Origin of the sequence: Daejeonella sp. (genome assembly GCF_044348475.1) — a bacterium.
Classification (GTDB): domain Bacteria; phylum Bacteroidota; class Bacteroidia; order Sphingobacteriales; family Sphingobacteriaceae; genus Daejeonella.
In genome coordinates, this window is record NZ_JBIKSU010000013.1 from 1 (window position 1) to 56,999 (window position 56,999).

Sequence of the window (56,999 nt, forward strand, 5' to 3'; positions counted from 1 at the left end):
TCGATCTAGATCATAGGTAGATGCCATTGATCCCATCATTTCTATTGCACAACAAGCAATACCAAAGCTCATTGGCCATAATGATGATAAACGAGCCCAGTTTAGCAAATCGTCAACTTTGACAACTAAAACAGATCCACCTTCACTTTTAATTTCTAGACTCACTATTCAGTTTTTTTAAATTTAGGTTTAAATGCAGGTTTAAAGGGAATTGGGTTTAGTACCGGCTCTGCTTTTTCTGATTCTATACTAACAGGATCTAATGTAAACTCTTTGATCTGGTATTTTTCATTATTCAAGGTATGGTATGCGGAATAAGGAATTTTAGTAGGTGAAGAAGGCAATAACTGTTCTGGTCTGATCCAGTTAAGATCACCTTTTTTCCAAACATAAACCAATCCAATAAGAAGTATGCCAATAAAAATAAACATTTCTATTAAACTCAACCATCCCCATCGTGGATCTGCAGTTAATAATGCTTCTTGTCCAAAAACGGTTGCCCATGGAAAAATAAATACTAATTCTACATCAAACAGTAGAAATATCAATGCAATAACATAAAAACGTGAATTGAACTGTATCCAAGAATTTCCAGTAGGTTCTTCACCACATTCATAGGAACTGAGCTTCTCTGGATTTGGTTTTTTAAGGGCAACGAGCCAACCTAAAAAAAAGGTAAATAGAACGAATAAGACCCCCATTATCAGATAAATAAACACTTTACCGAATTCAGATAGTTGTGAAATTTCGTTCATTGCTCAAATTTATAAATATTTGATTTAAAGTTTCAATAAGGGATATTTATTTCTATATTTTTTTATTTCACTTTGTGGATAAGCTTTTTTTGAAATTTGAATAGTTAGCCTCAAATTCGCTGTGAATTACGAAATGCAAAATGATTGTTAATAAGAATAAGAAAATAGCTATCGAGCTTTCGATAGCAGAGAAACAGGTTCAGGTTACCATTGATTTGCTTGATGAAGGCGGAACAGTTCCATTTATTGCCCGATATAGGAAAGAAATGACTGGTAGCCTTGATGAGGTTCAGATTGCTGCTATTCGTGATAGAAATCAACAATTAGTCGACCTTGATAAGAGAAGGGAAGCAATATTAAAATCCATGAATGACTTGGAAATGCTTAACCCTGAACTTGAAAAGCAAATACTTGAAGCAGAAACAATGACTCATTTGGAGGATATTTATCTTCCATATAAGCCAAAGCGCAAAACTAAGGCTTCTATTGCCAGAGAAAAAGGGCTGCAAAAACTTGCAGACTTTATTTTAGAGCAAACTAATGATAATCTTGAAGCAGAAGCTCTAAAATATATTAATGATGAAAAGGCCGTACTAACTATTGAAGATGCTTTGTCTGGAGCACGGGATATTTTGGCAGAGTTTATGGCTGAACAACCTGAATTAAGAATGAAAATGAGAGAAATTTTTGTTCAAAAGGGCAGTTTTCACTCAAAATTGATCAAAGGCAAGGAAATAGACGGACAGAAATATAAAGATTATTTTGACTGGACTGAAGCGGTAAAAACAGCTCCTTCACATCGTGTTTTGGCATTAAGAAGAGCTGAAAAAGAGATCATTCTTACTTTGGATATTGTTGTGCCTGAAGATGATGCAATTACTCTTTTGCACTCATTTTTTGTTAAAGGTAGGAATGCTTCATCAGAACAAGTTAGCCAGGCAGCAGCAGATTCCTTTAAACGATTAATCAAGCCATCTATGGAAACAGAAGTACGTTTGTTTACAAAGAAACAAGCAGATACTGAGGCCATACGTGTGTTTGCAGATAATGCACGCCAATTATTGCTTGCTGCACCGGTAGGGCAAAAAAGAATTATGGCTATTGACCCTGGATTTCGTACAGGGTGTAAACTGGTTTGCTTGGATGAGCAGGGACAGCTGATCGAGAACACAAATATTTATCCCCATAATGGGAATGAAGCAGTGAAAGAGGCCGGAAAAACTGTTAAATTTTTGTCTGATAAATATAAAATTGAGGCAATTGCTATTGGCAATGGAACCGCTGGCCGTGAAACAGAAACATTTGTGCGTAGCTTACAAATTCCCAACTTGATTATAGTGATGGTGAATGAGAGTGGGGCATCAATTTATTCTGCTTCAGATGTGGCTAGGGAGGAATTTCCAGACAAGGACATTACCGTCAGAGGAGCGGTGTCTATTGGCCGACGATTAATGGATCCATTGGCCGAATTGGTAAAAATAGATCCAAAATCAATAGGAGTGGGGCAATACCAGCATGATGTTGATCAGAATCAACTTCAGAGCTCACTTGATGATACAGTAATTAGTTGTGTGAATGCCATAGGTGTAGAATTAAATACAGCCTCAAAACAGATCTTATCCTATATTTCAGGTCTTGGCCCACAACTTGCCCAAAATATTGTGGAATATCGAAATAAGAATGGTGCTTTTAAACGAAGAAACGATCTAAAAAAGATACCACGTTTGGGTGAAAAGGCTTTTGAGCAGGCAGCAGGTTTTCTCCGTATTCGTAATGCAGAGCATCCTCTTGATAGTAGTGCGGTTCATCCTGAACGCTATGCTTTAGTAGAAAAAATGGCCAAGGATCTTAATTGTAAGTTGGATGATCTGATGAAAGATGAACAGCTTAGAAAGAGAATAAAACTTCAAGACTATATAAGTGATAGTGTGGGTCTTCCAACATTAAATGATATTCTCAATGAGTTGGCTAAACCTGGGCTTGACCCACGTGATCAGTTTGAGGCCTTCAGTTTCTCTGATGGTATCAATGCAATTACAGATCTTCATGTTGGGATGCTCCTCCCTGGAATAATAACTAATATTACCGCTTTTGGTGCTTTTGTTGATATTGGTGTTCATCAGGATGGACTGGTTCATCTGAGTCAGATGTCAAATAGATACATCAAAGACCCAAATGAAGTGGTTAAAGTGAGTCAGAAAGTGATGGTTAAGGTAACAGAGGTGGATATAAATCGAAAACGAATCGCTCTGTCAATGAAAACGGATGAAAAGCAAGAACCAAGACCAAGACCGGTTGTACAACAGCCTAAACCTCATGTAAATAAGGTGGAGTTTAAAAAAGAAGAACCTGAAACGGATATCGCTATAAAACTTGCTGCATTAAAGAATAGATTTTCATAAACTAATCAGTTTATCTTTGTGAAATAATGGAAAATGCTTTTGATGCAGTAATTATTGGGGCTGGTGCCTGTGGATTAATGTGTGCTGTTCAGGCCGGATTTCTTGGTAAAAAAATTTTAATTCTTGAAAAAAACGAAAAAATTGGAGCTAAGATTCTGATTTCAGGTGGCGGGCGTTGTAATTATACCAACCTGTATTCTGAAGAGTCTAACTTTATTTCTGAGAACCCACATTTTTGTAAATCAGCGTTTTCTCAATATTCTGTTGATGATACCATTAGTTTTTTTAAAACTTATGGTATAGACGGGCAAGAAAAGACGCTTGGCCAGTTATTCCCCCAAACCAATAATGCCAAAGACATTGTTCGTGTTTTTGAATCTCTTTGTGCCGATTTTGGACACAAAATCCTTACCAATTCTGAAGTTAAAGAGGTAGTAAAATTGGATTCTGGTAGGTTTAAAATCACCTTTGCTCTTGCCAATAAACTTAAAGATGTAACAGTTTGCAGTGTCGTAATTGCCTCTGGTGGTTTACCTATTCCTAAAATGGGTGCTACTGATTTTGGTTTGAAAGTAGCCAAACAATTTGGACTTAGAATAACTGAAACGGCTCCGGCCTTAGTTCCTCTTACAATAACAGGAAAGGATGCCGATTGGTATGCAAAGCTTAGTGGTAATTCTATTTTTTGTAGGGTTTCGAATGATAAAATTAGCTTCGAAGAAAATATATTATTTACACATTGGGGTCTTAGTGGACCGGCAATTCTACAAATTTCTTCTTACTGGAAACCAGGTGAGCAGATCAGGATAGACTTGCTTCCAAATGATAATATCATTGAAATTATTCAGTCGCAAAAAATGATTAATGGCCGGAAAACTCTATTAGGGCTTCTTTCAGATATTTTTACTAGAAAATTTGCAGAGGCCCTTGATAAGTATTTGCCTGTTGAGAAGAACCTGGCTTCACTGACCAAAGAAGACTTTCTTTTAATCGATCAGCTTATTCACAAATTCGATGTTAAACCGGCAGGAGATAAGGGCTATGATAAAGCAGAGGTAATGAGAGGTGGTGTGGCAACAGATGAACTATCCTCAAAAACACTGGAATCAAAAAAGGTACCGGGTCTGTATTTTGGAGGCGAGTGTGTTGATGTAACCGGTTGGCTTGGTGGATATAATTTTCAATGGGCCTGGTCAAGTGGATTTGTGATTGCTCAACATATTTAAATAAAAAACGCTGACACCTTATTCAAGCTGCCAGCGTTACAAATAGTTAATTTAGCGAGTTTTAGTCACATTTAGGATGGGTATATAGATAAGTTTCAACATTTCCCTGAGGAATAGTAAAGCTTTCAGACCTGTTCATCTGCCACCAGAAAAGGTTGCGTGATTTTTCCCTGCTAATCGTTTCATTCATTGTGGCCGAATCATAAACTCTTCCATTAATGATTACGTATTTAATTTTTTCAGTGTTCCGGATATCATCCAGTGGATTAGCATCTAAAATGATCATATCAGCTAGTTTACCATTCTCTAATGAGCCAATTTCCTTTCCCATGCCCAAATGCTCTGCTCCATTTAATGTTGCACTTCTGATTGCCTGAAGGGCTGACATACCTCCTTGAGCAAACATCCAAAGTTCCCAATGTGCTCCAAGGCCTTGAAGTTGTCCATGTGCACCCAGATTTACTTTGGTTCCACCATCCTGTAAAACTTTTGCAGCTCGTGCAACATTTATATGGCCATAATCAGCAAATGCTGATGTAGTTCTTCTTCTTGATCTTGAATCAATGATTGATCTAGGTGTAAAATTTAATAATCGCTCATTTTCCCAAACATTGGTTCTGTCATACCAATAATTTTCGCCTGATTGTGCTCCATAAGCAACGATTAGCGTTGGGGTATACGAGGTTGTACTTTTATTCCATAAGGTATTTACATCTTTATAAAGCGGTGCAGGAGGGATGTTGTGTTCCAGACTGGTATGTCCATCCTGAACATGAGTGATATTATGAACAAAGGTTGAACCACCTTCAGGAACAACCTCCATTTGCAATTCTCTTGCTGCCTGAATAATCTGTTGGCGTTGATCACGTCTAGGCTGGTTGTATGATTTTACAGAAAATGCACCAACAGCTTTCATCCTTCTTAGTGCCGAACGCGCATCATCAATGGAGTTTACTACTGTTTTAAAGTCGCCATCTGCGCCATAAATAATGGTGCCTGTAGAATAAACCCTTGGTCCAATCATCGTTCCGGCTTTAACCATATCTGCTTGACTAAAAACCATCTCTGTATTTGCCGATGGATCATGAGATGTGGTAACACCAAAGGCAAGATTTGCAAAATAACTCCAGTCTTGCTGAGGGGACACACCATCATAGCTTGCTCTTAAATGGCTATGCACATCGATAAGACCCGGCATAATGGTTTTTCCTGTACCATCAATCAATTTAGCATCGGCAGGAATAGTAATTTTTGACCCAACAGCAATGATTCTATTGTTTTCAAGAACAATTGTACCATTCTCAATTACTTCATCGCCTTTCATGGTGATGATTCTGGCATTTGTTATGGCAATTTTACCTTCTGGCCTGTCTGATTTAAGTTTTAGTTGTAAGTCTATTCCTAAAGTATCAGCACGATTGATCTTATCGTTTCCCCCTCCAAGAAAGGCAAAAGAATTCTTTATTTCTTTTGAGAAATAACGCGATCCTAAGGTCCAGTTTAAACGTTCTGAATCTTTGCTCCAATGTATGTACGTACCTGCATCTTTACTAACCTTAGTAATTGGTAAAGATTTGTTACCAGATGAAAGGTCTAAAGGCATGCCAACAGTAACTAATGGGGTGATATAAACATTAAATAATTCATTAAACGCAATCCACTTACCATCTGGGCTTGGGTTAAACACATTCGCATAGGTAGAGGTATAATGAGTTCGGATAGTTCCGCCATTAAGATCTGCACTCTTTAAAGCTTTTTTACTTCCCTCAGAACTCTGAAAAAATATTCGACTATCATCCGAACTAAAGATAGGCCTGATGCCATTGTCAAGTACTTTTGAAGCCGTGCCACCTTCAGTTGCTATGATGTAAATTCCTGGATTTTTACCAAAAGGATATCCTAACACATCATTTCCAACACCTTTCCGATAAACGATCTTATCTCCTTTATTTGAAAACTTAGGACTATAATAGTATCCTTTTTCTGGGGTCAATTTGGTTAAAACAGTGTCTTTAAGGCTTAACTTCATGATTGAACCTTTATTTTCATCACTCCAGTTTACATAGACTAGGTATTTACCATCAGGACTAAACTCGGGTTCAAACTCAAATTCTGTGCTCGTAGATATACGAGCAGCTTTACCATCAGGCAGATTTTTTACATAAATAAATCCTGCAGCATTAAAAGCAACTCTTTTTCCATCAGGAGATGTTGTTAACTGCCTGATCATTTTTACGTCAAACTCATCATTGAAAACTTTTTGTTCAAAATGCAAAGCATCCATTATTGTTTGATTAACAGTAACATCAAATGGGATTTCAGTTAAATATTGAGTTAAAACTTCAAGATTCCTGATTTTTCCTTGTGCATAGAAAATGATATTCTTACTGTCTGGAGTCCATGCAAAATTAGGATATGGCCCAAAAATAGCCCATGCCTCTTGCATATCATGAGTAAGGTTATCATACACAGACCATTCTTCGCCAGTTTGCAAATCCTGAATAAATAATTCAGATTTCAAACGCACTCTTCTCACAAAGGCAAGGAATTTTCCATCAGGTGAGAGTTCTGGACGAATAGCACCACCATCACCACCTGCAACAGTTTCAATTTGACCTGTTAATCTGTTTAAACGGCGGATATTATATATTTCTCCGTTAGGGTCTTTATTATATTGAAAATTTGGCCCTTGACTTACATCCTCAGAGAAATAAACAAATTTTCCATCTGGTGAAACTTCTGGCTCTCCAGCATCTTGCTGATCATTTTTTCTTTTTGTTAGCTGTACACCTTCTCCACCTCCGGCAATATGGTACATCCACATCTCACCAGCGCCAAGTGATCGGCTACTTGTAAAGTGTTTTCTGGCAATGAGATATTGATTATCTATAGACCATGTAGCATTATTAAGGAGCCTAAAATTTTCTTTAGTTATTGCCCTTTTTCCGGATCCGTCAACATTCATGACCCAAATATTATCTCCGCCGTCTTTATCGCTGGTATAAGAAATAAATTTGCCATTGGGGCTAAACCTTGGTTGTACTTCTGAAGCCATTCCACCGGCAAGTAAAATTGCTTTCCCTCCGGTTATAGACATTTTGTAAATATCTCCAAGTAAATCAAAAACAATTTCTTGACCATCAGGACTTACATCCAAATTCATCCATGTACCTTCATTGGTTTGAAATGTTAATGATTTAGACGGACCTGTAGGTTTTTCTACATTCCATTTTTGACTTGTCTGAGCAAACACTTTTGAACTCAGCAGGATACCGAAAACTAAAAATATTAATCTATTCATGTATTAATCTATTTGGATTCGCAATTTAGCAATTATTCATAGTTTTGGTATTATCAAAATTCTTCTCTTGATCTATGGTTTTTAGTTTTAACCCTATATTGAATTTGTTTTTATGACAATTCATCATATTCTTTCCAAATATTGGGGCTTTAGCAAATTCCGTCCTTTACAAGAGGATATTATCCAATCAGTTTTGGATGGAAAAGATACACTGGCATTGATGCCAACCGGTGGAGGTAAATCACTTTGTTTTCAGGTTCCAGCTCTTTTGAAACCTGGAATATGCATTGTGGTATCGCCCTTGATTGCATTAATGAAAGACCAAGTTGAGAATCTCAAAGACAAAGGCATTAAAGCCATAGCTATTATTTCGGGAATGGGGAAACGGGAGGTAGATATAGCCCTAGATAACTGTATTTATGGGGATATAAAATTTCTTTATTTGTCGCCTGAAAGGCTTTTGTCTGAACTAGTTAGGGTGAGGCTCAGGCATATGCAGGTTAATTTAATTGCGATAGATGAGGCCCATTGCATTTCTCAATGGGGGTATGATTTTAGGCCGTCTTATTTACACCTTGCAGAACTTAGGGAAATACATCCCAATGTTCCCATTTTAGCTCTCACAGCAACTGCTACAGAAAGAGTTGCTGCAGATATTCAATTAAAATTAAACTTTCAACACGCTCAGATTTTCAGGAAGTCTTTTGAGCGAAAAAACCTTAGTTATTTAGTTTATAATGAAGAAAATAAACTTAGAAAACTCTTTTCAATTGCCAAAAATGTAAAAGGAACAGGTATTATTTATGTTCGAAACAGACGGGAAACTCAAGAAGTGGCAAGGCAGCTTACCATGCAAGGAATTTCAGCTGATTTCTATCATGCTGGACTGGATACTCCTTTAAGAATGAAAAAGCAAACCGCATGGAAAAATTCGGAGGTAAAGGTAATAGTTGCTACCAATGCTTTTGGGATGGGTATCGATAAATCTGATGTTCGTTTTGTAGTTCATCTTGATCTTCCTGAAAGCCTTGAAGCTTATTATCAGGAAGCAGGAAGGGGAGGAAGAGATGAAAAAAAGGCTTATGCTGTTCTGCTTTTTAATAATTCGGATGTATTTCAACTCAAAAATAGATTTGAACAACAATATCCTTCTATTGAAGAAATAAAACAGATTTATCATCATTTGGGCAATTATTATCAGCTAGCATTTGGTGCAGGAGAAGGATTATCATTAGAATTTGACCTGGCTGATTTTTGCAATCGATTTAAATTAGATCCATTTCGAACCTTGCATGCTCTTAAATTTTTAGAGCATGATGAATATATTGCCTTGACTGAAACTGTTTTTTTAGCCTCTAGAGTTCAGGTTCTTTCAGGCTCAGCAGATCTTTATCGCTTCCAGGTTGAGCAACCCGCTTATGATCAGTTTATTAAGGTTTTATTAAGGTCATATGGTGGTATTTTTGATCAATTATCGGCGATTAAGGAAAGTGATCTAGGTAAAAGACTAGGAATTACTAGAAATGAAGTAGTAAAGATTCTTCAAAAACTTCAAACACTTCAGATCATTAATTATATTGAACAAACAGATAAACCGCATTTACTATTTATTAAACCGCGTGTTGATACTTTACATCTTTTAATTGATAGAAGATATCATGAAGATCGTTATCAGGTTCATCAATCACAGATTGAATCCATTATAAACTACGCCGTAAATAATAAGTGCAGAAGTCAGCAACTATTAAATTATTTCAATGAAGCTCATGCACCAACTTGTGGTGTTTGTGATGTCTGCCTGGAGAATAAAAAGGCTTCAAAAAAAGCTGGAAACTCTGATGCCTTAGTTAAATCGATACTCAATGAGTTAACTAATAAGCCTTTACACCTAAGTCAATTAATAGAATCTTTGCAAATTGGAAATGATAATGAAAAATTAAATGTTATCCGGATGCTCCTCGATGCAGGCACTATCAAGGTAAATGGGGAGTATTATTATTTATAAAATATATAAACAATACCCTAGCAATAACGTCCTTAATTTTCATACTGCCCTTGAATTGCACAAAGTATTATGTGCTGCTTTAAATGAACAACATAAGTTGAAGCGCCGGTAAGATCATAATTAATGAAGTAGGAAAGTTAAGTTTTAAGGCAATTAATTAAACATAATTATCTTGAAGATTGATTATTTTCTTTATTTTCAAATCTTATATAATTCAAATACATCAATTTTTTCTGGTTGAAATGAATTAAAATTCCTTGATCTAAAATGCAAAACAATAAAGATACTATTAAGGCCTGGGCCATGTTTGATTGGTCAAATTCTGCCTATAACTTGGTAATTACTTCAACAATTTTCCCAGCATACTATACCATCATTACTACAACCGAGCAAAATGGCGACAAGGTTATGTTTTTTGGCACTGAATTTACAAATACGGCTCTTTCAAACTATGCGCTTTCAGCAGCCTATCTTATTATGGCATTACTCTTGCCGGTATTATCATCTATTGCAGATTTCAGAGGCAATAAAAAGGTGTTTATGATGGTCTTTACCTATATTGGAAGTTTTGCTTGTACAGGTTTATTCTTTTTTAAGCTCGAGACACTAGAATTAGGTATCATTTGTTTTACCCTTGCTGCTATTGGGTATATAGGAGGAGCTATGTTTAATAATTCATACTTGCCTGAAATAGCTTCAGTTGATCAACAAGACAAGGTAAGTGCTAAAGGATTTGCATATGGATACGTAGGCAGTGTTTTATTGCAAATTATTTGCTTCGTTTTTGTTTTAAAGCCTGAATTATTTGGTATTACTGACCCTTCCTTACCAGCCCGTTTATCGTTTTTACTGGTCGGTATTTGGTGGATATCGTTCTCTCAGATTCCATTTAAAAAATTGCCTAAAGGAAGCTCCAATTACAATAAATTATCTAAAATAGCTGTTAAAAGTGGGTTTCAAGAACTTATCAAAGTCTGGCATCAATTAAAAGGAATGACTATTCTTAAAAGATTCCTGCTGGGATTCTTTTTTTACTCTATGGGAGTACAAACCATAATGCTTGTAGCGGCCGGATTTGGTGAAAAGGTTTTGAAATTAGGAACCGCTAAATTAATTGCAATCATTTTAATTATACAGTTGGTAGCAATTTTTGGTGCATTGATCATGTCATATTTTGCAAAAAAATATGGAAATATCCAAGTTATTATCGCAGTTATACTAGTCTGGATTGGAGTTTGTGCTGGAGCCTATTATATACAAAATGAAGGCCAGTTCTATGCTGTAGCTGTTGTTGTTGGATTAGTTATGGGAGGAATACAATCTATCTCAAGATCTACTTATTCGAAATTTTTGCCTGAAAACACTCCTGATACCGCTTCATTCTTTAGTTTTTATGATGTTACTGAGAAAATGGCTATTGTGATTGGTTTATTCAGTTTTGCATATATCGAAGAGTTTACAGGAAGTATGCGAAATTCAGCAATTAGTCTTGCTGGGTTTTTTATTATAGGTTTATTGATTTTAGTGTCAATCTTTTTTATAAAAACAGAATCTTCAACTTCCTTAGCTAAGGATTAGTTTTTTTTTCTGAATTTAGCACTGTTTAAGAAATTACCTATGACTGTCGAATTATTCATTCCCTGTTTTATTGACCAACTTTATCCGCAGACAGCTTTTAATACCATCAAAATTCTTGAAAAAGCTGGATGTAAAGTGGTTTATAATACAGAACAAACCTGTTGTGGACAACCAGCATACAATGCAGGTTTCTGGGAAGAAGCAAAAGTAGTTGGCAGAAAATTCTTGAATGATTTTTCTGAAACTAATTATATTGTTTCACCATCTGCCTCGTGTACTGGAATGGTCAAAAATTCTTATAATGATCTGTTTACCAACACAGCAGTTCATAATAAATGTAGAGCTATTCAAAGTAATATTCATGAGTTAAGTGATTTTCTCGTTAATATTATTAAAAAAGATTATTTCGGCGCTGAACTTGAAGGAAAGGCTGTTTACCATGATTCTTGTTCAGGTTTAAGAGAATGTAATATTAAAGCTGAACCGAGGCAATTATTAAGTAAAGTTCACGGGCTTGAACTTGTAGAAATGAAGGATACTGATGTATGCTGTGGATTTGGTGGCACATTTGCTGTTAAATTTGATGGTATTTCAAGTGCAATGGCAGAACAAAAGGTAAATAATGCCTTAGAAATGGGTGCTGACTATATAATTTCAACAGATTCTTCGTGTTTATTAAATTTGCAGGCCTATATTGATCAGCATGATTTAAAAATTAGAACGATGCATATTGCAGATGTTTTAACTCATGGTTGGGGCAATGTTTAGACGTTAAAGTTTTTTCATAAATCGCTTCATGAAATTGGCACCCCCAATTTTAGTTCCCATTTTAGCATCAAAATCCTTTATAAAATCTTATTTTTGTGATTGAAATGAAGATCACTTTGTAGATGATCATTTGAATTTTTTAAATCATAAATATAAATCATTTTGTAGATGATCAATATTACTCTTCCTGATGGTTCTGTTCGTGAGTATGAACAAGGAACTACTGCCCACCAGATAGCACTTTCTATTTCTGAAGGATTAGCACGTAACGTTTTAGCTGCCATGGTGAATGGTGAGGTATGGGATTCTTCCAGACCAATTGAAAAAGATTCTTTAGTAAAGCTTTTAACTTGGAATGATCAGGAAGGAAAGGCTACATTCTGGCATTCTTCTGCACATTTGATGGCTGAGGCTTTAGAGGCCTTGTATCCAGGTACAAAATTCGGTATCGGTCCGGCAATTGAAACAGGCTTTTACTATGATGTTGATTTTGGTGATCGTGAATTTTCTTCAGATGATTTTAAAGAAATCGAAGATAAGATCATGGAATTGGCAAAAGCAAAATCTGAATTTTCTAGAAAAGGGGTTTCAAAGAGTGATGCAATTAAATATTTTACCGAAAAAGATGATGAATATAAACTGGATTTGATCAAAGATCTGGCTGATGGTTCAATCACCTTCTATACACAGGGTAATTTCACTGATCTTTGCCGTGGTCCGCATATTCCTAATACTGGCTTTATCAAAGCGGTTAAGCTGATGAATGTCGCAGGTGCTTATTGGCGAGGCGACGAAACCAGAAAGCAATTAACACGTATATATGGAGTTACTTATCCAAAGCTAAGTGAACTAACCGACTATCTCCACATGATTGAGGAGGCCAAAAAAAGGGATCATCGTAAGCTGGGTAAAGAGCTAGAGCTTTTTGCCTTTTCCGAAAAAGTAGGTATGGGTTTGCCGCTATGGTTACCAAAAGGCACTGCACTTCGCGAAAAGCTTGTTAATTTTCTTCAAAGAGCTCAGGTTAAGTCTGGATATGAGCAGGTTATTACACCACATATTGGACATAAGAACCTATATATTACTTCTGGCCACTATGAAAAATATGGTGCAGATTCCTTTCAGCCAATAAAAACCCCTCAAGAAGGTGAGGAGTTTTTCTTAAAACCAATGAACTGCCCTCATCATTGCGAAATTTATAAAACAAAACCTCGATCGTACAAGGATCTTCCGGTTCGTTATGCAGAATTTGGTACAGTTTATCGTTATGAACAAAGTGGAGAGCTTCATGGATTAACCCGAGTTAGAGGTTTTACTCAGGATGATGCACATTTATTCTGTCGTCCAGATCAGGTTAAAGAAGAATTTAAAAAGGTTATCGACCTGGTTTTATATGTATTTAAAGCATTAGGATTCAATGATTATACGGCTCAAATCTCACTTAGAGATCCTGAAAATAAAGCCAAGTATATTGGAAGTGATGAAAATTGGCAGCTTGCTGAATCGGCAATTATTGAAGCTGCTGAAGAAAAAGGCTTAACCACAGTTATTGAGTTAGGTGAAGCTGCGTTTTATGGGCCAAAGCTTGATTTCATGGTCAAGGATGCCCTTGGCAGGAAATGGCAATTAGGCACTATTCAGGTAGACTATAATTTACCTGAGCGATTTGAACTTGAATATACTGGAAGTGATAATCAAAAACACCGTCCGGTGATGATACATAGAGCTCCATTCGGATCTTTAGAACGATTTGTGGCAGTTTTGATCGAGCATTGCGCAGGTGAATTTCCATTATGGCTTTCACCTGAACAATTTATAGTGTTGCCTATCTCTGAAAAATATGAGGATTATGCAAAAAAAGTTTTAGAATCGCTTAATAATTCCGATATTCGCGGGCTGATTGACTCTCGTGATGAGAAAATTGGAAGAAAGATTCGTGATGCTGAAGTGAAAAAGATTCCTTTTATGCTCATTATAGGTGAGAAAGAAATGAATGATGGCATGGTTTCTGTTAGGAGACATGGTGAAGGTGATTTAGGAAGTATGACAATTGAACAATTTAGTAATCAGTTAGTTAAAGAAATTACAATTTAAATAGAAATATAATTTGGCATTAGGAAGACCAGGCTTTAACAGAGGACCACGCCCTCCGTTTAAAAAGAAAGAAGCAGAACATAAGATCAATGATTTGATCCGGGCACCCGAGGTGCGCTTAACTGGTGAAAACGTGGAAACAGGTATTTATCCGTTCAGAGAGGCTTTAGCAATGGCTATTGAACAGGATCTTGATCTTGTAGAAATTTCTCCGAATGCAGTTCCGCCTGTATGTAAGATTGTTGATTACAACAAGTTTATTTACGAGCAGAAGAAAAAAATGAAGGAAATTAAGTCCAATGCAAAACAAACGGTGATTAAAGAAATCCGTTTTGGGCCTAATACTAGTGATCACGATTTTCAATTTAAATTAAAACATGCCATTGGTTTCCTTGAAGGTGGTGAGAAAGTTCGAGCATATGTGCACTTTAAAGGTCGTGCAATCGTTTATAAGGAACAAGGAGAAATCCTGTTATTAAAGTTTGCTCAAGCATTGGAAGATGTGGGTAAGGTTGAACAATTACCTAAATTAGAAGGAAAGCGGATGTTTTTAACCGTTGCTCCTAAACATGTAGGTAAAAGATAATTCGTCATCCGATAAAATCGGATTTGCTAATTTGCCTTTGTGGTATTTTGCAATTGACGATTATACAAGCAGAATAATTGATAAATAAATAAATATAATTATGCCAAAAATGAAAACGTGTTCCAGTGCAAAAAAGCGCTTCAAGCTTACTGGAACAGGTAAAATCAAAAGAAAGAACGCTTTTAAAAGTCACATCTTAACCAAGATGAGTAACAAACGCAAGCGTGCCTTGGGTCAGACAAGTTTAGTTTCTGATGCAGATTCAGGCAACGTTAAGCGTATGCTTTGTATAGGCAAGTAATCAACAAATTAATTTAACCAGGTATCAGGTTTTAAGTTTCTGACAAGGAACACCGCTTACCAAAACACAAAACAACATGCCACGTTCGGTTAACGCAGTAGCGTCAAGAAGAAGAAGAAAAAAGGTCTTAAATTTAGCCAAAGGCTATTGGGGATCTAGAAGCAAGGTTTTTACCGTTGCTAAGAACACAGTCGAAAAAGGTTTGCAATATGCATACCGTGACCGTAAAAATAAGAAAAGAGAATTCAGAGCTTTGTGGATTCAGCGTATCAACGCTGGTGCACGTCAGCACGGACTATCCTATTCTGCATTAATGGGTAAATTAACTGCAAGTGGAAATCAATTGAACCGTAAGGTTTTAGCTGATCTTGCAATGAATCATCCAGATGCATTCAAAGCTGTAATAGATACAGTAAAATAGTCTTAGACATTATATTTTAAAAAGGGAGCTAATAGCTCCCTTTTTTTGTGCCCTTATGTATAGCTTACATTTTAACGGAGCCCTATAAAGTATTAAGAATTAAAGTAAAAAGTATTAAGAATTAAATTAAAAAGTATTTGGTATTTACCTTACCAAAAATAACATCTAATTTAATAGAGGTGATTGGTTTAATACATGTGATTGAATTGTATAATTCATGCAATATCACACGTTAATAAAATTTCGTCATCCCTGTTTGGGTCAGGAATGACGAAATCTATAGATTATTTATTTTCAAGAACCTTGGTTACTAATGCAGCAGCTTCTTTAAGAAGAATTGCAGAGTAAACTTTTAGTCCAGATTCATCAATTAACTTTTTTGCTTCTACAGCATTAGTTCCTTGAAGGCGCACAATAATTGGAACGGGAATATTTCCAATCTCTTTGTATGCATCAATTACTCCCTGAGCAACACGATCGCAGCGCACAATTCCTCCAAAAATATTGATCAGAATAGCTTTTACATTAGGATCAGAAAGGATAATATTAAAACCAGCTTTAACTGTTTCTGCATTTGCAGTTCCACCTACATCTAGGAAATTTGCAGGCTCACCACCGGCAAGTTTGATGATATCCATTGTAGCCATTGCAAGACCAGCACCATTCACCATGCAACCTACGTTTCCGTCAAGTTTAACATAATTTAGATTTGATTTACTTGCTTCTACTTCTGTTGGGTCTTCTTCTGATGTATCGCGCATCGCTGCAAAGTCAGGATGGCGGAAAAGTCCGTTATCATCCAGGTTTACTTTGGCATCAACCGCAAGAATTTTATTGTCAGATGTTTTTAATACCGGGTTAATCTCAAACATAGATGAATCAGTAGCTTCATAGGCCTTATACAAAGAAGCAATGAATTTGGTCATATCTTTGAACGCATCGCCACTTAAACCCAGATTAAAGGCTATTTTTCGAGTCTGAAATCCCTGAAGACCAACTTTTGGATCTATTTCTTCTTTGAATATTAAATGAGGGGTGTGTTCTGCAACTTCTTCAATATCCATTCCACCTTCTGTAGAATACATAATGATGTTACGGCCTCTAGATCTGTCTAGCAACACGCTCACATAAAATTCTTTGGTTTCACTCTCTCCAGGGTAGTAAACATCCTGCGCAACCAAAACTTTACTTACCAGCTTACCTTCAGGCCCAGTTTGTGGTGTAATTAATTGCATTCCGATAATATTCCCTGCTTTTTCTTTTACTTCATCCAGATTTTTTGCAAGCTTAACACCCCCACCTTTTCCACGCCCGCCTGCATGTATTTGGGCTTTGATAACTACCCAGTCTGAATTATAGTCTACTTTTAGCTTTTTAGCTGCCTCAACAGCTTGCTCAGCAGTATCGGCAACAATGCCTTCTTGAACTCTGACGCCAAAACTTTTTAAAATTGCTTTACCTTGATATTCGTGAATATTCATTTACTTGTTATTTGTCGTAAAACTACGTTTTTATTGCAAACCTGAAAATAGCAAATGCAAAAAATAAGTCTTTTTTTTATGCTCAGACCTTACTCTAATAAACTATTTGCACATTTGCATATCAATACAGTCAAAATCTATGCTTCAGGCAAGAGGAATTAAAAAATCATACGGAAATTTACAGATCCTAAAAGGGGTTGATCTTGATGTTAAAAGAGGAGAGATTATTACCATAATTGGTGCTTCAGGTGCAGGAAAAAGTACTCTTTTACATATCATGGGAACTCTTGATCATCCTGACCATGGTACATTAAGGTTGAATAATGTGGATATCCATACGCTATCATCAAAAAAATTAAGTGCATTTAGAAATGAGCAAATTGGATTCATTTTTCAATTTCATCACCTGCTTCCTGAATTTACTGCATTAGAAAACATATGTATACCTGCTTTTATTGCTGGTAAAAGTAGAAAAGAAGCAGAAAATAAGGCATTTGAATTATTAAACTTGCTGGGTCTAACAGACCGTGCCAATCACAAACCCAATGAACTTTCGGGCGGCGAGCAGCAACGTGTGGCAGTAGCAAGGGCTATGGTGAATAACCCGGCAATAATATTAGCTGATGAACCATCCGGAAATTTGGATTCAAATAATGCTGAAAATCTGCATCAGCTGTTTGTCAATTTACGTGATACTCTGAACCAAACCTTTGTGATTGTTACACATAATGAAAATCTTGCTAATCTGGCAGATAAAAAGGTGTTAATGAAAGATGGACAAATAATTAATTATTAAAATGTCTGTATTGATCACCGCTGCTACTAATTCTGCAGCTTTCCAGCTGGCACGTATTCTTAATACTGAGGATATATGTTTTGCCTCGGATATAGATATACCTGTTTTTCCGGGAAAAAGATTTTTAAAGTTTCCCTCTACTGATTGTTCGAGTTTTATCCATGAAGTTTTAAAAATCTGTCTGGATAATCAAATAGTAGAAATTTACCCGCTGTTACATGACGAAATTATTGAATTTTCAAAATCTCGACAACTTTTTGAAGAATTTGACATTAAACTTGTTATTCCTTCCATGAAATGGATTGAAACAAGATTAAATGATTTGCCATTTCTTTCTACAAATTTATTTGTTTTGATTGACGGAAATGTATGTGCAGGGAATATTGCCAAAGAGAGCTTACAGCTTCTCAATGAAGAAAATGGCATTTTTCAATGGGAATTTAAAAATAATCAGCTAATATTTAGCTCTTTTAGTATTGGATATGCTTAAATATATTGATCTTGATCACAGAAAGAAGGCTTTTATTTTTGAACTGGATAATGTTCTTTATCCTGAAAAAGACTATCTACTCCAGGTCTATTATTTATTTTCCAATTTCATTGAATTTGCAGAGACATTTCCCGCAGCACCAGATCTAATTGAATTTTTCAAAAAATCATATGAACACCATGGCGATGATGGTATTTTTGATAGAGCTAAAGAAGTATTTGGCATTAATGAGAAATATAGAGATAATTTTACCCGACTTTATTTTACTGCCAGATTACCTCTAAAGCTATTGCTATTTTCAAATGTGCTCACTTTGTTGCAGGAAATAGTTATTGATAGAAAGAACATTTTTATCCTTACAAATGGCAAAACTGAAATTCAGATGAATAAAATCATGCAAACAGAGTGGAATGGTCTTGAAAAATATTTAAAGGTTTATTATGCTCAGGAGATCAATCAAAAACCAGGGTCTGACGTATTATCGTATATATTAAAAGAGCATGATTTATTGAGAAAGGAACTTTTGATCATTGGTAATACTTTAACTGATCAAGAATTTGCTTTATCAAGTGGAGTAGATTATTTAAATGTCAGTGAATTTATATAAATTTATAGCTAATTTATTTTTTAATATTAAAACTAACCTATATAAACTTTAAGAAATATATGTCAAATAAAATTATTTTAAGGTCTTTAATAAAGCCTATTAGTTTGATATTTAGTGTTTTAATACTTGCTTCTGCTTGTAAGAAAGAGCCTAAGACTAACACGACAACAACAACTACAACAGTAACTCCACCAGTTACCGTTGCGCCCCCTACAAGAGCTGAATTAACTAGGGATTCAATTTTTCTTTATGCCAGGGATACTTATTTCTGGAATGAAGGTATGCCTAGCTATGAAATATTTAAACCCAGATCATATTCCTCAGATCAGGCCGTTCTTGATGCAATAATTAAATTACCGGGAACTAACAAACCTGTAGATAAATATTCATTTCTTGACAATGGTGGAGTGTCAACTTCATTGGGTGGAGTAAGTGGTGATTTTGGCTTTTCCGTATTTTATAATGATGATGATGGAAACTCGTCAACTCCAACTGAAGATCTTCGAATTAAATATGTGTCACCAGGATCTCCTGCTGCTACTGCAGGGCTGGTAAGAGGCTATCAGATTACTACTTTAAACGGAAGAACTGGATCAGCCTTAAGTACTTCTTCGTCAGCAAATGTATCATTTGTTTCTTCAGCTGTTTTTGGAAGTGCAACAACAGTTTCTATGACCGTCAAAAAACCTGATGGAAGCAGTCTAGTTTTGACTATTGCAAGAGCGACTTATGCCAACAATCCAATTTATGCCACCAAAACATTTACCCTTGGTAGTAAAAAAGTTGGATATATAGTTTATCATAGTTTTACTACCAATTCAAGAGATGGTCTGAGAGCAGCGATTGGAAAATTTCATGCTGATGGTGTTTCTGAATTAATTGTTGATTTACGCTATAATGGTGGAGGTTCTGTAGCTACTTCTGATGTATTTACCAACCTGATAGCGCCTGCTTCTGTGAATGGTCAAGTAATGTATACAACTTATTGGACAAAAACTATGCAAGATGGGCTTGCTAAAATATTGGCTAATCAACCTTTATTAGATGCTAATGGTAAACTTCAGACATTTACTACAGGTGTAAATGGCAAGTGGGCAACCTACGCGGATATTAATTATAAACCAACTGTGGCAGCAGGGAATGTTGAAAATTTTGCCAAGGAAGGTGCTGCAGAATTTAAAAAGATTTATTTCTTGGTACTTAGTGGAACGGCTTCTGCAAGCGAATTAGTAATTAATAACCTCAAGGCTGTTTTGCCTAATGATGTAAAATTGATTGGTCGTCAAACCTATGGTAAGCCAGTTGGTTTCTTTGCAATCAATATTGATAATTTAGATCTATATGTACCCCAGTTTGAAACTAGGAATCAAAAAAATTATGGTGGATTTTACGAAGGGTTAGTGGTTGATAAAACACTTTCTGATGATGTAACTAAAGATTTTGGTGATGAGAAAGAAGCGCTTTTAGCTGCTGCTTTAGCATATTCTGAAAAAGGATTTTTCTCGGTAAGTTCTAAGGGTAATACATTAAGCAGTATTTCTGGAATGTCTGTTTCTGAAGAAAAAGTGTTAAATCAAATTTTAGAAAGAAATAAATTCAATGGGATGATCGATGATAGGCCTAGAAAATTTAAAAAGCAATAATGAGTAGTTAAATTCTCTATTGGTTGCTCTTACAAAAAAAAGCTCTCTGAATATAAATTAGGGAGTTTTTTTTGATACAATCAAGAATATCTAGTAAATTAGTAGATTATTAAACGTATTTTAAATTATACTATTATGAATTTGAAACTAGGCGATCTTGCACCGAATTTTACTGCAAAGACATCTCAAGGTGATATCAGTTTTTACGATTATTTAGGGGATAGTTGGGCAGTGCTTTTTTCTCATCCGGCAGATTATACTCCTGTATGTACTACTGAATTAGGAAGAACAGCTTCATTAAAAAGTGAATTTGATAAGCGTAATGTAAAAGTGATTGCCTTAAGTGTGGATTCTGTTGAATCTCACAAGGGATGGATCAATGATATCAATGAAACCCAGCATGTAGAAGTTAATTTTCCAATCATAGCTGATGAAAATAGAGAAGTTGCTGAATTGTATGGAATGATGCATCCTAATGCTTCAGAAACATTTACAGTTCGTTCGCTGTTCGTGATAGGACCTGATAAAAAAATTAAATTAATGATCACCTATCCTGCTTCAACAGGTAGGAATTTTGTTGAAATATTAAGAGTAATTGACTCACTTCAATTAACAGCAAATTATAGTGTAGCAACTCCTGCCGACTGGAAAGAAGGAGAGGATGTGGTTGTTATTCCTGCTATTAAAACGGCAGATATTCCTGCTAAATTTCCAAAAGGGTTTACAGAGATTAAACCTTATTTGCGTATGACTCCGCAACCTAATAAATAATTCAAATCAAACTAATAGAGGAGTTCTTTAAGAACTCCTTTTTTGTGAAATTCAAATAGTAACAACTTGCTCAAGGTTGTTAATTTTCTTGTTGGATAGATTTATTTCCTATTTTATAATAAAAAAGGTAGTATAGTTCTTTGTCTGAATGATTTCAATGATCAAACTATTCGGGCGCAGTTTAAGACCAATCGTTCGTTTTTAGCTCCTGTACAAAATAATAGGTACTCGTTACCACCATCATTGATCTTTAAATTTTTCTTGATTTCTTCTGGACTTAAGCCAAAGTTTCTACAAATGATATTAGCTTTCTTGATTTGATTTTCCTTTATAAACGTACCATATTCCCAAGCTTTTTTCAAAATGAACTTTCTACCTGGAAATAAATTCATTAATTGATTGGAGGTATATAAATGGGTATGCTGATGAATTTTATCACAATTAAAATCACGGGTGATCAGCTTAAAACATCCTGCCTTGAGGAGTGCTGCATCTGGTTCATAAATGTATTCTAAAGGTTCAGAGTACTTATGAATTTGGAATTCTTTCTCTTCTGATAGTTTAAAGCTATAGGTTTTTTCATCATCTCCCAATAAGGCGCAAGTAATTAATGGGTCATCAGTTTTTTCTTCTTTATCTATAATTATCAGCAATTCTTTACACTCATTTTTAATGCTGATAACATGAATTGAGTGTACTTGTTTTAATTCTTTTATTGATGATTGAATATCAAGCAGTGGAGCTGTTTTGATGAGTATACGTGATGAATGATCCTTTAATAGTTGCAAATTACTAATGATATCAGGTTCGCAATCTTTAAGCATAAAAACCTTCTTTGAGTTAATTCTTCTTGAAGGATCAATGTAAATAGTACTAAATATCTTATTGGATTTGAGAAGATATTCTAGCCCGTTTGAATGAATAAAAAGGATGCTTAGGCCCAATATTTTTGAATTATATTCAGCTATTTCAGAAAGCTCTTGATTAATTTCACAATGAGTTACAGACTTTGCAATCCTAGCAAAAAATAAACTGTCGACACCTATTCCTCCAGTAAGATCGATAAGCTCTTCACCTTGAATTAAATCTGCTTTATATTTTGCAGTAATTTCTGATGATGCTTGTTCTATGGCAATTTTGGGTGGATAATAGATGCCTTTTGAATTAAACCAGCGGGGTAATTTTAATTCACATCTTTTTTTACTGTCTATTTGTTCAGCTAGTTCTTTTGAACTTACTAAAGTAAAGGGACTCTTTTTAAGGCTTATAGTGGGTATATCGACATGTAAGTTAAAGTTTATAAACTTCTGTACTTCGCCATCTAATATATTCTTATTCACAGCTTTATTGCAAGATTATTTGTGCTGTGTTCCTACTAAATTGCTCCATCATTACAGTCCTTCCTGCTAGTATAGTATCAAGTTTATCTCTTTTAAAATGTCTTACAGTAAGAAGGTCTAGGCCTTCATTATACTTGCATTTAAACCTATCCTTCAGGGTATCATATAGCTTGTTGAATTTAGTTTCATCCTGATTGAAACATACAGACAAACTCAGCGCAGAACGCTGCATCATATTTAGTTTAATATGAGCCTCTGAAATAATTTGTAAAAGATAAATAAGAATATGTTCATCAATAAAGGAAAAATCTTTTAAAGAGATCGATAATAACATTTGATTTTGCTTGACAATTATTGCAGATATATCGGTGTTTAGTTTGGCCGTAGAGTCAATTCGGGTTCCCATTTCTTCTGGAAATAAAAATGGCCTAACAAACAAGGGCACTCCTGCATTCTGTAATGGTTTTATTGTTTTTGGGTGAATAACTGTTGCCCCGTAATAAGCCATCTCCAATGCCTCAGAATAGGGGAGCTCTTCATATTTTTTGGCCTCTTCAAACAATCTTGGATCGGCATTCATAATGCCGGGAACATCCTTCCAAACGGTTAGAGATTCAGCATTTATACAGGAAGCAAATATGGCAGCAGAGTAATCAGAACCTTCACGGCCAAGTGTTGTACTAAAATTTTCTGAAGTACCTCCGATAAAACCCTGTGTTATAACGGTTTGCTTTTCAAGCATGTTCTTTAATATAGGCATTGAAGATCTGGTTTTATTCATATCTATAATTCCTTCCCTATACGTATTGTCAGTGTGGATGAAATCTCTTGCATCAACCCATTTGGTATCTATTTTATTTTCATTTAAATAACTAGCTACAATCCTGCTTGAAAGAAATTCTCCTATTGAAACTATTTGGTCATAGTTAAAATCATAATCTGGATGTGGCTCATCCTCTAGCATCCATTCTATTTCTACAAAGGTATTGGCAATTTCATCAAAAACAGGATGAACTTTGGTTTCAAAAAGTTCAATCATGATGTTTTCATGGAAATGTTTTATTGCTTTGAGAATTTCTTGTACATCGTTGTTCCCTTCAACATATGACTTGCAGAGTTTTTCAAGTGCATCAGTTGTTTTTCCCATTGCAGAAACAATGATTAAAATCTGAGCACTACTAGTTGTGCTAATAATTTTGACCAGATTTTTAACGGATTCTGCATCTGAAACTGCAAATCCTCCAAATTTAAATACCTTTATCAATGGTTTATATAATTTTTATAATTAATTGTATAGTAGAATTTTATATTGAATTATTAAAGTTATTTATTTGCTCTTTTGAAAGAGCTACATTTAACCAACCAGCATCAAAATCTGATTGATACTTTTTGTAAAAATTTATTGCTGGTTCATTCCAGTCAAGTACCTGCCAGGTTATACCTTTAAATTCCTTTTCAACAGCTTCCTGAATTAGTCTGTCAAAGATCATTTTGCCAATGCCTTTGCCTCGCATCTGATCTGTTACTAAAAGGTCTTCTAGGTACATTCTGCATCCCTTCCAGGTAGAGTAGCGGATATAATATAATCCAAAACCATGAATCATTCCATTTTCTTCAGCAATAAAGGCTTTCCATACCGGATTATTTCCAAAACCAGCCTCTTGAAACTCATTTAGGCTTACAGTTACTTCATCTGGAGCCTTCTCATAAACAGCAAGTTCAAAAATTAATTCCAGTAACCTTGGGCAGTCTTCCTTAACAGCTCTTCTAATTTTTATTTCCATTATAAATCAAAATTCTTCTTAATCTCTATTATTTAGCTTTTAATTGTCTTCCTCCAAAGATTGTACTGCCAAGTCTGATTAAGGTACTTCCTTTTGCAATAGCTAATTTATAATCACCAGACATACCCATTGAAACTTCTTTAAATGCAGGGTCTTTTCTAAAAAATGTGTCCTTTATTCCGTTGAAAAAGGTTTTTAATTCATAAAACTCTTCTTCAGTCATTTTTGGATTATCCGTTAAGGTTGCTATGCCCATGACCCCGCAGATGCGAACATTTTTTAATTCTTGAAATTCGTTTGACCGTAAAAAATCAATGGCCTCTGCCATATCCATTCCAAATTTAGTTTCCTCATCTGCGATCTCTAATTGGAGTAAACAATCAATTATCCTATTGTTTTTTAAAGCTTGTTTATTTATTTCTTGTATTAATTTTAAACTATCTACAGAATGGATTAAATTAATAAAAGGTGCTATATATTTAACTTTATTAGTCTGCAAATGACCAATCAAATGCCATTCAATATCTTTAGGAAGTTTTTCATATTTTTCTACTAGCTCTTGTACCATGTTTTCACCAAACAAACGATGTCCGGCTTCATATGCTTCCAGTATACTTTCTACAGGTTTGGTTTTTGAAACTGCAATCAGCTTTACATTACTGGTTCCAATTTCTTTCTTTATGGCTGATATATTAGCTGCAATGCTCATTAATCTGTATTTTTGATTGAATTATTTAAAAGTTAAACCTACGTGATACTATACTAATATGCAACTGTATTCTCATTATCAAATCCACATAAATTGTGATTCAAATGAAGGTATTTAAACTATTTTTTTTAGCATTAGTTCTAATTGTTTCTTGCAGGGATAATGATGTGCCCAAAGATTTGATTGAAGAGCAACGAATGATCCAAATTATTGCTGATCTGCATATTATTGATGGTTATATGGCCTCGCTTGTGTATACAGATTCTACCAGGATTAATGGTAAGAATTTTTATACTACTGTTTATAAAAGCCATAAAACTACAAAAGCAGTATATGAGAAAAGTTTAAAATATTACAGCATGGATCCTGTTCGTTTGGATAGTATGTATAACCGTGTAGAAGTTTTATTAACTAATAAAGAACGTAAACTAAATAAAATTCAATTAAAGAATCCGGAAATTAAACAATGATATACCCCAATAATGCTGGCGAAAAGCTAGGTTTTTCTGATATTAAAGAATTGATCAAAACATATTGTCTGAGTACTATGGGTCAGCAAATGGTTGATAAAATTCAGGTAATGACCAGCTATGAATATATAAATAAGTTTCTCCGGCAAACGTATGAATTCAAAAATATATTACAAAATGACACCTCTTTACCTATTCAAAACTTTTTCGACCTCAAGAGTATGGTTGAAAAAGCAAGAATTGAAGGAACATATCTTACAGAAGATGAATTTTTTAAAGTCTCCTTATCTTTAGGTACAGTATTTTCTGTAATCCAGTATTTTACAGATAGGGAAGGCCAATATCCTAATTTAGAAGCACTTTTTGAACATCTCCCCATAGAAAAATCGATCATTCGTAAGATCGAATTAATTATAGATCCTAAAGGTAAAATTAAGAATAATGCTTCTTCCGAACTGTTGAGCATATCATCAGGGATTTCTAAAGCAGAGCAGGAGGCCAGAAAAAAGATAGATCAGCTATTCAAAAGTGCCCAAAACAATGGCTGGACAGCTGATGGTAATCTAACTATCCGCGATGGAAGATTATGTATTCCGGTACTTTCTGAAAACAAAAGAAAAATAAAGGGGTTTATTCATGATGAGTCTGCCTCTGGCCAAACGGTTTATCTTGAGCCTGATGAAGTATTCCATTTAAATAATATTATCCGTGATCTTGAATTTGAGAGAAGAAGAGAGATTATTAAATTGCTGATTCAACTAACAGATGAATTAAGACCATACGTGCCTTTATTGTTATCTTATCATGGTTTACTCACTAAACTTGATTTTGTTAGAGCAAAAGCCCTCTTTGCCATTAATATAGAGGCTGAAATGCCTGTTTTGATAAAGGAAGCTGAAATTGAACTGATTAATGCCAGACATCCTTTATTGTTTTTAAATTTTAAAAAAGAAAAACAAACTGTTGTTCCACTGAATATTAAAATTGACGATGAGGAAAGAGTGATTGTAGTTTCAGGTCCCAATGCAGGTGGTAAGTCAGTTTGTATGAAAACGGTAGGTTTACTTCAGATCATGGTACAGTCCGGACTTCTTATTCCTGCCGATGAACATTCCAAAGTGGGAATTTTTAAGCAGATATTTGCAGATATTGGTGATGATCAGTCAATTGAAAGCGACCTCAGTACCTATAGTGCTCACCTTTCAAAAATGAAGTATTTCATAGATTTTTCGAATTCAAAAACTCTGATTTTGATTGATGAATTTGGTACGGGTACTGATCCTCAGTTTGGCGGTCCGATTGCTGAAGCCGTGCTTGAAAATCTGAATAAAAAAAATGTAAGAGGAGTAGTTACCACCCATTATTCCAATTTAAAAACATTTGCGAATTCTACACCGGGGCTCGAAAATGCATCTATGTTATTTAATAATGAAAAGATGCAGCCACTTTATATTCTTTCACTTGGCAAACCGGGAAGTTCATATGCTTTTGAAATTGCTCAAAAAATTGGGTTAAGTACAGAGGTATTGGAATCTGCTAAGCGCAAAATTGGAACTTATCAAAAGAAGGTTGATACCTTGCTTGTAGATCTTGAAAGAGACAAAAAAGAATTGATTGATGCACGGATTTCAGTAGAAAAAAAGGAACAAAAGGTTAAAAATCTGCTGTTAGAAAATGAACAATTGAAAACCTATCTAGAAGAGAATAAAAAACTTATTCTTAAAGATGCTAAAATTGAAGCTCAAAGTATCATTAAAAATGCCAATAAGCTTATTGAAAACACAATTTCTGAGATCAAAGAAAGTAAGGCTGATAAAGTCCAAACTCAAAATCTAAGACAAAATTTAGAGCAGGAACTTAAAAAACATGAAATTCAGGAAAATAAAACTCCAAAAATTCAGCATGCTCAGGAATTGAAAAAGGGTGATTGGGTTAAGTTTTTAGATTCTGAGAATATTGGGCAGGTGATGGAAATTGCCAGAGATAATGTAATCCTTGCTTTAGGTGATCTGCGCTCAGTTGTTAAAATAAATAGAGTTGAAAAAGTTTCTAATAAATCTGTTCCAAAAGAGGTCAGAAAATCTCACAGCACTGATCTGACAGAAAGTTTTTCTACCTTCAATACTGAACTAGATTTAAGAGGAATGAGAGGTGATGAAGCATTATATGAGATTGAAAAATACCTTGATAGGGCTGTAATGTTAGGTTTATCTGGTTTAAAGATCATTCATGGAAAAGGTGACGGTATATTACGAAAACTTATACGGGAATATTTACGCAAGTATCCACAAGTGAGTCACATTGAAGATGAACATGCCGACAGAGGGGGAGATGGAATTACTTTTGTTTATCTAAAATAGTGTATTTCCTATTTTAAAAGATTAATTTTAATAGGTATCACAGAAAAAAATATCAACTATTGAAAATACTTTTTTTTAATAGTGATAATCAGTTGCAAAAAAATCAAAGCCACCTGAAAGTTCTGCGTAATAAATGGTAATTACTGACTACAATAATTTCAGCTTTATATAATTTCGGCTCCAAACCTATAACATATGATTGATAAAGTTGTTGCAAATGCCGAAGTGGCTATTCAAGATATCACCAGTGGCATGACACTAATGCTAGGTGGTTTTGGTTTGTGTGGTATTCCAGAAAATTGTATTAATGCCTTGGTTAACAAAGGTATAGATCAGCTTACCTGTATTTCAAATAATGCAGGTATTGATGATTTTGGCATTGGATTAATGCTTAAAAAACGACAAGTTAAAAAGATGATATCTTCTTATGTTGGTGAAAATGCTGAGTTTGAAAGACAATTATTAAGTGGAGAGCTTGAAGTTGAACTAATTCCGCAAGGAACTTTAGCTACACGTTGTATGGCTGCAGGGTACGGAATGCCAGCTATTTTTACTCCTGCTGGTGTAGGAACAGAGGTTGCAGAGGGTAAGGAAATTCGAAATTTTAATGGTAAGGAATATTTAATGGAAATGGCATTTGACGCAGATTTTGCACTAGTTAAAGCTTGGAAAGGAGACACTGCGGGTAATCTGATTTTTAGATCTACTGCACGTAATTTTAATCCTGTTATGGCTATGGCTGGAAAAATAACAATAGCAGAAGTAGAGCATCTTGTTCAAATAGGCGATCTTGATCCTGATCAAATTCATACCCCGGGAATTTATGTGCATCGGATATTTGAAGGCAAGGGCTATGAAAAAAGAATTGAACAGCTGACAGTGCGCCAGAGGTAATTTTTTGACCTCATTGGTCATTATTCATCTCTTTTAAAAAAATAATATCCTAATAATAAATAATTATGAATAACTCATATGGTCATGGTATTGACTATTCGGGTTAATAAACAAAACCTTAAAAAAATGCTTGATAAAATCGGAATTGCAAAGCGCATAGCATTGGAGATAAAAGATGGATATTATGTCAATCTTGGAATTGGTATTCCAACGTTAGTAGCAAACTATATTCCAAAGGGAATAAATATAGTGCTCCAATCTGAAAATGGATTATTAGGTATGGGGCCTTTTCCTTTTGAGGGTGAAGAAGATTCTGATCTGATTAATGCAGGAAAACAAACCATAACCACATTACCTGGATCATCAATCTTTGATTCTGCATTGAGCTTTGGTATGATTCGTTCCCAAAAGGTAGACCTCACCATTCTTGGAGCAATGGAGGTTTCAGAGTATGGTGATATTGCAAACTGGAAAATACCTGGCAAAATGGTTAAAGGAATGGGAGGTGCAATGGATCTGGTTGCTTCAGCTAAAAATATCATTGTAGCTATGCAGCATGTTAATAAAGTGGGTGAAAGTAAATTATTGGCTGAATGCTCTCTGCCTTTAACCGGTGTGAAATGCGTAAAAAAAATTGTTACTGAATTGGCAGTGCTAGAAATAGCCAATGAAGGTGGATTCAGATTGCTAGAGCGTGCACCAGGCGTTTCAGTTGAAGAGATTAGAATGTCAACTTCTGGAAAACTGATAATTGAGGGTGAAATTCCTGAAATGCAACTTTAAATTTATCTCTATACCAGTACGTTTGCACGTAAATCTCCTGAAATTTCATTAGTTATCTTAATAATATCTTCTGCAACATGGGTATTATTAGTAATAATCCTATCGCAGTGTTCCTTATGAGGTAAAAGATAATCGTTAAATGCGGGCATCACGTGATTATTCCATTTATAAAGCACATCATCTTCAGGATATCCTCGTTCTATGAGGTCGCGCTTTAGGCGTCTTTGCAATGCAATATCCTCATTGGTATCAATAAAAATCTTTAGATCTATTATTTCGGCAATTTCTTTGAAATGAAGAATAAATAAACCTTCAACCATCACAATGGGAGCTGGCTTAATCTCTAAAAGCTTGGGCTCAGCATTTGGATTATTGAACGTGTATTCTTTTTGATAAACAGTTTCTCCATTGATTAACCTTTTAATATCAATTAAAAACTGATCATTATCAATCGTAGAAGGTTGATCGAAGTTGTAAAGTTTGTTTTCTTCAGCAGTCATGTTATGACCTACCCTATAGTAATAATCATCTTGTGATAAAAGGCATACTTCTTGTTCCTTAAAATGATTTAGAAAGCACTTTAAGAAGAATGTTTTTCCAGAACCACTACCTCCGGCAATACCAATAACAAATGGTTTTTTACTCATTAGGAACACCGTAAATTAAGATTGCTTGAAATCTTTTGTCTAATGCTCCAATTAAATCAGCAGTAGCTTTAGTTAATACAATAATTGCATCTTTTGATGATTCATTTTGAGTAAACTTTCCAACTACTTTTGCAAAAGTGCTTTTGCCTGTCATTGGGTTAGTGATTTTGATGACTGTTCCGATAGGTGCGGTTTGATGAAGTGCAAGCATTTTAGTTCTATCCAGATTTTCATCCTCAATCCAAATTGCAAGACCTCTTTCATTCACCTCCCGAAGTCCATATCTGGCAACTGGTAATTTTAACCTCTCGCTAGCACTCTTACTGCTGTCTACTGATGCAGAAACAGTTCTTGACTCTAGTTTAGGTAAATCTAAAGGAGGGGCAGGAGGAGGAGCTAATTGCTCGGAAGATGCAGATCCAAACGGAACCTTGATGATCTGCCCAATCGAAAGATTATTGCTTGATAGATTGTTTAGTGTCTTGAGATCTTCAACGGTAGTATTAAACTTTTTTGCTATTGCAAGCAGATATTCACGTGGGCCAACCTTATAATCGATCACTGCTATTTTTGCTGAAGTATTTGATTCTTGTTTTTTGTCAGCATTGATGATTGTAGATTCTTCAAAGGGTCTTTCTGTAGGTACTCTAAGAATTGTACCAATCTGTAATGACTTATTGCTATTGAATTGTATCACAGATTGTGGCGTAACGTTATATTTTCGTGCAATTGAATAATAAGTTTCTTTAGCCTCAACTTTATGAACAATATTTTTTTTGCCATTGAGGTTTTCAACGCTGATAGAATCTATAGCAGCGCTTGCAGTACCTACAAATAGGGTTAAGAAAATTGATAAAACTAAATGTTTCAACATTTATCTGGTTTTAAAATTTCTGCAATTATACAAAATATGAAACGATTTCATTCTTATTTCGGACGTATAACAAACTGTTTTTAATCATAAAGAACGACTCAGGTTGTAGTTTTTGTATACCATCAATAACAATATCATCAATAAAAATTGTATCATTCTGGTAAACAAGTAGTCTCTGCTGTATATTATTTTTCATTTTTTCATGAAATGATACTATAGTTAAACCATCTTTATGTAGAACAGAAATTTCGCCTAAAATCAGACTATGCTCAATAAAGTCTGGCAAAACATAAGATTCAAATAGATCAGGAAATAAAATATTACTAGGTGTAATTGAAGTATTATTTTCTTGTTTATTGATATTTTCAGCATTCAAATGATTGATCCACAAATAGTTTCTTGGATAGATCTTTGGATCATAAACCTGCAGTCCTGTTGAATCTGCCTGATTGAATGAAAAATTGTATCGTTCCCACAGAATCTCACCATTTAGAATATTAATTGAAATCAATCCTTTAGACTCCGGACTTTCTGCATGTTCGTTAATCGTTAAAATTAGATTTTCTTGAGCTGCATAAGCAAGATTTAGGTTCATAGACTCTAAATAAGACCGTTCTTTGAAATATATCTTTCCAGTTTGAAGATCTAAAACAGTAAAGCATGCATTTCTAGATTCCAACTGACGACTTTCAATAGCCATATATTCATTATTCTCCTGAATACGAATCTTCCATATTAAACCCTTAAATTTTTTGGAAAAAACCTGTTTTATATGTTTTTCTTTTAATGCCATCAACTACAAAATTACATCATTTTATGCTTCAATAAAATTTGTAAAAAGTAGTCAAGCTCTTACTTAAAGAAAAAAATACTCCTAGCAGCGAATTTTAATTGATTAAAACCGTCTTCCGATTGTAAGGAAAACATTGTTTCTTGTATTCTTAATTACAGCCATTGGACTATTGCCTGGATTCAAAGTGTATGGTTTAATATCAGAATTATAAACAATTTGCTGATAGGTCATGTCTACATATATGTTGTTAAAACGATAGCCCAAGCCTCCACTATATGAGCTGATTTTAAACCTGTCGTTATCTAGTGTTTTATATGGATTACCCTGAACGCCATATCCTGCTCTAAGCATTAGCTTATCGATTTTATATTCTGCACCTATACGATAGTTTATTGCGCTTTTATAATTGTTCAATATTTCTCTGTTATTATCTATAATCACTTCTTGGTCATCGTAATTTGGGGCAGTAGAAAAGTTGATGGTTGAGTAATCAACATAATCAACGTCGGCCGATATAAATCCTTGTGTATTAATAAATATTCCAATACCGCCACTAATTTTTAGAGGTGTTCTTAGATTGTAAGCAAAAACATACGTCTCATCTTTATTCAAAAATTGAGAATCTACTTTATTTTTGCCATATTTTGTGTCAAGAACTTCAGAATAGCTATCGTCAATGGTATACCAAGTTGGCGATTCGATGGTTGCACCTAAACGAACTGTTGGGATTGGTCTGTATATTGCCCCTAATTTAGCGTTGATTCCTGAGCCTTTAGTAACTTGATACTGCCTGTAAGACATATCATAATTGTTATTTTCTGTTACATTAAAACCTTTTTCTTTATAATTTGAATTTACAGTGTAATTAATATTTGCTATTCCAATACTAGCACCAATGTAAAATTGATTACTGTAATTCGCGCCAAATGCAAAATTGAATTCTCCTTGTGAACCTGTTCTTAAGTCGTTTTTAGTCTGAACATTATTTACATCGGTTTCTGGGAAATACTGACCGTTCGAATTATCATAACCAATTAAATAATTATCATAAGCCATTCGTTCAAGGCTTCCAGAAGGTAAGGAGTTAGGAGCACCATAATTTGTGGTGGCTAACTGTGCATAATAATCGGCAATAGAAGTTTGGGTATTTGTACCTGAAAACAGTATGTTATCGCCAAAGGCTTTTGTTCTGTTATAACCAAGCCCATAGTTAAAACTGATCCATCCTTCATCTAGTTTTGCACCTTTGGGCTTTGATACAGTTGAATTCCACACAACTGCTGCATGAGCCAAGCCTAATTGATCTTTTTTGCCTACCGTATTCTTTCCAAGATATAGTGCATCAGCATTAAAACTATTAAACTCTGGCGTGAAACTAAATTCTGACTTGGTAAATAATCCAATTCCAGCAGGATTACTGCCAATAGAACTTAAATCTCCACCCACTCCAGTTTGTGCACCAATAGCTTTAAATCTGGCGGTACTACCTGATTGTGTTTGCGAAAAACGTAAAGCATCGGCTGAATATTGTGCATGTAACTCTCCTGCAGCAGCCACTATGGCTACCATAGATAATAAAATTTTAAATCTCATAAGGATTTCTCTGTATCTTAATTTCCTCTTGAAGGACGGGGTGATGAACTTCCGCCTCCATTATTATTTGATGGTGCAGGATTCGATCTTGAGCTTGAGCCTGAATCCTGTCTTTGTGGAGGCGCTGTATATATTCGTTCAGGTTGTGAAACTCTCTGTGGTTGATTTTGGTTCACTCTAGAAGGTTTAGCTACAGGTTGGTTTCTTGTGCTTGAAGTAGTATTGGGTTGAGCCTGATCCCCATAACGATCAGCTCGTCCTCTTGAAATGATATTTCCATTTGGATCTTTATTGATTACTCCAGCGGGTACGCCAATAACAGAACCCCTATCATTTATTAAATTATCGGTACTTCTTGTTGGTCTAGGACGATAATTAGGAGAATTAAAGGCAGGACTACTGTAAATTCCACTATAATTCCCGCCATAATACCCGTTTCCATTTCCAAATGCATACGAATTAAAGGAATTGTAATAGGAGTAAGGCCCCCAAAAATTATAACCATATCCATAATTAAATCCATAATTATAACCATAGTTTCTCCAAGGGTTATAATTATAAGCCCCATAACCAAGTCCTAAACCAATGTTAAACGAAGAACCTCCGAAATAACTACTTGGAAAATAGGAATTGCTAAAAAAAGGATCGAAGTTATTCCCGTACAAATTATTATAATAGCCTAAAGATGGAGCATACGTCCTGAATCGGTTAAAACGTGAAGTATAATCGTTATAATATCCATAATCGCTATATGAATCTCCATACAATTCATCAGCTGTAACATAATTGCTACTTCTTGTTTCCTCTTTATTTACAAATATAACCGGATCTACCTCTCTGGCTTTTGCAATAGAATAATATACATCATCATTCGAATCGTTCAGTTGCGCTATTTTGGTGCTTGCACATGAACCAAGAAAAAGAATAGATGGGATTGCTAGTAAGTGAATGAATTTCTTTATCATAATGATAGTGATTAATAGAAATTAAACGTATAATATAGAGACGATAGTATTGCAGCAATGGTTGCATCGCAAAATATTATAATACATCATCTAGTTTTATAACTTTGTTAAAATGTTAATTCGATTAAATATACGTAATTTTTTGATTCTTAAATAAGATGAGTAAGGGTTTAACAAGCAGAGAAGAGGATTATTCCCAATGGTATAATGAACTTGTGGGTAAGGCAGACATGGCTGAGCATTCTGCGGTGAGAGGTTGTATGGTCATAAAGCCTTATGGCTATGCGATTTGGGAAAATATGCAGGCAGCTTTAGATAAAATGTTTAAGGACACAGGTCACAGTAATGCTTATTTTCCATTATTCATTCCTAAGTCATTTTTTTCAAAAGAGGCTTCTCACGTAGAAGGTTTTGCAACTGAATGTGCCGTTGTAACTCATTATCGTTTAAAAAATGATGGTAATGGTAATATCATAGTAGATGAAGATGCAAAACTTGAAGAGGAATTGATTGTTCGACCAACATCCGAAACTATTATTTGGAATACGTATAAAGGTTGGATTCAGTCTTATCGTGATTTGCCTATTTTGGTTAACCAATGGGCTAATGTGGTGAGATGGGAAATGAGAACTCGACTGTTTTTAAGAACAGCTGAATTTCTTTGGCAAGAAGGTCATACTGCTCATGCAACTTCGCAAGAAGCAATTGAAGAAACTGAACGTATGCTTGAGGTATACGCCGATTTTGCTGAAAATTGGATGGCATTACCAGTAGTAAGAGGAAAGAAAACAGCTAATGAACGATTTGCAGGTGCTCTAGAAACTTATTGTATAGAAGCATTAATGCAAGATGGAAAAGCACTTCAGGCTGGAACATCTCACTTTTTAGGTCAGAATTTTGCAAAAGCATTTGATGTTAAATTTACAAGTAAGGAAGGAAAACTCGACTATGTTTGGGCAACTTCATGGGGTGTATCTACTCGCCTTATTGGAGCATTGATCATGGCACATTCTGACGATTCAGGATTAGTTCTTCCTCCAAAACTCGCACCTATACAAGTTGTAATTGTTCCTATTTATCGTTCTGATGACGAATTAGATCAAATTTCAGCTATCGCTAAAGAACTTGCAGCTCAGTTAAAACTAAAGAATATATCAGTAAAATATGATGATCGAGATACACTTCGACCTGGATTTAAATTTGCCGAATACGAAATGAAGGGTGTACCGGTTAGACTTGCAATTGGTGGCCGTGATCTTGAAAATGGTACGATTGAAATTGCTCGTCGAGATACCAAAGAAAAACAAACGATATCCAGAGATGGCTTAGTTTCTCATATTGAAGCATTATTGGTAGATATTCAGAATACTATTTATCAGAAAGCACTTCGTTTTAGGGAAGAAAATACAAGAGAGGCAAACTCATACCAAGAGTTTAAAGAATTACTCGATACTAAGGCTGGTTTTATTTCTGCTCATTGGGATGGAACACCGGAAACTGAGAAACGGATAAAAGATGAAACAAAAGCAACGATTAGATGTATTCCTTTAAATAACAAACTTGAAACTGGATCTTGCATACTGACAGGGAATCCATCTACTCAGCGAGTTTTATTTGCCAGAGCATATTGATGTGATTATTATCAAATAAACCGACCATCATTCAAGATTTGAATCCTATCAGCATATTTAAAATTACTAGATAGTGAGCTCAGTCCGATAAGTGAGAATTGATAGTTAATTTACTGCCTATTTTCACTTGTAAAATGTTATGATCAGGAGATATTACTCCTAAAACCAATTATAAAACCATTTCAATATGAAATTCGGAACAAAAGCAATTCATGCAGGTCAAGAACCTGATCCAACCACAGGAGCAATCATGACTCCAATATATCAGACTTCAACTTATTGGCAAAAATCGCCAGGAGATAATAAAGGTTTTGAATATTCTAGAGGGACCAATCCAACACGTAAGGCGCTTGAATCATGCCTTGCTGCATTAGAAAATGCCAAATTTGGCCTCGCTTTTTCAAGTGGAATGGGAGCAACAGATGCGGTCATGAAATTACTTCTTCCAGGTGATGAAGTGATTACTGGTAATGATCTTTATGGGGGTTCCTATCGCATTTTTACTAAGATATTTTCTAATTATGGGATAAAATTCCATTTTATAGATATGTCTGATCCGAATCATGTAAAGAATTTTGTGAATGATCGCACAAAGCTAATTTGGATTGAAACCCCAACAAATCCTACCATGCAAATTGTTGATATAGCAGCAGTTGCAGCAATTGCTAAGGCAAATAATATTTTACTTGCTGTTGATAATACCTTTGCTTCTCCATACCTTCAAAATCCAATTGATCTAGGTGCAGATATAGTGATGCATTCGGTAACAAAGTATCTTGGTGGTCATTCAGATGTAGTAATGGGAGCTTTGATGCTCAATGATGAAGATCTATATAAACGGCTCTGGTTCATCTATAATGCATGTGGGGCAACACCGGGACCAATGGATAGTTTTTTGGTACTCAGAGGTTTAAAAACTCTACATCTTAGAATGAAGGCGCATTGTGAAAATGGAAGACAGGTTGCTGAATTTTTAAAAACTCATCCAAAAGTTGAAAAAATTTATTGGCCTGGATTTACCGATCATCCAAACCATGATATTGCTAAAAAACAGATGCGCGATTTTGGAGGAATGATTTCTATCACTTTAAAAGGAGCCGATCTTCAGGAAACCTATCGTATCGCTTCTTCATTCAACGTTTTTTCATTGGCTGAATCATTGGGAGGAGTAGAGTCACTGATCAATCACCCGGTTTCTATGACACATGGTTCAATACCTAAAGCAGAACGTGATAAGGTTGGTGTTACTGATAATTTACTCCGTTTAAGTGTTGGCGTTGAAGATATTGATGACTTGTTAGATGATTTGAAACAGGCACTTTCTTAAAACGAATGTTCACTGACTTTTTATAGAAGCTGCATGTCTCGATATCCTCCTTCTTTAAATACCTTTTTGGATCTTAAAGATTTTCTTGATACTAAAGTTGAACACTATAATCAGCCTGGTTTTATTGAAAATGATCCGATTTGTATTCCTCATCAGTTTACACTACAACAGGATATTGAAATCATGGGTTTCTGGGCTTCTATTCTGGCCTGGGGGCAACGTAAAACCATTATTAATAAATGCAATGAGTTGATTGCATTAATGGATGGTGCTCCGTATGATTTTATCTTAAATCATCAAGATAAAGACCTGAAACGTTTTTTTAATTTTAAGCATCGTACTTTTAACGATACCGATACCTTGTATTTTATAGAGTTTTTCAGGCAACATTATAAAAAGTATACTTCGCTAGAATCTGCTTTTACTAGTCTAAATTTAACTACTATGGGTGGTTACGAAATTTTGGATGGTAATGAGGGGCCTGAAAAAACGGAATCTAATTCAACTCCATTGAATCTTAATGAATTGAAAATAGATTCGAATTCTTTTACTACAGAAAGCTATCTGAATTCATTTAGAACCTATTTTTTTTCATTACCTGATTACCCTTCCCGAACAAAAAAACATGTAAGTTCTCCAAGTCAAAAATCTACCTGCAAACGTCTAAACATGTTTCTACGCTGGATGGTTAGAGATGACAATAAAGGTGTAGATTTTGGAATATGGAAAACAATAAAGCCATCTATGCTTATTTGTCCTTGCGATTTACACGTGGATAGGGTAGCACGGAAATTAGGCTTAATTACCCGAAAACAAACAGACTGGCTTACGGCTGTACAACTGACTGAAAACTTAGCTCTTTTTGATTCTATAGACCCTGTGAAGTATGATTTTGCACTGTTTGGCTTAGGGATAGAAGAGAAGTTTTAACAACAAAGTAATTTATAGAAATTTTTTTCGAATAGTTTAACTAATCGTTTTTATCAGTAGATTTTTTTGATGTTTTTGAAGATTGTGCATGCGCCATCGGACCAAAGATAAATACTCCAAACAATAACGATACAATTAAAGATAGAACGATCAAATCTAAATATTCCATATTATTTTTGGTTTCTTCTTAAATTTAAATAAATTAATAATCCAATCATTGTTGGTGGCCATAAACCTATAAACATAGCCCTATCATGATCTTTAAGCACAACATAATAATATTCAGATAGAAAAATAATTGCGATGGTAGCAATTACAATAGCCAATTCTACAAAACTAATTTTTTTAAACATTTTATTATTTTTTCTTAAATCTAATATTAAATTTTAAAATTTTTGAATCTAATATTTTTCAGTAAATAATTAAAAACATGCTGAATATGATTTTGCTTTATTTGGATTAGGAATTGAGGAGCACTTTCAACACACAAATCGTTAATCAGAACTATATATAAGTACTTCTACTTATTTCTATTCAGTACTATCGCTCTTAATAGTAAGCTCTTGTTCTATTTTTTTATTTTTTATTCGAAGTTTCGGGAATCGTATCGGATTTTTTATCAGGTTTTCATCTCCTAATAATATCCCCCAGGGTTTAAAAGTTTTTGAACGGTCGAAAATTATTTTTAAAACAGCCACCATAGGTAATGCAAGGAACATTCCCGAGATTCCTACCAGACTTCCACAAATAAATACCCCAAGTATTGCAGCAAAGGCATTGATCCTTACTTTTGAGCCCACAATTCTAGGCATTAAAATATTATTGTCAACAAACTGAACAATTCCAATTACTCCTAATACTGTAATAATGGGTAATAATTCTTGTGATGAAGTTAAGGTTAACATCACTCCAAGCAAATTACCTATTAAAGCTCCAACATAGGGTATCAGGTTTAAAAGGGCAAAGATTACACCAATCAGAAGGGCATGCTTAATGTCAAGAAGTAATAAAATTCCACCAAGTAAAATAGTTATATAAGCAATCTGAATTAATAACCCAATGAGGTAGCTCTTGATAATTACTTCAATTTCTTTCATTACTTCATTTACTTTTTTATGCTGATTGGGTTCAAACCATACAAACACAAAACGCAATAAAAGATCCTTATAGGATAAAAATAAATAAATATAGATCGGTACTAATCCTATAAATATGAAAGCAGAAGTGATGGATCCGGCTGCTCCTCCAATTATATTGCCTGCGTTAATAAGCAGTTTATTACTCTGTTCATTTAAAAATTTGATCTGTTCCTGAGTAGAAAAATCGGTTTTATAATTAATCCAATCACTTAAATTGTTCAAATGGTAATTAATATTTTTCTGAATCTGTGGAAAATCATTAGCCAGAATACTTATTTGAACAGAAAAAAACCAAACTACTGCTCCAATAAAGAATGCACCAAGAAGAATTGGTAATAATATCGACACAACTTCCGGAAACTTCCAGGCTCTTAAAAATCTGTAAATCGGCAAAAGAACAATACTTAAAAAGAATGCCATTAATACAGGCATTATGATGTCATTTCCGATAGATATTAAAGCGCCTAACAGACAAATTCCAATTAATTCTATTGACCTTCTTACTGTTAGCGGTAGTTCTTTCATCTGATACTTAATTATGACTTAAATTTCCAATACATCTATTTCAATACTATGCTTTCTTGAAAATAGTGTTTATCAATAATACGGTTTAAAAATCTGTTGATTACAACATAGCTGACTAAAATAAAGCTATAGAATTTATTGCATTAAAAATCTAATTAATTCTTAACAATCATTTTGATAACAATAATTATTAAATATTGTTAATAACATTTGTTAGAACCCATAGGTCTTTATTATAAATTTGTAAAGCATTAGGTTCTCGATTTCATTATCGTGATTAAAAGGGAACCGGGTTTGAATCCCGGACAGTCCCGCTGCTGTGTTCTCTATAACGGTTATCCAAATTTTTGTCACTGTGCTGGTCTTAAACGGCATGGGAAGGCAGGATAACTGGGAGTAAGTCAGAAGACCTGCCTTTGCGATAATAATTCATAGCTTTCGGGGATTGAAGCTTGGAGATGATAGTTCTATAGGACTATCTGTTTCTAGTATTCCTTCATTATCTGTTTGCTGTGGGGTAAAAAACTCACAACAAAATGAAAAGAAAAATTAGTTACGTTGCTGCTTGCCTGGGGCTTGCACAACTGGCATTGCTAGATAGTAATGCCCTGGCACAGCAAAGGCCTGTAGCAGCTCTTAATGAGGTAGTTGTAACTGCCAGTCGATCACCAAAAAAAATATCCGAAATTGGTAAAGTGGTGAGAGTTATCTCAGCAGAAACTCTTGCCAAGAGTCAAGGGAGGACTTTGCCTGAGGTTTTAAACAATATTGCAGGCATCACAATTGGTGGAAATGGTGGTAATCCAGCTGATGTAAAAGCAGTTTATATGAGAGGAGCCAGTGCTGCTAATACCCTGATACTAATTGATGGCATCCCTTTGAATGATGCTTCAGAAATATCAGGCGAATACAATATTTCAGCTATTCCAATAGATATTATTGATAGGGTTGAAATTTTAAAGGGTGGGAATTCAACTTTATATGGCTCAGACGCGGTTGCAGGGGTCATTAATATTATTACTAAAAAAGGGACAGGTGTATTGTCAGCTAATGTTTTAGCAACTGCTGGATCTTACGATACCTATAAGCAAGTTCTTGGTTTAACGGGTCAAATACAAAACACTACTGTAACACTTAATGCGATCAATTCTGATTCTAAAAACTTTTCTTCGGCAGTTCCAGCCCAAGGTGTTACAAATTTTGATAAAGATGGCTTCCACCAAAAGTCTGTTTTGCTGAACATTGGTCAGCAAGTAAATGCCAGATTTTCAATAAAGGGCAATTTACAAGCAAATAATAATTTAGCAGATCTTGATGCTGGGGCCTTTTCAGATGCTTTAGAGTATACGTATAACAAATCCTCAATATTGGCTGGAATAGGAGGGATCCTGGCTCTGAATAAAGGAACACTAAACTTTAATTTAAGCCAGAATAATGTTAAGAATAGATACAATAACCAGGGTTCTGTAACCAATAATACTGGAAATATAACTCATCTTGAAACTAATTTGAACTATAATTTTAGTAAATCAATTGATCTTGCAGGTGGAGTCTCGTATAAAAAACTAAGTACAGAACAGTATAATCCTTACAGTTCTGCACTATTTGCAGATAATACTATATCAAGTGCTTTTACCTCGTTGTTTTTTAGAACACAAACCGGTTTTCAGGCAGAATTAGGAGGACGAATTAATAATCATAGTGATTATGGAACCAATTTTACGTATACCATCAATCCATCCTATCTTTTTGCAGAGCGTTATAAGCTTTTTGTAAATTTATCGTCGGCTTACCGTGTTCCATCTTTATACCAATTGTTTTCAGACTATGGAAATCTTGCACTTGAGCCAGAAACGGCAACGAGTTTTGAGACTGGTTTTGATTTGAATTTTACCCAACATACCAACCTTTCACTTTCGTATTTTAAAAGAGATATAGAAAATGTCATTGATTTTGGCCAGATCGCTACAAATAAGTTTGGTTATATCAATCAAAACAGGCAAAAAGACAATGGATTTGAAATTGAATTAGGGCTAAAGCCATTATCTGCAATCAGTTTAAATGCCTATTATGCATACGTTACCGGCAAAGTAACTACTCCTATAAATACAGCTTTTAACTTATTTCGTAGACCAAAAAACTCGTATGGATTGAATGCGGGTATTGAATTAAGCGAAAAAGTGAGTTTGAATTTGATTTATAAACATACTGGAGATAGAATAGACAGATATTATGATGGAAAAACTTTTAAAACTGTTCAAGCTGATCTAGGGTCATTTAATATGCTTGATGCCTATATCCAATTCAAAGCCACATCAAAACTAATTTTGTTTTCTGATGTTAAGAATCTTATGAATGAAGATTATATAGAATTTGCAGGATACCAGACAAAAGGTTTGAATTTTAATGCAGGTTTTAGATTGGGAATAAACTAAACAAAATCAATACATTATTAAATAGCGATGGATCAAATTCATCGCTATTTTTGTTTTAAAAGGGAATAAATGAAAAAAGTTGTCTTGTTTTGGAGTGCTGGAAAAGATTCAGCAATGGCCTTGCATACCATTCTAAACGATCAGAGTTTTGAGCTAGTGGCGCTAGTTACAACTTTGAATGAAGAATATAAGCGTATCTCTATGCACGGAATTCCTGAACGTATACTTGATTTACAATGTGAAGCATTAGGTTTACCAATAATTAAAATGTGGGTTCCTAATTTACCGGATAATAATTCATACGAATACTGTTTTCTTGAATTATGCCAAAATTTAAAGGAAAAAGGTGTTGAATTTCTCGCTTTCGGTGATATTCATTTGGAAGATCTTCGAAAATATAGAGAAGATCTGGTCAATCAGGGAGGTTTAAAAGCATGTTTTCCACTTTGGAATGTACCAACTTTAAAACTCATGAACAATTTTATTGCCAATGAATTTAAAGCGATAACCTGTTGTATTAATACCAAAATACTTTCTGCTGATTGGCTTGGAAGGCAATTAGATGCTAATTTCATTGCAGAGCTTCCAAATGAAGTTGATTTGTGTGGTGAAAATGGAGAATATCATACATTCTGCTTTGCCGGGCCAATTTTCATGAATTCAATACCTTATAAAACCGGAGAAAGGGTCTTTAAGCCATTAAAGATTAACAGTAAAGAAGGTGAGTCTGAAAGTGGATTCTTATTTTTAGATATAATTTAGTAAATCAATGAAAAGCATTGATTTTTTAGGATAACAAGGATATTAGCTGAGTTAACTTGGGAATTTTCTTGAAGCAATAGGTAATAGATTCTCTGAATTTTTGGGCAATTCTTGAATGTATACCATAAAAAAACCTGATTGAAATTTCAATCAGGTTTTTTTATGAAAGCCAAATTGTTATTTAGCTAATACTGGGTAGCGCTTAGATAAAAGGTAAAAGCTACTGAATAAAACCGCAGAGAATACCATATTTCCAATTAACATATTTCTGAAAAATGGTAAACCAGCTGCATAGGATGTAAGAATACCATAAATATTATGCGGGTATAAAGTTACCGGATAAAAAAATGCAAAATTTGTAATCAGAAAAAATACACTTGCACTAATGAAAGAAGCAAGAACTACATTCGTAACATTAACCCTACTTCTTAAAAGGAATCCGCAAGCTACCATTGCTGTAAAACCAAAGTAAACTAACAAACTAAATCCATTTCCGATAACTAAATCAGAAATTGCCATTGCTGCTAATGGTAATATAAATGCCATACCTCGGTTTGAAAATTGCGCCCCTGAAAAAATAGCTAGTGCTCCTATAGCTGTAAAGTTCCAAATGTGAGGAATCAAATAGGGGAGTGCACGCGTTAAAGCAGCTGCAATTACCAAAAGGCTTAATACTATAAAACGAGGTGTTAGGAGATCTTTCATGTTTCAAAAATATAAAAAATATTCAATGCTTTTTAATTGAAGTGAAATATGTAAAAAAGTATAAACTTTGCATTAATTTGGCAATTACAAGGGTCAATATTATATTTTGTTTAATATTATAATTATTTAATTATCAATATTTTATGACTTTTAATATAAAGTTTAAAGTTATATATTGATTAAAAAATACCCTGAAAAGGGTCAATTTTGCAAAATTTTATTCTGTTTAAATATATAAAATACTATTAATCAATTAGTTATGATTTAAATACTGTCATAATTTTGATATGCATCATTGAAATCTACCCTCATTTGATTGAAACGTTCAGCTGCTACTTTTATAAAATTATCGTTTAAAATCTTAAAAATTCCATCTACTCCATCGGGTACATCAAGCTCTGATATTTTATAGATTTGTTCAAAAACTCCTTTTTCAAGTTTAATGATATACTTCTGGTTCATTGAAAATATACTGATCTTACAATCTGGATGTGGTAGCTCTGCAATGACTCTCATTTGTTATTCTTTGATTAACTATTTTTCTTGAATACTGATAATGGATCAACACCATTTAAAGTTCCTGATCCTGATATTATTTTGAATCTGGCAAAAAGTTCTTCACTATACCAGTCTTCCTTTCTCGTTTTTTTGATCACGTCAGCATGCTCTTTAGAGCCATAGGCAAAGGCCTTCATATTATCCATGTTATCCCAAATAGAAATTGTTGCTTGTCTGAAAAAAGGAGCTTCACCAATTCCTACAGAAGTTAAGTACCCTTTTGCCTTAGTCATAATCTGTGCTACCGGATCAACATGTGTCCAAAATCTTTTTAACTTGCTGAATCTTATGGTTGCTCTTGTTAATACTGCTACACAACCTGTATGATCTTTGTCGTAATCAATCATTTTAAAGGGTTCTTTACCATCCCATTTACCGTGGCTTGCTAATGGAACGCTGAGTAATGTCCATTTTTCTAGTGTGAATGTTTTCCACCACCAAGAAATAAAAGAATTGGTATTAAAATCATGAAAATCGTCTTCCGAATCCCATACAGCCATTAGTGACCACTGTTGCCAGTCGGGTTGCAAATCAAATGTTCCATTTCTACCGCATCCCATTAGTTTCCAGAACCTACATTTAGTACTAAATAAAAGAGGCAAGCGGTGAATAGCCATGGCAATAAAGGCTAATGGGATGAACAAGCGCCGGTAGCGGATAAAGCTGAATGATACGATCATGTTAGGCCTAATGATTTCAAATTGAACCATAAAGGTAATTCATCTAAATGTTTTTTTTAGGTCATATATTTTGATCAAAATCATGATGGATTTTTATGCTTATCTTTTCAATCCATGAAAAATATGAATCAAAAAGCCAATTTGGTTTGAATAACCTGAAAGTTCAAATTTGTTTTTATAGGGGGTATTCTTCTATAATAAATGCAAATACTTTACTAATCAATGTTAACTTGGATAAGTTTTATTTAGGAGGATAATTAATTCAATGCTAATTTTGCATCATGGCAGAAGATCTGAATATTGTACTAGGGGCTAAGAATGATCAATACAGGTCTTTGATTCCTCAAATTTCCGCGTTGATTTCTGGTGAAACAGATGAAATAGCAAATATGGCTAATGTTTGCGCGGCATTAAAAGAACAGTTTAATTTCTTTTGGGTGGGTTTTTATCTAGTTAAGAATGATGAACTGGTGCTAGGACCATTTCAGGGGCCAGTAGCTTGTTCTAGGATTCAAAAAGGAAAAGGAGTTTGTGGCTCATCCTGGAAGCAGGAAGAAATACTGATTGTTCCAGATGTTGATGCATTTCCTGGGCATATTGCCTGCAGTTCTGCATCGAAATCGGAGATTGTAATACCAATGATTAGGAATGGTCTGGTTATTGGTGTTCTTGATGTTGATAGCGATGAATTGAATAGTTTTGATCAATCAGATGCTGTTAATTTATCGACGATTCTTGAACTTATCACATTTAAATCCTGAAATAAAAAATTCTTATAAATTTCAACATGGTGATTGTAATAGGTTTACTATGAGAATCATTTAACTAAATCATTTTAGTGTTAACTATGAAAACAAAATTTTTTGCTGTTCTAAATCTATTGTCCTTTTCCTTTCAATTGATTCTGTCTTATTTGGTTCAAATGAACTATTTTTCGGTTATGGATGTGGGCCAGGTTTCTGCCAGATATGATACCGTATTTGCTCCTGCTGGAATTACTTTTGCAATTTGGGGAGTAATTTATTTAGCCTTATTTGCATTTTGTTTGTTTCATTTGTATGCAGCATTCAGCAAGTCAGATAGTCAACATACTAATCTGGATACTCAAAATATTGGCTGGAAGTTGATAATTAATAATCTTGCTACTGGTTTATGGTTAGTAGCATGGGTAAATGAATACCTGCTTTTATCTGTAATTTTGATACTCATACAGTTGGTAACACTTGTTATTATTAGTATTAAGGCCGACATATCTAATCCAGATCGACCAGTTTCAACAAAAATTTTTACTCATTTTCCTTTAAGTATTTATTTTGCCTGGATATGCATTGCTACCATTGCTAATATAAGTGCCTATCTTAAATCGATAAACTGGTTTGCTGCAGGTATTTCTGACAGTTATTGGGTGATAATTATGATTGGAACTGCTACTTTGATTTCATTCTTTATTATCCTGGTTAGGCGAAATGTTCCCTTTGGACTGGTAGTACTTTGGGCACTATATGGGATAGTACTAAAACGCCAGCAAGTTAATCCAATTGATTTTCAAATTGTTATCCAGGCTGCATATGCTGCGATTGTATTCATTTTGCTTGCTTTGATTATCCGCATAGCCGGTGCATTTAGAAATAATAAACAGCTCACTCGCTCTTAATCATCAAGTGTTTTATATTGCTTTTGATCCAGTTTATATTCTTCCTTTACCAGAAGGGCATCGGTTTCCGATGATTAAATATGAACTTATTCCTGAACAACTTATCTATGAGGGGCTTATCTCTGAAAAGAATCTGGTTTCACCCGCTAAGGTTCAAGAAGATATTATATTATTATGCCATGAGCAAGGCTATTGGGAACGATTAAAGAATCTTCAATTAAGTGAGGCAGAAATCAGGCGCTCAGGTTTTCCATTGTCTGCGGGATTGGTAGAGCGTGAGTTAAGAATTGCACAGGGGACCATAAATTGCTGTTTATATGCCCTAGAACACCAGATTGCATTTAATGTTGCCGGAGGCACTCACCATGCAGGTTCAAACTGGGCAGAAGGTTTTTGTTTGTTAAATGATCAGGCTATAGCAGCTAACTATTTGCTTTCAAACGGTTTATCAAGTAGGATATTAATTATTGATCTGGATGTTCATCAGGGAAATGGAACTGCAGAAATATTTAGAAATGAAGAAAGAGTTTTTACCTTCTCAATGCATGCTGATAAGAATTTTCCATTTCGAAAGGAACAGTCAAATTTAGATATTGGACTTCCCGATGGCACTTCTGATCAAGAATATCTTACTTTATTGTTAGCTCACCTGAATGTTCTCTTTGCCAAACATGAACCTGATTTTGTTTTTTATTTGGCAGGTGTAGATATACTTTCTACAGATAAGCTTGGAAAACTGAATATTTCTACAAAAGCTTGTAAAGAAAGAGATGAAATGGTACTTGGTTTCTGTAAGAAACTGAAGATTCCTGTACAAGTTAGTATGGGCGGAGGTTACTCACCTAAAGTGTCGGATATCGTTGATGCTCACTGTAATACCTTTCGAATAGCACATGATCTATATTTTTAAATTGGATATTCACTTTTGAATTTTTACGTAAAATGCTGATTTTCAATAAATTTAGTGTAAATTTGCAAAATGGAAAAGCAACATTTTACGCGTTACAGATTTATTGATACACGGACAGGTGATTTGATCAGATACATGAACATTAATGACCGTCTGGATGATCATACAGACAGATTAAAAAAAATGCAGTCACAGATCTATAATGAGATCAAAATTCCAGTTTCTGCTATACTTTACGAGCTAGCTGAACCAGCCTCTTAGAAAAGAAATGGAATCTGGTAAAGAGTAATCCTGCCGATACTAGTAATCCAAGGGTTAATCCATACCAGATACCATTTGCTCCCCATCCTAAATAAATTCCTAAAAAGTAGCCCATTGGTATTCCAATTATCCAATAAGCAACAAATGTGATTAAGGTTGGAATATTCACATCGCCTAAACCCCTAAGTATACCTAATCCAACTACCTGGGTTCCATCAAACAACTGAAAAAAACCAGCAATTATAAGTAATTGAGCTGCAATTGATATCACTGCTTCATCTGAAGTATATATCCAGGGTAAATATTGATTAAATCCAGCAAATAAGAGAGCTGTTATCGACATAAATACCAATATGATATGGTAGCTTGAAATTGCTGAAAGTCTTAAGTTTAGAAAATCTTCCTTGCCAAAATTATTTCCTGTTTTTATGGTTGCCGCTGCAGAAACACCACTTGCCATCATATAGGTCATAGATGCTAAATTAATAGCTACCTGATGTGCTGCCTGCTCAATAGCACCTATTGTTCCAATCAGAATAGCTGCACCACTGAAAGCACTCACTTCAAAGGTATATTGCATGGCTACTGGTGTACCGATCTTTAGAATTTTAAATGAGCGTACTTTACTAATAGAACGGAGAGCAAACGATTTCAAATAGATTCTGAAATGGGCTGATCTGATCACATAACTAGCCATAACAACAGCCATTATTGATCTGTCTATGAGTGTACTCCAGCCAACGCCATTAATCCCCATGGGTTCAATTCCAAATAAGCCTTTCACAAATATGATCCCAAGACAAATATTAAGTACATTACCCCATAATGAAATCATCATAGCTTGCTTAGTGAATCCTAATCCTTCGGCAAACTGTTTAAATGTCATGAAGACCATTAATGGAACTATTGAAAATCCAAGTAAACCTAAATATGGTTTAGCCTGTTCCACTACTTCTTGGGATTGTCCCATTTTGTCAATAACTAGTAGAGAACCATAATAGATCAATAAAAATAATATTATACCAGTTAATGCATTGATCAGTAAACTATTTGCCAATAATCGCCCACATTCCTTAAAGTTTTTTCTTCCACTTTCCTGAGCAATTAGTGGAGTTAAACCAGAAGAAAGTCCTATTCCAATGACCAGTATTACAATAAAAATGCTATTTACCAATGAAACAGCGGCTAATGGAATAGTTCCTGCAAAATGCCCTACAATAACACTGTCTGCTGTATGCACAAGAGTATGGCCTAGTTGTGAAATAACAACAGGTATAGCCAAGGTAAGATTGGTTTGGTAATGGAATTTATATTTAGTATAGATGCGCTTCACGCTAATTTGAGTAGAAAATATTTTGCAAAGAATGTAAATAAATTAGAAATAAATCAGGAAGCGGTATAATATTCTTCCTTTTCAGTAGTATGCAACCTAATAACACCGGATAGTACCAGATTAATCAGAATACGGTAGGTAGTTCGTCTGGATAGATTCAACATGAGGCTGTATTCCTTAGCGGTAATACGTTCATTTTTGTCTAGGTATTCTAACAATGCTTTTTCTTTTGATGAGTACTCTAAAAAGATACCTTGTTCATTGTTTTCCTTTTTAAGGACATCAACAACGATCTTACTTGCTAAAACACTCTTGTCATTGATTCGGATGTATACCCACCACTTTTTATCTTCACCCAATGCATAATGCGGTTTTATTTCACTTTTCTTGATTTCTACAACTAGAACAACTTTATCATCAATATAAATTTCTTCAAAAACAGGTTCTAGTGCCGGCTTACAAAAAAAATGAGCTGCACGGGTGATCATGTATTTCTCTTCTTCTTCTGATTTAAGTCCGCTAATAGTTCCATCATCAGAAATACCTACCAATAAGCGTCCTCCCTTATTATTAGCAAAAGAAACCATAGTTTTGGCTATTTTTTCACAGCTGGTTATCTTTTTTTTAAAATCCTGAGTAACACCTTCTCCTTCCAGAATTAACTTTCTAATATTCATTCTAATCAATCATTAGTAGGCAATAGTATGTTCTTCGTCTTTAAACAGGTTTCGAACATATACTTCATTGATTACAGTGGCACAAAGTTCACCTTTTGAGTTGAACATATTTATTGGATAGGCTTTTACAAATTTGCCAACCGTTCTTAATGCGGTTTCTGCTTCCAAAATTTCTTGTTCAGTTAGTGTAATACTAAAGCTTAAATTTGTTCTCCCTGGTTTTAAATAATTGATACTTGCGCTTTTAAGCCAAACACGGCATTTGATATTTTTCCTTTGTAAGATTTGATCAAAAAGAATGGCATAGAAAGGATCTGAACCACTAAATATGGTACCGCCGAATATAGAATTGTTATAATTGATATTTAGAAAGCTTTTGAAAATTTTAACCTGTACTCCGCTGAAATTCTTATCAAACTTTTTTACCCAAATTCGTTGAAAAAATAAGGGAGGGTAAAATCGCATTGCCCATTTAAGCATATTCTCTGATAACATCATCTCTGTAAATATCAGGAAAATGCCTTGTATTTTAAAACTATCAATTTTTATACAGCAAGTATCCGCTTTCTTTCCTTTTTTTGTTTTTCATTTTTGTTTGTAGATTGTGCATTCAAATAATTGTTATGGATCAGACTGCCGCAAATAAAAAAAATGTAAAATTAATTATCCTCGTTGCCGCTTTAGGGTATTTTGTAGATATATACGATTTAATCCTTTTTTCGGTAATTCGAATAAAAAGTCTGAAAGGTTTGGGTGTTCCCGACAGTGATTTACTAGATGTTGGTACTATGTTAATTAATAGTCAGATGTTTGGGATGCTATTGGGTGGTATTTTATGGGGAGTATTAGGTGATAAAAAAGGACGTATAAGCGTTCTTTTTGGTTCTATACTATTGTATTCTATTGCCAATCTAGCTAATGGTTTTGTTACCTCTGTACCTGCTTATGCAGTTATTCGTTTCATTGCAGGAATAGGTCTTGCAGGAGAATTAGGTGCAGGTATAACACTGGTTACTGAAACTATGAGTAAAGAAAATCGTGGTTATGGAACTATGATTGTTGCTGGTGTTGGGCTAATGGGAGCGGTAGCAGCGGCTATAATTGGTGAAAATTATACTTGGGAAGTATCTTATATGATAGGTGGTGTAATGGGATTACTTCTTTTAGGTATGCGAGTTGGGCTTGTTGAATCAGGCATGTTTAAAAATCAGAAAAGTGATGACATTAGTCGTGGAAATATATTTATGTTGTTTTCGGATGGTAAACGGTTTAAAAAATATTTAAGCTGTATTTTAATTGGTATTCCATTGTGGTTTGTAGTTGGTGTACTGGTTACATTCTCACCTGAATTTGGTAAGGAGTTAAATTCAATAGATCCTCTTTCTGCAGGTACCGGTATTATGTATTGTTACATAGGTATTGCCATTGGTGATATTGTAGCTGGTTTTATGAGTCAGATGTGGCGTTCCCGTAAAAAAGTTATGCTAATTTTTCTGCTTCTTACTGGAGTGAGTATTGTTGTATTTCTTAACGCTGAAGGAATGTCTTCACAGCAATTTATATGGCTAACTTTATTCTTGGGATTCTCTTCTGGATATTGGGCAACTTTTGTTACAATTGCTTCAGAGCAGTTTGGAACCAACTTAAGAGCAACTGTAACTACAACAGTTCCAAATTTTGTGAGAGGTTCTCTAGTTCTTGCAACTTTATCATTTACTACATTAAAGGGAAGTATTGGAATCATCAATAGTGCTTTAGTGGTAGGTTTTGTTTCATTGATTATTGCACTTATTGCTCTTTATCAGCTTAAAGAAACTTTTGGCAAAGATCTAGATTACCTTGAAATAAGTTAATCAGTAAAAATGGGAATATTGAGAATTAATTCGCGTTATTACCTAAAATACTCACTTTTGCCCCATGATTACTAAAGAACAAATAGCTGAACAATATCAGCAGATTCAGAATGAAATATGTGCTGGTTTAGAATTAGCAGATGGCAAAGGTATATTTCAGGAAGAAATTTGGGATAGAGATGGTGGAGGAGGTGGTCGAACACGGATTATTCAAAATGGAAATGTGCTTGAAAAAGCAGGAGTTAATTTTTCGGCTGTTCATGGAAAACTTCCTGATAGTATAAAAAAAGCATTTGGTGTAAGTGAAGATGATTTCTTTGCTACTGGAGTTTCAATTGTAATTCATCCAAATAATCCCTGGATACCCATTATTCATATGAATATAAGGTATTTTGAAATGCTAAGTGAATCTGGAAAAGAAATGCGTTGGTTTGGTGGTGGCATAGATCTTACTCCACATTTTGTTATAGAAGAAGATGCTCGATTCTTTCATCGTGCACTCAAACATACCTGCGATACATTCCATTCTGATTTCTATTCTAAATTTAAGAATTGGGCAGATGATTATTTTTTCATTAAACATCGCCAAGAAACCAGAGGTATTGGTGGAATATTTTATGATCGATTAAATCCGCAATCAACCGGTCTTGAATGGTCAGATATTTTTGAATTTTCAAAAGCAGTTGGTAGAACTTTTTTACCAGTTTATGTCGAATTGATTGGTAGAAATAAAGACAAATTAGTCAAAGAAGAGGAAAAGCTATGGCAATATCAGCGCAGGAGTCGTTATGCTGAATTCAATTTAGTGTATGACGCAGGAACGAAATTTGGACTTGATACCAATGGAAGGATTGAATCTATTCTGATGAGTTTACCACCTCAAGCTAATTGGGTGTATAACTTTAATGCAAAACCAGGCTCAGAAGAGGAAAAAACACTTGGGTTATTAAAAAAGGGAATTAACTGGATTTAGAATCAAGAAAATGAAAAATTTATTCAAATTACCTGCTGTCTTATTTTGTATTGTTTTAATCTCATCTTGTTCCAAGAAGCCAATTATGGGAACCTGGCAATATGATGGTGGTTTATATAATGGAAGAGAACAAAAGGCATCACTTGATTTTCAAATGCAAAGAACATATACTGAAAATACTTTTGAGGCCTATTTATTAGAAGGATCAGCCAAACCGGAATTGTATAGTTCTGGTTTATATGAAATAAAAAACGATAGCTTGATGATTACCAGTAAATTTAGTAGTAGGCCTTCTCAAAATACAGATCAGACAATCATTTATAACTTTGTAATTGATCAGAATAGTTTAACGATTAAAGGTGTGCTGCCTAATGGCATGGTCGTAGAAGAATATTGGAAAAAGATAAATTGATAATTTAATTTAACGTATTTATCCATTTTATTTTTTTAAAATTCCATTTAAACTAGAATCAATTTACACCTTATTGTAAAAACAAATAGGAAAGTACTATTGTTTAATTTTTTTATTTTAAATTTAAACAATGAATCTTTTTTCTATATCTCAGCTTTCCCAATTCTCAGGAATAAAACCACATACTATTCGCATTTGGGAGCAAAGGTATAATGCATTGAAGCCAAGTCGTTCTGAAGGTAATACCAGGTATTATGACGATATACAATTAAGGAGGTTGCTGAATATTGTTAGTTTATTGAATAATGGTCATAAGGTATCTTCGTTATGTTCAATGCCTGATGAAGTTCTATATTCAATGGTTTCTAATACAAGTAATTCAGAAATTAGTGATTCTTCTGATTATTTTGTTTCTCAGTTAATTGCTGCAGGTCTTAATTATGATGCCAGTTATTTTGAACTTGTCTTTTCTGATTGTGTTTCAAAGTTAGGTATGGAAAATACGTATATTAAAGTTATACTTCCAATGATGGAGCGTATTGGCCTACTATGGGCTTCAGATCGTTTACCTACTGCACATGAGCACTTTATAAGTAATATGGTTAGGCAGAAGTTTTTGGCTGTTTTAGATTCATTAGATACACCTGATTCTTCATCTGAAACTTGGCTATTGTTTTTGCCAGAAAATGAATTTCATGAGATAGCTTTAATTTATGCTCAACTAGTTATTCGACTTTTTGGAAAAAAAGTAATTTATCTGGGCAGTAATCTTCCAATAGATTCTGTTATTTCTGCAATTGATCAAATAAAACCTAAATACCTCTTAATGTTTTTAGTTCATTATGACTTGCCAAAACAAATACAATTAAGTTTAGATAAGTTGGCATCTTGTTTTTATGGAACTAAAATTTATTTGGCTGGCAATCATAAATTAATTGGCCAAATTAAATTAAATAGCAAGATAGAATTCCTTCCATCAATTGAAAGCCTTGCAGCTGTTGCAAATTCAAATAAAAATTAAATACTTATTTTAAAATATAATGTCTAAAATAATTGTTATTGGTTCAGGATTTTCAGGATTAAGTACAGCTGCATACCTTTCGGCTGAAGGACATGATGTTCATGTATTCGAAAAAAATGAAACAGCAGGTGGAAGAGCTCGTCAATTGAAGGTAAATGACTATTTATTTGACATGGGTCCAAGTTGGTATTGGATGCCCGATGTTTTTGAAAAGTTCTTTTCTGACTTTAATTATAAGGTTTCAGATTTTTATAAATTAAAATTATTAAATCCCTCTTTTGATGTAGTGTTTCCATTGGGAGAAACAATGAGTGTTCCTGAAAAATATTCTGATTTATCACGAATGTTTGAATCTATTGAAAAGGGGAGTGCTGTCCAGCTTGATAAATTTATGGAGGAGGCAAAGTATAAATATGAAACTGGGATGGGAAATCTAGTTTATAATCCTGGTCTTTCTTTATTAGAATTTGCTGATTTAGAGCTTATTAAAGGAACATTTCGTTTACAGGTATTCACTTCATTCCGTAAACATGTTCGTAAATTTTTCTCTAATCCCAAATTAATTTCTTTGATGGAATTTCCTGTTTTATTTCTAGGGGCAATGCCACAGGATACACCAGCCCTCTATAGTTTGATGAATTATGCTGGCTTAAAGCTGGGTACTTGGTACCCAGAAGGTGGTTTTGGTGAAGTGATCAATGCGATGATGGAAGTTGGAAAAAGAAATGGAGTTAAATTTCATTTTAACTCTCCTGTAGAAAAAATCCTTGTTCAGGATAACAAAACAAATGGTATTATAGTTGATGGAGAAAAGATAGAATGTGATGCTATTATTGCCTCTGCAGACTATCATCATGTTGAAAGTAAGTTGCTTCCCGAATCGCATCGAAATTATAATGAGAGTTATTGGGATAAAAAAACCTTTGCACCTTCGTCTTTGATTTTCTATATTGGATTAAACACCAAAATCAAGCATCTTCAGCATCATACCCTCTTTTTTGATGAGGATTTGGAGTTGCATTCCATTGAGATTTATAAAGATCCAAAATGGCCAAGCAAGCCATTGTTTTATGTTTGTTGCCCATCTCAATCAGATGATTCTGTAGCTCCAAAGGGTCATGAAAATCTATTTTTCCTGATGCCCTTAGCTCCTGGTTTAAAGGATACCGAAGAATTAAGAGAGAAATATTTTAAAGTTATGGTTGATCGTCTTGGAAAACACATTCAGCAAGATATCACTGATCACATAGATTATAAAAAAACGTACTGCGTGAAAGATTTTGTGAGTGATTATAATTCATTTAAAGGGAATGCCTATGGCCTTGCAAACACGTTAATGCAAACAGCTAACCTAAAACCAAGCATCAGAAATAAAAATATTAGAAATATGTTTTATACTGGTCAGTTAACGGTGCCTGGTCCTGGAGTACCTCCTGCCATTATTTCAGGAAAAGTTGCCGCAAGACAATTGATAAACTATTTAAAATCTTAGATAAATGAAATTACTATATGATAATCTTTCGGTAGAAGTTAGTAAAATGACTACCCGTGCTTATAGTACCAGTTTTTCAATGGGTATTTATTTTTTAAATAATCGCCTTCGGAATTCTGTATATTCTATTTATGGATTTGTTCGCCTTGCAGATGAAATTGTAGATAGTTTTGAAGGATTCGATAAGAAATTCTTACTTGCAAAATTTAAGGAGGAGACATTTGCTGCCATTGAAAGTAAAATTTCTCTTAATCCAATTTTAAATTCATTTCAACAAGCAGTTCATCAATACAATATTAGTTTAGATTTGGTTGAAACCTTCATGTATAGCATGGAAATGGATCTTGAGAAAGTAGAATATACTCCTGAAAAGTATGAACAATACATATTAGGTTCAGCAGAAGTGGTAGGACTCATGTGTTTACATGTATTCACAGAAGGTGATCTTGGCGAATTTCAGAAAATGAAACCTTATGCCATGAAGTTGGGTGCAGCATTTCAAAAAGTAAATTTCCTGAGAGACTTAAAAGATGATTATCAAGTTTTAGGTAGAAGTTATTTTCCAAATGTTGATATATCTGAATTTAATTGTGCTGTAAAAGCTGAAATTGAAAGAGAAATTGAAGATGATTTCGAAATAGCTTTAAAGGGTATAAAAATGCTCCCTTCATCCTCAAAAGGGGGAGTTTATCTGGCCTATGTTTATTATAAATCTCTTTTTGATAAAATCAAAAAACTTCCTGCTAAGCGTGTACTCACTGAAAGAGTTAGAATTAATAATGGAAGAAAATTTGGCCTGATGATTAACTGCATGGTCCAAAATAAAATGAATTGGGTATGAAAATAAGCCTATGTTTCTTACTTCTTTTTTGTAGCTCTTTAGCATTCGCTAATGTGCCAGTAATAAAGGAGGTTAGAATTATGCTTCATAATGCTACATCAAGTGAAGTAGCCTGTACTAAGATGATTAGTTTGCTTGAACCATTTAATGAAACTAATAATCCGTTATTATTTGGATACAGGGGTGGAGCCACCATGTTAATGGCTAAACATGCTTTTAATCCTTTCAGTAAATTATCTTATTTTAAAAAAGGTAAGCTAATGCTTGAAAGTGCAATTAAGGCAGATCAAACCAATGTTGAACTTCGGTTTTTACGGTACACCATACAAACAAATGTTCCAGGATTTTTAAATTACTCGAGTGATAAAAATTTAGATCGAACATTCATTACCCAATCTTTAGCAAGACTGAAAGATCAAGAGTTAAAAAAAATAATCAGCGAA

General features: G+C 34.4%; 53 protein-coding genes, 1 pseudogene and 1 riboswitch. Of the genes and pseudogenes, 34 read left to right on the forward strand and 20 right to left on the reverse strand.

Translation table 11 applies throughout. The features are described from left to right. Both ACIQZ6_RS05050 and ACIQZ6_RS05055 read right to left on the reverse strand, forming a co-directional pair. A pseudogene (locus ACIQZ6_RS05050) lies at positions 1 to 168 on the reverse strand (NADH-quinone oxidoreductase subunit B); the annotation flags it as partial. After that, on the reverse strand, positions 165 to 755 hold the full coding sequence (locus ACIQZ6_RS05055; protein ID WP_395808834.1) for an NADH-quinone oxidoreductase subunit A: 591 nt from the start codon (positions 753 to 755) through the stop codon (positions 165 to 167). The pseudogene ACIQZ6_RS05050 and the gene ACIQZ6_RS05055, both read right to left, overlap by 4 nt. Before the next feature lie 140 nt (positions 756 to 895). Here ACIQZ6_RS05055 and ACIQZ6_RS05060 point away from each other — a divergent pair, with 140 nt between their 5' ends. Together ACIQZ6_RS05060 and ACIQZ6_RS05065 are read left to right on the forward strand one after the other, a co-directional pair. After that, positions 896 to 3,157 carry a Tex family protein gene (locus ACIQZ6_RS05060; protein ID WP_395808836.1) on the forward strand — a complete coding sequence of 754 codons (2,262 nt, stop codon included), beginning with the start codon at positions 896 to 898 and terminating at the stop codon, positions 3,155 to 3,157. A gap of 26 nt (positions 3,158 to 3,183) precedes the next feature. Continuing rightward, complete coding sequence (locus ACIQZ6_RS05065) at positions 3,184 to 4,383, forward strand: NAD(P)/FAD-dependent oxidoreductase (RefSeq protein WP_395808838.1); 1,200 nt, start codon at positions 3,184 to 3,186, stop codon at positions 4,381 to 4,383. Positions 4,384 to 4,444: 61 nt separating this feature from the next. On the opposite strand, the gene ACIQZ6_RS05070 is transcribed toward ACIQZ6_RS05065, so the two are convergent. Continuing rightward, positions 4,445 to 7,684: an amidohydrolase family protein gene (locus tag ACIQZ6_RS05070; protein WP_395808840.1), complete on the reverse strand. Its 3,240-nt coding sequence runs from the start codon at positions 7,682 to 7,684 to the stop codon at positions 4,445 to 4,447. A gap of 112 nt (positions 7,685 to 7,796) precedes the next feature. On the opposite strand from ACIQZ6_RS05070, the gene ACIQZ6_RS05075 reads away from it, so the two are divergent. From ACIQZ6_RS05075 to rplT, 7 genes are all read left to right on the forward strand, one after another. Further along, positions 7,797 to 9,689, forward strand: a complete 1,893-nt coding sequence (locus ACIQZ6_RS05075; protein ID WP_395808842.1) for an ATP-dependent DNA helicase RecQ — start codon at positions 7,797 to 7,799, stop codon at positions 9,687 to 9,689. A gap of 267 nt (positions 9,690 to 9,956) precedes the next feature. After that, on the forward strand, positions 9,957 to 11,267 hold the full coding sequence (locus ACIQZ6_RS05080; protein WP_395808844.1) for an MFS transporter: 1,311 nt from the start codon (positions 9,957 to 9,959) through the stop codon (positions 11,265 to 11,267). 39 nt (positions 11,268 to 11,306) lie between these two features. Next, positions 11,307 to 12,035, forward strand: coding sequence for a (Fe-S)-binding protein (locus tag ACIQZ6_RS05085; protein WP_395808846.1), 729 nt, complete (start codon positions 11,307 to 11,309; stop codon positions 12,033 to 12,035). Between the two features lie 168 nt (positions 12,036 to 12,203). Next, positions 12,204 to 14,129: a threonine--tRNA ligase gene (thrS, locus tag ACIQZ6_RS05090; RefSeq protein WP_395808848.1), complete on the forward strand. Its 1,926-nt coding sequence runs from the start codon at positions 12,204 to 12,206 to the stop codon at positions 14,127 to 14,129. A 13-nt stretch (positions 14,130 to 14,142) separates the two neighbouring features. Beyond that, complete coding sequence (infC, locus tag ACIQZ6_RS05095) at positions 14,143 to 14,715, forward strand: translation initiation factor IF-3 (RefSeq protein WP_306550971.1); 573 nt, start codon at positions 14,143 to 14,145, stop codon at positions 14,713 to 14,715. A 100-nt stretch (positions 14,716 to 14,815) separates the two neighbouring features. Then, complete coding sequence (gene rpmI / locus ACIQZ6_RS05100) at positions 14,816 to 15,016, forward strand: 50S ribosomal protein L35 (protein ID WP_090705136.1); 201 nt, start codon at positions 14,816 to 14,818, stop codon at positions 15,014 to 15,016. A gap of 76 nt (positions 15,017 to 15,092) precedes the next feature. Beyond that, a complete protein-coding gene (rplT, locus tag ACIQZ6_RS05105; protein ID WP_395808850.1) occupies positions 15,093 to 15,437 on the forward strand; it encodes a 50S ribosomal protein L20 in 345 nt (114 codons plus the stop codon). A gap of 284 nt (positions 15,438 to 15,721) precedes the next feature. Here rplT and sucC read toward each other — a convergent pair whose 3' ends face one another. Then, complete coding sequence (gene sucC / locus ACIQZ6_RS05110; RefSeq protein WP_395808852.1) at positions 15,722 to 16,918, reverse strand: ADP-forming succinate--CoA ligase subunit beta; 1,197 nt, start codon at positions 16,916 to 16,918, stop codon at positions 15,722 to 15,724. A gap of 139 nt (positions 16,919 to 17,057) precedes the next feature. Between sucC and ACIQZ6_RS05115 the strand changes: the two genes are divergently transcribed. The 5 genes from ACIQZ6_RS05115 to ACIQZ6_RS05135 all read left to right on the forward strand — a co-directional run bounded on the left by ACIQZ6_RS05115 (position 17,058) and on the right by ACIQZ6_RS05135 (position 21,225). Next, the gene (locus ACIQZ6_RS05115) at positions 17,058 to 17,714 is read left to right on the forward strand and encodes an ABC transporter ATP-binding protein (protein ID WP_395808854.1); all 657 of its coding nucleotides are present in this window, start codon (positions 17,058 to 17,060) and stop codon (positions 17,712 to 17,714) included. 1 nt (position 17,715) lies between these two features. Continuing rightward, positions 17,716 to 18,204, forward strand: coding sequence for a hypothetical protein (locus tag ACIQZ6_RS05120; RefSeq protein WP_395808856.1), 489 nt, complete (start codon positions 17,716 to 17,718; stop codon positions 18,202 to 18,204). Next, entirely contained in the window at positions 18,197 to 18,811 is a 615-nt protein-coding gene (locus ACIQZ6_RS05125; RefSeq protein WP_395808858.1) for an HAD hydrolase-like protein, read from the forward strand. Before ACIQZ6_RS05120 ends, ACIQZ6_RS05125 begins: the two co-directional genes overlap by 8 nt. 59 nt (positions 18,812 to 18,870) lie before the next feature. Next, entirely contained in the window at positions 18,871 to 20,454 is a 1,584-nt protein-coding gene (locus ACIQZ6_RS05130; protein ID WP_395808860.1) for a S41 family peptidase, read from the forward strand. A 135-nt stretch (positions 20,455 to 20,589) separates the two neighbouring features. Continuing rightward, entirely contained in the window at positions 20,590 to 21,225 is a 636-nt protein-coding gene (locus ACIQZ6_RS05135; RefSeq protein WP_395808862.1) for a peroxiredoxin, read from the forward strand. Between the two features lie 161 nt (positions 21,226 to 21,386). On the opposite strand, the gene ACIQZ6_RS05140 is transcribed toward ACIQZ6_RS05135, so the two are convergent. The 4 genes from ACIQZ6_RS05140 to ACIQZ6_RS05155 are packed head-to-tail and all read right to left on the reverse strand — an operon-like array spanning position 21,387 to position 25,058. Beyond that, a complete protein-coding gene (locus ACIQZ6_RS05140) occupies positions 21,387 to 22,565 on the reverse strand; it encodes a hypothetical protein (protein WP_395808864.1) in 1,179 nt (392 codons plus the stop codon). Positions 22,566 to 22,569: 4 nt separating this feature from the next. Further along, complete coding sequence (locus tag ACIQZ6_RS05145; RefSeq protein WP_395808866.1) at positions 22,570 to 23,829, reverse strand: aspartate kinase; 1,260 nt, start codon at positions 23,827 to 23,829, stop codon at positions 22,570 to 22,572. Positions 23,830 to 23,869: 40 nt separating this feature from the next. Continuing rightward, positions 23,870 to 24,349, reverse strand: a complete 480-nt coding sequence (locus ACIQZ6_RS05150; RefSeq protein ID WP_395808868.1) for a GNAT family N-acetyltransferase — start codon at positions 24,347 to 24,349, stop codon at positions 23,870 to 23,872. Between the two features lie 28 nt (positions 24,350 to 24,377). After that, positions 24,378 to 25,058, reverse strand: a complete 681-nt coding sequence (locus tag ACIQZ6_RS05155; protein WP_395808870.1) for a YggS family pyridoxal phosphate-dependent enzyme — start codon at positions 25,056 to 25,058, stop codon at positions 24,378 to 24,380. A gap of 104 nt (positions 25,059 to 25,162) precedes the next feature. Between ACIQZ6_RS05155 and ACIQZ6_RS05160 the strand changes: the two genes are divergently transcribed. The 4 genes from ACIQZ6_RS05160 (at position 25,163) to ACIQZ6_RS05175 (ending at position 29,565) form a co-directional block, all read left to right on the forward strand. Next, positions 25,163 to 25,528: a DUF4296 domain-containing protein gene (locus ACIQZ6_RS05160; RefSeq protein ID WP_395808872.1), complete on the forward strand. Its 366-nt coding sequence runs from the start codon at positions 25,163 to 25,165 to the stop codon at positions 25,526 to 25,528. Then, a complete protein-coding gene (locus ACIQZ6_RS05165) occupies positions 25,525 to 27,888 on the forward strand; it encodes an endonuclease MutS2 (protein WP_395808874.1) in 2,364 nt (787 codons plus the stop codon). The genes ACIQZ6_RS05160 and ACIQZ6_RS05165 overlap by 4 nt, the downstream gene beginning before the upstream one ends. A 195-nt stretch (positions 27,889 to 28,083) precedes the next feature. After that, positions 28,084 to 28,782 (forward strand): CoA transferase subunit A, encoded by a 699-nt coding sequence (locus ACIQZ6_RS05170; protein ID WP_395808876.1) that lies wholly within the window; start codon positions 28,084 to 28,086, stop codon positions 28,780 to 28,782. A 126-nt stretch (positions 28,783 to 28,908) separates the two neighbouring features. Continuing rightward, a complete protein-coding gene (locus ACIQZ6_RS05175) occupies positions 28,909 to 29,565 on the forward strand; it encodes a 3-oxoacid CoA-transferase subunit B (RefSeq protein ID WP_395808878.1) in 657 nt (218 codons plus the stop codon). An 8-nt stretch (positions 29,566 to 29,573) separates the two neighbouring features. Here the strand turns inward: ACIQZ6_RS05175 and ACIQZ6_RS05180 are convergent, their stop codons facing one another. The 5 genes from ACIQZ6_RS05180 to ACIQZ6_RS05200 all read right to left on the reverse strand — a co-directional run bounded on the left by ACIQZ6_RS05180 (position 29,574) and on the right by ACIQZ6_RS05200 (position 34,437). Beyond that, entirely contained in the window at positions 29,574 to 30,212 is a 639-nt protein-coding gene (locus ACIQZ6_RS05180; RefSeq protein ID WP_395808880.1) for a uridine kinase, read from the reverse strand. Continuing rightward, on the reverse strand, positions 30,205 to 31,086 hold the full coding sequence (locus ACIQZ6_RS05185; RefSeq protein WP_395808882.1) for a LysM peptidoglycan-binding domain-containing protein: 882 nt from the start codon (positions 31,084 to 31,086) through the stop codon (positions 30,205 to 30,207). Before ACIQZ6_RS05185 ends, ACIQZ6_RS05180 begins: the two co-directional genes overlap by 8 nt. A gap of 25 nt (positions 31,087 to 31,111) precedes the next feature. Further along, positions 31,112 to 31,879: a DUF4905 domain-containing protein gene (locus ACIQZ6_RS05190; protein WP_395808884.1), complete on the reverse strand. Its 768-nt coding sequence runs from the start codon at positions 31,877 to 31,879 to the stop codon at positions 31,112 to 31,114. A gap of 102 nt (positions 31,880 to 31,981) precedes the next feature. Continuing rightward, on the reverse strand, positions 31,982 to 33,472 hold the full coding sequence (locus tag ACIQZ6_RS05195) for an OmpP1/FadL family transporter (RefSeq protein ID WP_395808886.1): 1,491 nt from the start codon (positions 33,470 to 33,472) through the stop codon (positions 31,982 to 31,984). Between the two features lie 17 nt (positions 33,473 to 33,489). Beyond that, entirely contained in the window at positions 33,490 to 34,437 is a 948-nt protein-coding gene (locus tag ACIQZ6_RS05200; RefSeq protein WP_395808888.1) for a hypothetical protein, read from the reverse strand. Positions 34,438 to 34,595: 158 nt separating this feature from the next. Here ACIQZ6_RS05200 and proS point away from each other — a divergent pair, with 158 nt between their 5' ends. From proS to ACIQZ6_RS05215, 3 genes are all read left to right on the forward strand, one after another. Further along, on the forward strand, positions 34,596 to 36,068 hold the full coding sequence (proS, locus tag ACIQZ6_RS05205; RefSeq protein WP_395808890.1) for a proline--tRNA ligase: 1,473 nt from the start codon (positions 34,596 to 34,598) through the stop codon (positions 36,066 to 36,068). A gap of 187 nt (positions 36,069 to 36,255) precedes the next feature. Further along, entirely contained in the window at positions 36,256 to 37,395 is a 1,140-nt protein-coding gene (locus ACIQZ6_RS05210) for a cystathionine gamma-synthase (protein WP_395808892.1), read from the forward strand. A 33-nt stretch (positions 37,396 to 37,428) separates the two neighbouring features. Then, positions 37,429 to 38,325, forward strand: coding sequence for a TIGR02757 family protein (locus tag ACIQZ6_RS05215; RefSeq protein ID WP_395808894.1), 897 nt, complete (start codon positions 37,429 to 37,431; stop codon positions 38,323 to 38,325). A 530-nt stretch (positions 38,326 to 38,855) separates the two neighbouring features. Here the strand turns inward: ACIQZ6_RS05215 and ACIQZ6_RS05220 are convergent. Beyond that, positions 38,856 to 39,989, reverse strand: coding sequence for an AI-2E family transporter (locus ACIQZ6_RS05220; RefSeq protein ID WP_395808896.1), 1,134 nt, complete (start codon positions 39,987 to 39,989; stop codon positions 38,856 to 38,858). Positions 39,990 to 40,225: 236 nt separating this feature from the next. Then, a riboswitch (cobalamin riboswitch) is annotated at positions 40,226 to 40,422 on the forward strand. Between the two features lie 103 nt (positions 40,423 to 40,525). On the opposite strand from ACIQZ6_RS05220, the gene ACIQZ6_RS05225 reads away from it, so the two are divergent. Both ACIQZ6_RS05225 and ACIQZ6_RS05230 read left to right on the forward strand, forming a co-directional pair. Continuing rightward, positions 40,526 to 42,424 carry a TonB-dependent receptor plug domain-containing protein gene (locus tag ACIQZ6_RS05225; protein ID WP_395808898.1) on the forward strand — a complete coding sequence of 633 codons (1,899 nt, stop codon included), beginning with the start codon at positions 40,526 to 40,528 and terminating at the stop codon, positions 42,422 to 42,424. A gap of 69 nt (positions 42,425 to 42,493) precedes the next feature. Then, positions 42,494 to 43,186 (forward strand): diphthine--ammonia ligase, encoded by a 693-nt coding sequence (locus ACIQZ6_RS05230; RefSeq protein ID WP_395808900.1) that lies wholly within the window; start codon positions 42,494 to 42,496, stop codon positions 43,184 to 43,186. A 177-nt stretch (positions 43,187 to 43,363) separates the two neighbouring features. Here the strand turns inward: ACIQZ6_RS05230 and ACIQZ6_RS05235 are convergent, their stop codons facing one another. The 3 genes from ACIQZ6_RS05235 to ACIQZ6_RS05245 form a co-directional block, all read right to left on the reverse strand. Next, positions 43,364 to 43,891 (reverse strand): DUF6580 family putative transport protein, encoded by a 528-nt coding sequence (locus tag ACIQZ6_RS05235; RefSeq protein ID WP_395808902.1) that lies wholly within the window; start codon positions 43,889 to 43,891, stop codon positions 43,364 to 43,366. 264 nt (positions 43,892 to 44,155) lie between these two features. Continuing rightward, the gene (locus ACIQZ6_RS05240; RefSeq protein WP_395808904.1) at positions 44,156 to 44,407 is read right to left on the reverse strand and encodes a hypothetical protein; all 252 of its coding nucleotides are present in this window, start codon (positions 44,405 to 44,407) and stop codon (positions 44,156 to 44,158) included. A gap of 14 nt (positions 44,408 to 44,421) precedes the next feature. Further along, positions 44,422 to 45,159, reverse strand: a complete 738-nt coding sequence (locus tag ACIQZ6_RS05245) for a DUF3291 domain-containing protein (protein ID WP_395808906.1) — start codon at positions 45,157 to 45,159, stop codon at positions 44,422 to 44,424. A gap of 251 nt (positions 45,160 to 45,410) precedes the next feature. Between ACIQZ6_RS05245 and ACIQZ6_RS05250 the strand changes: the two genes are divergently transcribed. From ACIQZ6_RS05250 to ACIQZ6_RS05265, 4 genes are all read left to right on the forward strand, one after another. Beyond that, complete coding sequence (locus ACIQZ6_RS05250) at positions 45,411 to 45,890, forward strand: GAF domain-containing protein (protein WP_395808908.1); 480 nt, start codon at positions 45,411 to 45,413, stop codon at positions 45,888 to 45,890. 161 nt (positions 45,891 to 46,051) lie between these two features. After that, on the forward strand, positions 46,052 to 46,783 hold the full coding sequence (locus ACIQZ6_RS05255; protein ID WP_395808910.1) for a hypothetical protein: 732 nt from the start codon (positions 46,052 to 46,054) through the stop codon (positions 46,781 to 46,783). Positions 46,784 to 46,790: 7 nt separating this feature from the next. Then, positions 46,791 to 47,693 carry a histone deacetylase gene (locus ACIQZ6_RS05260; RefSeq protein WP_395808912.1) on the forward strand — a complete coding sequence of 301 codons (903 nt, stop codon included), beginning with the start codon at positions 46,791 to 46,793 and terminating at the stop codon, positions 47,691 to 47,693. A 69-nt stretch (positions 47,694 to 47,762) separates the two neighbouring features. Then, positions 47,763 to 47,954, forward strand: a complete 192-nt coding sequence (locus tag ACIQZ6_RS05265) for a hypothetical protein (RefSeq protein ID WP_306550939.1) — start codon at positions 47,763 to 47,765, stop codon at positions 47,952 to 47,954. Here ACIQZ6_RS05265 and ACIQZ6_RS05270 read toward each other — a convergent pair. From ACIQZ6_RS05270 to ACIQZ6_RS05280, 3 genes are read right to left on the reverse strand one after another with little or no spacing between them, the layout of a single operon-like run. Then, positions 47,920 to 49,287: an MATE family efflux transporter gene (locus ACIQZ6_RS05270; protein ID WP_395808914.1), complete on the reverse strand. Its 1,368-nt coding sequence runs from the start codon at positions 49,285 to 49,287 to the stop codon at positions 47,920 to 47,922. The two genes, ACIQZ6_RS05265 and ACIQZ6_RS05270, sit on opposite strands and share 35 nt — an antisense overlap. Before the next feature lie 53 nt (positions 49,288 to 49,340). Beyond that, complete coding sequence (locus ACIQZ6_RS05275) at positions 49,341 to 49,964, reverse strand: RNA-binding domain-containing protein (protein WP_395808916.1); 624 nt, start codon at positions 49,962 to 49,964, stop codon at positions 49,341 to 49,343. A 12-nt stretch (positions 49,965 to 49,976) separates the two neighbouring features. Next, complete coding sequence (locus ACIQZ6_RS05280) at positions 49,977 to 50,462, reverse strand: DUF4442 domain-containing protein (RefSeq protein WP_395808918.1); 486 nt, start codon at positions 50,460 to 50,462, stop codon at positions 49,977 to 49,979. A 125-nt stretch (positions 50,463 to 50,587) separates the two neighbouring features. Between ACIQZ6_RS05280 and ACIQZ6_RS05285 the strand changes: the two genes are divergently transcribed. The 7 genes from ACIQZ6_RS05285 to ACIQZ6_RS05315 all read left to right on the forward strand — a co-directional run. Further along, entirely contained in the window at positions 50,588 to 51,817 is a 1,230-nt protein-coding gene (locus ACIQZ6_RS05285; protein ID WP_395808920.1) for an MFS transporter, read from the forward strand. Between the two features lie 64 nt (positions 51,818 to 51,881). Continuing rightward, on the forward strand, positions 51,882 to 52,790 hold the full coding sequence (gene hemF / locus ACIQZ6_RS05290; protein WP_395808922.1) for an oxygen-dependent coproporphyrinogen oxidase: 909 nt from the start codon (positions 51,882 to 51,884) through the stop codon (positions 52,788 to 52,790). Between the two features lie 10 nt (positions 52,791 to 52,800). Then, positions 52,801 to 53,202, forward strand: coding sequence for a hypothetical protein (locus tag ACIQZ6_RS05295; protein ID WP_395808924.1), 402 nt, complete (start codon positions 52,801 to 52,803; stop codon positions 53,200 to 53,202). 130 nt (positions 53,203 to 53,332) lie between these two features. Then, positions 53,333 to 54,223, forward strand: a complete 891-nt coding sequence (locus ACIQZ6_RS05300; protein WP_395808926.1) for a MerR family transcriptional regulator — start codon at positions 53,333 to 53,335, stop codon at positions 54,221 to 54,223. A gap of 19 nt (positions 54,224 to 54,242) precedes the next feature. Continuing rightward, positions 54,243 to 55,715, forward strand: coding sequence for a phytoene desaturase family protein (locus ACIQZ6_RS05305; protein WP_395808928.1), 1,473 nt, complete (start codon positions 54,243 to 54,245; stop codon positions 55,713 to 55,715). A gap of 4 nt (positions 55,716 to 55,719) precedes the next feature. Then, the gene (locus ACIQZ6_RS05310; RefSeq protein ID WP_395808930.1) at positions 55,720 to 56,556 is read left to right on the forward strand and encodes a phytoene/squalene synthase family protein; all 837 of its coding nucleotides are present in this window, start codon (positions 55,720 to 55,722) and stop codon (positions 56,554 to 56,556) included. Next, the coding region (locus ACIQZ6_RS05315) for a hypothetical protein (protein WP_395808932.1) at positions 56,553 to 56,999 on the forward strand (447 nt) is incomplete at its 3' end. The genes ACIQZ6_RS05310 and ACIQZ6_RS05315, both read left to right, overlap by 4 nt.

What these genes read in the sequence shown, in the direction of transcription:
- ACIQZ6_RS05210 (WP_395808892.1), top strand. Translation starts at nt 36,256, where the DNA reads ATGAAATTCGGAACAAAAGCAATTCATGCAGGTCAAGAACCTGATCCA.
- ACIQZ6_RS05175 (WP_395808878.1), top strand. Translation starts at nt 28,909, where the DNA reads ATGCTTGATAAAATCGGAATTGCAAAGCGCATAGCATTGGAGATAAAA.
- ACIQZ6_RS05130 (WP_395808860.1), top strand. Translation starts at nt 18,871, where the DNA reads ATGTCAAATAAAATTATTTTAAGGTCTTTAATAAAGCCTATTAGTTTG.
- hemF (WP_395808922.1), top strand. Translation starts at nt 51,882, where the DNA reads ATGATTACTAAAGAACAAATAGCTGAACAATATCAGCAGATTCAGAAT.
- ACIQZ6_RS05275 (WP_395808916.1), bottom strand. Translation starts at nt 49,964, where the DNA reads ATGAATATTAGAAAGTTAATTCTGGAAGGAGAAGGTGTTACTCAGGAT.
- ACIQZ6_RS05245 (WP_395808906.1), bottom strand. Translation starts at nt 45,159, where the DNA reads ATGGTTCAATTTGAAATCATTAGGCCTAACATGATCGTATCATTCAGC.
- ACIQZ6_RS05250 (WP_395808908.1), top strand. Translation starts at nt 45,411, where the DNA reads ATGGCAGAAGATCTGAATATTGTACTAGGGGCTAAGAATGATCAATAC.
- ACIQZ6_RS05120 (WP_395808856.1), top strand. Translation starts at nt 17,716, where the DNA reads ATGTCTGTATTGATCACCGCTGCTACTAATTCTGCAGCTTTCCAGCTG.
- ACIQZ6_RS05085 (WP_395808846.1), top strand. Translation starts at nt 11,307, where the DNA reads ATGACTGTCGAATTATTCATTCCCTGTTTTATTGACCAACTTTATCCG.
- thrS (WP_395808848.1), top strand. Translation starts at nt 12,204, where the DNA reads ATGATCAATATTACTCTTCCTGATGGTTCTGTTCGTGAGTATGAACAA.
- ACIQZ6_RS05225 (WP_395808898.1), top strand. Translation starts at nt 40,526, where the DNA reads ATGAAAAGAAAAATTAGTTACGTTGCTGCTTGCCTGGGGCTTGCACAA.
- ACIQZ6_RS05295 (WP_395808924.1), top strand. Translation starts at nt 52,801, where the DNA reads ATGAAAAATTTATTCAAATTACCTGCTGTCTTATTTTGTATTGTTTTA.
- ACIQZ6_RS05060 (WP_395808836.1), top strand. Translation starts at nt 896, where the DNA reads ATGATTGTTAATAAGAATAAGAAAATAGCTATCGAGCTTTCGATAGCA.
- ACIQZ6_RS05230 (WP_395808900.1), top strand. Translation starts at nt 42,494, where the DNA reads ATGAAAAAAGTTGTCTTGTTTTGGAGTGCTGGAAAAGATTCAGCAATG.
- ACIQZ6_RS05235 (WP_395808902.1), bottom strand. Translation starts at nt 43,891, where the DNA reads ATGAAAGATCTCCTAACACCTCGTTTTATAGTATTAAGCCTTTTGGTA.
- ACIQZ6_RS05080 (WP_395808844.1), top strand. Translation starts at nt 9,957, where the DNA reads ATGCAAAACAATAAAGATACTATTAAGGCCTGGGCCATGTTTGATTGG.
- ACIQZ6_RS05165 (WP_395808874.1), top strand. Translation starts at nt 25,525, where the DNA reads ATGATATACCCCAATAATGCTGGCGAAAAGCTAGGTTTTTCTGATATT.
- ACIQZ6_RS05190 (WP_395808884.1), bottom strand. Translation starts at nt 31,879, where the DNA reads ATGGCATTAAAAGAAAAACATATAAAACAGGTTTTTTCCAAAAAATTT.
- ACIQZ6_RS05075 (WP_395808842.1), top strand. Translation starts at nt 7,797, where the DNA reads ATGACAATTCATCATATTCTTTCCAAATATTGGGGCTTTAGCAAATTC.
- sucC (WP_395808852.1), bottom strand. Translation starts at nt 16,918, where the DNA reads ATGAATATTCACGAATATCAAGGTAAAGCAATTTTAAAAAGTTTTGGC.
- ACIQZ6_RS05255 (WP_395808910.1), top strand. Translation starts at nt 46,052, where the DNA reads ATGAACTATTTTTCGGTTATGGATGTGGGCCAGGTTTCTGCCAGATAT.
- ACIQZ6_RS05300 (WP_395808926.1), top strand. Translation starts at nt 53,333, where the DNA reads ATGAATCTTTTTTCTATATCTCAGCTTTCCCAATTCTCAGGAATAAAA.
- ACIQZ6_RS05215 (WP_395808894.1), top strand. Translation starts at nt 37,429, where the DNA reads ATGTCTCGATATCCTCCTTCTTTAAATACCTTTTTGGATCTTAAAGAT.
- rplT (WP_395808850.1), top strand. Translation starts at nt 15,093, where the DNA reads ATGCCACGTTCGGTTAACGCAGTAGCGTCAAGAAGAAGAAGAAAAAAG.
- ACIQZ6_RS05220 (WP_395808896.1), bottom strand. Translation starts at nt 39,989, where the DNA reads ATGAAAGAACTACCGCTAACAGTAAGAAGGTCAATAGAATTAATTGGA.
- ACIQZ6_RS05310 (WP_395808930.1), top strand. Translation starts at nt 55,720, where the DNA reads ATGAAATTACTATATGATAATCTTTCGGTAGAAGTTAGTAAAATGACT.
- ACIQZ6_RS05070 (WP_395808840.1), bottom strand. Translation starts at nt 7,684, where the DNA reads ATGAATAGATTAATATTTTTAGTTTTCGGTATCCTGCTGAGTTCAAAA.
- ACIQZ6_RS05280 (WP_395808918.1), bottom strand. Translation starts at nt 50,462, where the DNA reads ATGATGTTATCAGAGAATATGCTTAAATGGGCAATGCGATTTTACCCT.
- ACIQZ6_RS05115 (WP_395808854.1), top strand. Translation starts at nt 17,058, where the DNA reads ATGCTTCAGGCAAGAGGAATTAAAAAATCATACGGAAATTTACAGATC.
- rpmI (WP_090705136.1), top strand. Translation starts at nt 14,816, where the DNA reads ATGCCAAAAATGAAAACGTGTTCCAGTGCAAAAAAGCGCTTCAAGCTT.
- ACIQZ6_RS05155 (WP_395808870.1), bottom strand. Translation starts at nt 25,058, where the DNA reads ATGAGCATTGCAGCTAATATATCAGCCATAAAGAAAGAAATTGGAACC.
- ACIQZ6_RS05200 (WP_395808888.1), bottom strand. Translation starts at nt 34,437, where the DNA reads ATGATAAAGAAATTCATTCACTTACTAGCAATCCCATCTATTCTTTTT.
- ACIQZ6_RS05185 (WP_395808882.1), bottom strand. Translation starts at nt 31,086, where the DNA reads ATGTTGAAACATTTAGTTTTATCAATTTTCTTAACCCTATTTGTAGGT.
- ACIQZ6_RS05160 (WP_395808872.1), top strand. Translation starts at nt 25,163, where the DNA reads ATGAAGGTATTTAAACTATTTTTTTTAGCATTAGTTCTAATTGTTTCT.
- ACIQZ6_RS05305 (WP_395808928.1), top strand. Translation starts at nt 54,243, where the DNA reads ATGTCTAAAATAATTGTTATTGGTTCAGGATTTTCAGGATTAAGTACA.
- ACIQZ6_RS05150 (WP_395808868.1), bottom strand. Translation starts at nt 24,349, where the DNA reads ATGGAAATAAAAATTAGAAGAGCTGTTAAGGAAGACTGCCCAAGGTTA.
- ACIQZ6_RS05135 (WP_395808862.1), top strand. Translation starts at nt 20,590, where the DNA reads ATGAATTTGAAACTAGGCGATCTTGCACCGAATTTTACTGCAAAGACA.
- ACIQZ6_RS05240 (WP_395808904.1), bottom strand. Translation starts at nt 44,407, where the DNA reads ATGAGAGTCATTGCAGAGCTACCACATCCAGATTGTAAGATCAGTATA.
- ACIQZ6_RS05195 (WP_395808886.1), bottom strand. Translation starts at nt 33,472, where the DNA reads ATGAGATTTAAAATTTTATTATCTATGGTAGCCATAGTGGCTGCTGCA.
- ACIQZ6_RS05170 (WP_395808876.1), top strand. Translation starts at nt 28,084, where the DNA reads ATGATTGATAAAGTTGTTGCAAATGCCGAAGTGGCTATTCAAGATATC.
- ACIQZ6_RS05125 (WP_395808858.1), top strand. Translation starts at nt 18,197, where the DNA reads ATGCTTAAATATATTGATCTTGATCACAGAAAGAAGGCTTTTATTTTT.
- ACIQZ6_RS05055 (WP_395808834.1), bottom strand. Translation starts at nt 755, where the DNA reads ATGAACGAAATTTCACAACTATCTGAATTCGGTAAAGTGTTTATTTAT.
- ACIQZ6_RS05265 (WP_306550939.1), top strand. Translation starts at nt 47,763, where the DNA reads ATGGAAAAGCAACATTTTACGCGTTACAGATTTATTGATACACGGACA.
- proS (WP_395808890.1), top strand. Translation starts at nt 34,596, where the DNA reads ATGAGTAAGGGTTTAACAAGCAGAGAAGAGGATTATTCCCAATGGTAT.
- ACIQZ6_RS05285 (WP_395808920.1), top strand. Translation starts at nt 50,588, where the DNA reads ATGGATCAGACTGCCGCAAATAAAAAAAATGTAAAATTAATTATCCTC.
- ACIQZ6_RS05180 (WP_395808880.1), bottom strand. Translation starts at nt 30,212, where the DNA reads ATGAGTAAAAAACCATTTGTTATTGGTATTGCCGGAGGTAGTGGTTCT.
- ACIQZ6_RS05065 (WP_395808838.1), top strand. Translation starts at nt 3,184, where the DNA reads ATGGAAAATGCTTTTGATGCAGTAATTATTGGGGCTGGTGCCTGTGGA.